Genomic DNA, 56,650 nt, shown 5'->3' with positions numbered 1-56,650 from the left:
GCGGTCATGGCCGCGATGGGATCTTTTGCAGTGGTCAAACTGGGCGAGGTCAACGCGATCTCGACCGAATTGCGCGAGCGCTGGTTGCCCGGCTCGCAGGCGCTGGGCGATGTTCACGCCTTCGTCTCGCAATATCGCATCAAGCAGAGCGTCCATGTCGGCGCCAGCGCCGAAGGCATGAAGACCCGCCAAGCCAAGCTGATGCGCGCCGCGCAGACCGCCATCGCCACCCGCATGGATGATGCCGCGAAACTGAGCCAGAGCCCGGAAGAAAAGGCCGCCTTCGCCAAGCTGAAGGGCGATTGGCAGACCTATCTGGGCCAGAACGAACAATTGCTGAACCTGTCGAACACCGATGCGGCGGCGGCCAAGGCGATGTTCGACGGCGATTCCCTGACCGCATTCTACACGGTCGAGGATGATCTGCTGGCGCTGATCGACCTGAACACCAAGGGGGCCAATGCCGCCTCGGCCCGTTCGGCCGCGATCTATGATCAGGGCCGCAAGGTCATTATCGGCGCGGTAGTGGCCGGTCTGGCCGTGGCGCTGGGTCTGATGGGGCTGATGATGGTCACGATAGCCCGCCCGGTCGCGCGGATCAGCGAGGCCGTGGGCCGATTGGTCGATGGCGACATGCATGTCGAAATCCCCGCCATGGGCCGTCACGACGAAGTGGGCAGCCTTGCCCGCGCGCTCGACAGTTTCAAGGCCCTCTTCGCCGCCGACCAGCAGCGCACGCAGGCCGAACTGGAACGCGCCCGCGAAACCCAGATCACCATTGACGCCATCGGCTCGGGCCTGTCCGAACTGGCGCGCGGCAATCTGACCCATCGCGTACCGGAAAACGGCGCGGGCGGGCTGGGCCAGCTCCATGTCAATTTCAACGAGGCGGTCAGCCAGTTGGCTGGCGTGATGCGCGAAATCGTCGATGGTTGCGACGCCATCCGCCGCGGCACTGACGAAATCGCCGCAGCCAGCGGGGACCTTGCCCGCCGCACCGAGCATCAGGCCAGCTCGATTGCCGAAACCAGCCGCACGCTCAACGAATTCAGCGGCACCGTGCGCGTCACCGCCGACAATGCCCGCCAGACCAGCAGCCGCCTTGCCGTGGCGCGCCACACCGCCGAGGCCGCCGACCAGCAGGCCGAACAGGCCGTCCACGGGCTTCAGGCCATCGAGGCGTCTAGCCGCGAAATGGCCGAGATCGTTGGCGTCATCGACGGGATCGCATTCCAGACCAACCTGCTGGCCCTGAACGCCGGGGTCGAGGCCGCCCGCGCCGGCGATGCGGGCAAGGGCTTTGCCGTGGTGGCCAATGAAGTTCGCGCTCTGGCCCAGCGCAGCGCCGATGCGGCCAAGGACATCCGCGCGCTGATCACCACGTCGAACGATCAGGTCTCAACCGGCGTGGCTCTGGCCAGCGCCAGCGGCGATGCGCTGCGCCAGATCGTGGGCGAAGTCTCGCAGATTTCCGAACTGGTCGAACAGATCGCCGAGGCTGCGCAGAAGCAGTCGTCCAATGTCGAGGAAATCTCGGCGATGATGAATTCGATGGACCAGTTCACCCAGCAGAACGCCTCGATGGTCGAGCAGAGCACCGCCAGCACCCACAGCCTTTCGGGCGAAACGCAGCGGTTGGTCGAACAGTTGCGCCGCTTTGAAATGAGCCGCTCGGGCAGCGCCTCACCCGCGCGCATGCAGAGCAGGGTGAACGCCCCCGTTGCCCAGGACGATGTGGCGCTGCCTTCCTTCTCGGCCCGCCGCGCACCGTCGGTGGGGGCCACAGCGCTCAAGATCGAAGATGACTGGTCCGAATTCTGAGCGATTTGGTAAATTCACTTAAGACCATGGCAGAAACAGAACAAGCATAAACATCAGCCCGTTCTTATCCAATTTTGGGCAATAGTGATTTATCGAAATAACAGTTTGAAAAGAGAAAGCCGACCATGATCAAGACTATTGCCAAGATCTCGTTCGCCATGACCGGCGCTGTTCTCCTCAGCACTTCGGCTTTTGCGCAGTCGTCGGACTGGAGCCGTTCGGTTACCAACATGTTTGCCTCGAAACAGACCTACCCCTCGACCGCACAGATGCGCGGCGAGGAAGGCACCGCCAAGGTCAAGGTCTATATCGGCGCCGATGGTGCGGTGCAAAAGGCGGAACTGGTGGCCGGTTCGGGCTCGGCAATCCTCGACAAGGAAGCCCTGTCTGTGCCCGCCAAGGTCGGCAAGGTGCCTGCCCCGCCCGCAGGGCCCACCACGCTGACGGTGCCGATGACCTGGCGCCTGACCTGATATTCCAGTCATGATGCAAACGGGGCCGGTCGCAAAACCGGCCTCTTTTTGCGTCAGACAGTCCCGTTTTTGCTGCAACGCGCAAAAAACTTGGCAATATGGCCATGTTGCTGTATGGGCGGTTCCAAGCAAGTCGGCGCGCCGCATGAGGCAGCGCGCAGGACCGGGCAGCGTGAGGGCAGCCATTTATGGCCGCCCGCCCCGGATCTCACGGATTTGCAGTCGGTTTTTCGCTTCCTCCTCACGCAGGGTCGCGCTTTTTGAGCCACCTGCTTGCCGCGCCGCTTACGCTGGTGTGCGCTGTGAAGCCTGTTTGAAAGTTTCCCATGTCTTATTTTTCCGAACTTGGCCTTGCCGAACCCCTGCTGCGCGCGCTGGAGGCCAAGGGTTATAACGATCCCACGCCGATCCAGCGTCAGGCGATCCCCGCGCTGATCGAAGGGCGCGACCTGCTGGGTCTGGCCCAGACCGGCACGGGCAAGACGGCTGCCTTCGCGCTGCCCTCGCTCCACCGCCTGATCAACGATCCCAAGCCGCGCAAGCCCGCATCGTGCCGTATGCTGGTGCTCAGCCCCACGCGCGAACTGGCCGCCCAGATCGCCGACAACATGCGCGGCTATGCCAAATATGTCAGCCTGAACATCCAATGCGTGTTCGGTGGCATTCCTGCGGGCAAGCAGGCCCGCGCTCTGGTGCCGGGCTGCGATGTGCTGGTGGCCACGCCCGGCCGCCTGCTCGACCTGATTGACCAGCGCGCGCTGACGCTGCGCGATGTTGAAATTTTCGTGCTGGACGAAGCAGACCAGATGATGGATCTGGGCTTCATCGTACCTTTGAAGCGCGTTGCCCGCCTGTTGCCGCCCCAGCGCCAGAGCCTGTTCTTCAGCGCCACCATGCCGCAGGCGATCGAGCAACTGGGCAAGCAGTTCATCCAGAACCCGGTCAAGGTCGAGGTTGCCCCGCAATCCACCACCGCCGAGCGCGTCGAGCAGAAGTCGATCTTCATCAATCAGGCCGAAAAGCAGGCGCTGCTGACGATCCTGCTGCGCGATGGTCTGGCCAAGGAAGAAGGCGATGCCGACCGCATCGACCGCACGATCGTGTTCACCCGCACCAAGCATGGCGCGGATCGCGTGGTGCGCTTCCTGACGCCCGCAGGCATTCCGGCCGCCGCCATCCATGGTGAAAAGAGCCAGGCCCAGCGCACCGCCGCCCTCAAGGGTTTCCGCGACGGCACGGTCAAGGTGCTGGTCGCCACCGACATTGCCGCGCGCGGGATCGACGTTTCGGGGGTGTCGCATGTGTTCAACTTTGAAATCCCCAATGTGGCCGAACAATATGTTCACCGCATCGGCCGCACCGCGCGCGCCGGCGCCGACGGCATTGCCATCAGCCTGATCGCCGAGGACGAACGCCCCTACATCCGCTCGATCGAGCGCCTGACGGGCGTAAAACTGACGCCCATGGCGTTGCCGCCCGAGTTCCAGAAGGAAGCCTCGCGCCTGCCCGCCCCCGCCAAGCGCGGTACGGGCGACAATGGCGCGATCAAGGCCTCGCGTCCGCAGGGCGAAGGCCGCCGCGATGGTGGCCGTGAAGGCGGCCGCCGCGAAGAAGGCCGTCGCAACAATGACCGCCGCCCCAACGCGGGCCGCGACACCCCCCGCGATGGCCAGCGTTCGCGCACCCAGCGCGACGGCGACCGCGCCCGCGCCGAACGCCGCGAACAGCATGGCCGCGCGCGTCCTGCCGCCGCTGCCGGTGCTTCGCAGTTTGATCCGCTGCGGGAAAATGTCGATGTGAAGGCGCGTCGTCGCTGAGGGTTGATCGGGGGCTTTATGCCTCCGGCGGGCAAAGGGACTTGGTCCCTTTGCAATCCCGTTAATAGAGTTGGGTTCGCAGGGTTTGCTTGTGGATCATACAATGAAAGCCTGCGGCGCTGGTAATAGGCGCCGCAGGCTTTTCATTTTTGAACGCCGCTTCCGACACTCAATGTCGAACCCATGACGCAACGCCGGCAGTAATGGGAGCGTGAGGGACGAGTCCCTCGCATACCTTCTGGCTTCTAAACCGCCGCCGTCGAAACGCCCAGATCCGGGATACCGATCGAGCGCCGCCCGCTGTAATCGGTCTTGACCACGATCAGGTTCGACTTCTCCAAATGTTCGAGCAGACGGCGGATACGTCCGGGCGAACTGGTACCATAGGCGCGGGCCAGCGCTTCATCGTCGGGGCATGGCGCCTCGTCCATCGCAGCGCGGGCGATGACAAGGAAAGGCGTCAGCAGGTCATCGGGCACGCTGCGCGACAATTGCAGCAGCGGCGCCCATTCCTCATCCGTCGGGCGATAGATGCCCGCCACGGCCAGCGCAAAGCGGCGGCGGAACTGGGTCACATCGCCCACATGCTGACCGATCTTCTTCATCCGGCAGCGGGTGGTAAAGTCCTGAAACAGCGATGAAATCGGCTGATAAGTGCAATCACGCTCGGCGGTGATGTCCTCCATGATCGCGGCCATGATCGACTGCACCTCTTCGGGCGGCAAGCTGGGCGGCGCGGGGACGCTGGCGGCGGAAAACAGATTGGGGCCGCTGTCATCGACCAGCGGCTCCTCGCCCGGCGCGGGGGCCATGACATAGGCGCCGATCTGCTCCATCAATTCGCCGGCATCGGGGCGCGGCAGACCGGCCAGCAGCGGGGTTTCCTGCGCTGCCAGTTCCTCGGCGGTGGGGGCCGCGTGGAGCAGCGCATGAAGATCATCGCCCGTCACGCTGGGCGGGGGCAGAAGCCCGGTGGACACAGCCTGACTGCGCGTTTGCACGCCCCCGATGCGGACCGACAGAGGCCGCCGCGTGATCGCGGGGCCAAGCGCCAGAAACTGCCCGCGCTGCAGATCGCGGATGGTTTCGGCCTGACGCCGATCCATGCCCAGCAGGTCGGCGGCGCGCTGCATATCGATGTCGAGGAAGGTGCGGCCCATCAGGAAGTTCGACGCCTCAGCCGCGACATTCTTGGCCAGCTTGGCCAGACGCTGAGTGGCGATGATGCCCGCAAGGCCGCGCTTACGCCCGCGACACATCAGATTGGTCATGGCCGAGAGCGATAGGCGGCGCACCTCATCCGTCACATCGCCAGCGGCGGCAGGAGCGAACATCTGCGCTTCGTCCACCACCACCAGCGCTGGATACCAGATCTCACGCGGGGCATCGAACAGCGCGTTCAGGAACGTCGCCGCACAGCGCATCTGCGCCTCGATCTCCAGCCCGTCGAGCGCCAGAACAACGCTCGCGCGATGTTGACGAACCCGATTGGCAAGCCGAACCAAGTCATTGGTATTATAGGCCGAACCATCCACGACGATATGGCCAAACGGCTCGGCCAGCGTGACGAAATCGCCCTCGGGATCAACCACGACCTGTTGCACCAGCGGGGCGGATTCCTCCAGCAAACGGCGCAGAAGATGCGATTTGCCCGAACCCGAATTGCCCTGCACCAACAGGCGCGTGGCCAGCAGTTCCTCAATATCGATCGGCACCGCTTTGCCGTTCGATTCTTCGCCTATGATGATGGATGCAGTCACGGTTGGCCTAGTAGCGCGTGGGGGGACGTGGGCAAAGGGCTGCGCCCCTAGTTTTCCAGAAGAAAGGAGGGAAATGCGAGGGACTCGTCCCTCGCGCTCCCATTACTGTCTGCGTCGCGCGAGGTGCTCAGCGTTGAGTCTCGGACGCAAGGTTTGCAGTTTAAAGCTTGCGGCGCCCATAGCTAGCGCCGCAGGCTTTAATCCTATGATCCACAAGCAAAGCCCGCGAATCCCCACCCCAGTATCGGGATTGCAAAGGGCCCCCGCCCTTTGCCCGCCGGAGGCAAACCTTACTTCAAAACCTCCACCGCCAAGGCCTCCGCCACCTTGATCCCATCCACCGCCGCCGAGAGAATCCCGCCAGCATAGCCCGCCCCCTCACCCGCCGGATACAGCCCGCGCGTGTTAAGTGACTGGAAATCCTTGCCCCGCGTGATGCGCAAGGGACTGGAAGTACGCGTTTCCACACCGGTCATAACCACATCGGGATGGTCATACATCGGGATCTGGCGGCCAAACACCGGCAGCGCCTCACGGATCGCGTCGAGCACATAATCGGGCAAACAGGCCGACAGGTCGGTCAGTTTCACGCCGGGTTGATAGGACGGCTTCACCGCCCCGAATTCGCCCGAAGAGGCGCGCCCGGCCAGAAAATCGCCCACCTTCTGCCCCGGCGCGCAATAGTCGCCGCCGCCCGCGGTAAAGGCCAGACTTTCCCATTTGCGTTGAAATTCAATGCCCGCCAGCGGATCGGCGGGATAATCCTTGCCCGGATCGACCGTGACCACCAGGCCCGAATTGGCGTTGAATTCCGCGCGCGAATATTGGCTCATGCCGTTGGTGACAACGCGGCCTTCCTCGCTGGTGGCCGCCACCACGCGCCCGCCCGGACACATGCAGAAGCTGTAAACCGCCCGCCCGTTCGATGCCTGATGCGAGATCGCATAGGCCGCAGCCCCCAGCACCGGATGGCCCGCGCAGGCGCCATAGCGCGCCTTGTCCACCCAGCTTTGCGGGTGTTCGATGCGCACGCCGATGGCAAAGGGCTTGGCCTCCATGAACACGCCGCGCTGGTGGAGCACCTCGAACGTGTCACGGCTGGAATGACCGGGGGCAAGGATGCAATGGCGCGCGGGCAGATAGCTTTCCGCCCCATCCCTGGTGCTGACCAGATGCAGGCCCTGCAGCGCGCCATCCTTGATGTCAAAATCCGCCACGCGGGTCTGGAAACGGTATTCCCCGCCGAGCGCCTCGATGGTTTCGCGCATCGAAATCACCATCGTCACCAGACGGAAGGTGCCGATATGGGGGTGCGCCTCATAGAGAATATCGTCGGGCGCGCCCGCTTTCACAAATTCGGTCAATACCTTGCGCGAAAGATGGCGCGGGTCCTTGATCCGGCTGTAGAGCTTGCCGTCGGAAAAGGTGCCCGCCCCTCCCTCACCGAACTGAACGTTTGATTCCGGGGTCAGTTGATGCTTGCGCCACAGCGCCCAGGTATCCTTGGTACGCTCACGCACCGCCGTGCCACGTTCGATGATGATCGGCTTCAGCCCCATTTCCGCCAGAATCAGCGCCGCCAGCAAGCCGCAAGGCCCCGCCCCGATCACCACCGGGCGCTCGCCTTCCTTGCCTCCGGCCCACCCATCGGGCGCCACCACCGGCGGGCGATAGGCCGTGTCGGGCGCAGGTCGCACATGGCTGTCTCCGTCCAGCCGGGCCAGCACTTCGGCCTCATCGTCCACTTCGACATCAAAGACATAGACCAGCTTAATCGCGCCCTGTTTGCGCGCATCATTGCCGCGCCGGACCATCGTGCTGCGCAAAATGCGCTGCGGCGCCACGCCCAGCCTCTGGGCAATGGCAGCGTCAAGCTGTTGTGGCGTGTGGTCGAGCGGCAGGGCGAGGTCGGAAAGGCGGATCATGCCCGCCCCATAATCCCAAGGCGATCATTTTGCCACCCCGCGCTTGCCCCCGCACTTGCGCACTTCGGACACAGCGCTATTCTCCATAGCAAAATTGGGAGAGCCTGCATGATCAAGCCCGAACTGGAATTCGTCTATGAAGCCACCGGCGAACTGGAGCCGCCCCGCCCCATCGGCGAGACCTATGACGGCACACGGCGCATCATCCCCATCGTGGGCGGCGGGCGCGTCGAAGGGCCGCTGATCAAGGGCCGCCTGATCGGCAATGCCGCCGACTGGCAGGTGACGCGGCCCGATGGCGTGACCGTGGCCGATGCGATCTATGCCATCGAAACCGACGATGGCGTAGTGATCCAGATCCGCAACAAGGGGCTGCGCCACGGCCCGCCCGAGGTGATGCAAAGGCTGGCCGCCGGAGAGACGGTGGACCCCGCCGAATATTATTTCCGCACCGTGCCTGAATTCATCGCGCCCAAAGGGCCGTATGAATGGATGAACCGCTCGATCTTCATCTGCTCGGGCGCGCGCTATCCGCTGGGCATCAAATTGTGGGTGTGGCGCGTGGTGTAATGCGTTTTGCGTTCAAGCTGCGCGAACGCAAAGCAACGCTCAATTGCCGCGCGGGCTTGTCGCCAGACCCGATCCTGACAAGTCGGGTCTGGCTCTAAACCGGCTCACCCGCCGCGCGGGCGCGGGTCAAAACCGCGCCCTCATCGCCCCGCACCCGCATGGCCAGAGCCACCAGCACCAGCACCAAAGGCACCGCCACCAGATTGATCGACAGGATCGCCCGGCCCAGATCGCCATGCGTGGCATCCGAAATCATCCCCACAATATACGGCCCCACGCCCAGCCCCGCGATGGTCATCACCACGATATAGGTCGAGGCGGTCAACCCGCGCATCCGGGGCAGAACCTGATCATACATCACCGCATAGAGCGGCGGCATCCACATGGTCAGCACGAAGCTGTAGAGCACAAAGCGCGCATAGAACCCGGCCGCATCAGGCGCATGATAAACCCAGAAGGCCAGACAGGGCGAGACCCCCATGGCAAACATCGCCAGCAGCACGCGCCCCACGCCGGGCAGCCTTTGCCCCGCCCAGTCCGTCACCGGCCCCGCCACCATCGGCCCCACCACGCCCAGCGCCGCCGAGAGCAGGCCGAATTGCAGCCCCGTCTGGGCAGGCGTGAGGTGATAGGTCTTCATCAGAAAGGCCGGGGTAAAGGCCATGCAGCCGTAATTGATCATGCTTTGCAGCGATCCGGCCGCAATGCACAGGATCAGCGAAGGGCTGCGCATCACCGCATAGGCGGGCCGGTCGGTGATACGCACCGCCTGCACCAGATTGAGCGTGGCGAACAGGCCCAGCCCCACCACTGCCCATTGCAGCGTATGGGGCGACAGGCTGACCACGCCAAGATTGAGCAGCGGGCGCGGGCTGAAAGCGGCGCCCGCGCGGGCCAGCGCCACCATCGCGCCGACAATGACCGCCGTGGCCATCAGATTGACCGCCCAGACCCGCGCCGAAGCCCCGCGCCGCGCCAGCATCAGCCAGTTGGTAAACGGCACGACCGCCAACAGCACATCAAACGAGGCGGCAAAGGGGCGCGGATCGGGGGGCGTGGTGATGCCCTCAATGGCCCCGCGCACGGGCTCGGCCAGACGCCAGAGCAGACCGGCCAAAGGTAGGCCCGGCACCGCCGCCAGCAGGAAAGCGAATTGCCACCCCCGCAGGCCAAAGGGCGCGCCGACCGCCGCAAAGCGCCCATCCCACCAATCGGCCGCCACTCCGCCCAGCACGCTGGACAGGCCAAGGCCAATGGCAATCGCCGCCGCCATCACCGCCATGGCAAGGCCCCGCCGCGCCTTGGGGAAATAGTCATAGATCAGGCTCGTACCCGCAGGCTGGCTGGCCGCCTCGCCGATACCCACGCCAAGGCGCGAGAGGGCGAGCAGCGCAAAGCCGCTGGCGATCCCGGCAAGGCCCGTGGCCAGCGACCAGAAGGCGATGCAGATGGCCAGTAGCCATGTCCTCCGCCAGCCATCGGCCAGACGCCCCAGAGGCAGCGAAAAGACCGCGTAAAACAGCGCAAAGACCGTGCCATAGAGCAGGCCCATCTCCGCATCGCCGATGTTCAGATCATGTTTGATACGCGGGGAAAGGATCGCCAGAATGTTGCGATCCAGCAGGCTGAGCAATTGCATCGCGCAGACCAGCAGTAGGGCATACCATCCGCCCTTGGCCACGCGGGTCGTTGAGGGCGCAATTCTCCCCGTCTGCATATGCATCGCAATCCTCTCTCTCCCGGCTGGGCGGTTTGTCCGCTCCATCTGTGTCCGGGATTTAGGGGGGAGGATAACGGGGAGGTCTGGCCTTGCCTAGCGGAAAAGAGACGTATTACTTACAATTTTTCAGGCCCGGAACACCAGCCGTTTTAGCACCGCATAGTTGAGCACCACCACCGCAAAGGTCGTGACCGCGCCCGCCAGATAGGGATCGGCGATGAAATGCGAGGCCAGTTTCAGCCCAGCCAGATTGATGAGATAATTGCCCGCATAGGACAGCGCGAAACGCAATTTCGCTGGGCCCGCCCCGGTAAACACCCCGCGCGAATAGGTGAAATAATTGAACCCAGTGCCCAGCACATAGCCGATGGCCTGCGCCAGATAGCGGTCCAGCCCCAGCCAGATCAGCCCGGCATAAAGCCCATAGCCAAAGGCCGTGTTGAGCGCGCCCGCAATCAGAAAGCGCAGGATTTCAGCGGCGCGATCCCGCGAGATCATCCGTAATCCTCGGGGAAGTTCACCCGCTCGCGCTCCAGCACCAGCGGCGTGCCGCGCGTGCGTTCGGAGATCTGACGGATATGGTCGCCCATCAGGCCCATAAAGCCGAAGATCAGCGCGAATTGCGCCTGAAGCACCATGCCGATCAGCCAACCCGCAATCGGACGCCCGGTGAAAAAGGCGATCCCCGCGCCCACCAGCATCAGCAAGGACACAACCGCCCCCAGCACGCTGAGATAAAGCGGCGCGCGCAGCAGGCGCTTGGATGAACCCGTCAGGCCCGCGATGGCGAAATCGAGCAGGGTGAAGAAATTGTTCTTCGATTTGCCTCTCGTCCGCGGCGGGCGAACATAGTTGATCGTCTCCAGCGGAAAGCCCGTTTCCACCAGCAACCCGCGATAAAACGGCTCCGGCTCGTTCAGCGCCTTGATCGCATCGACCACGCGGCGGCTGTAGATGCCAAAGCCGGTGGCGTTGGGAATGGTCTGAAAGTCGCCGAAATTCTTGGCCAGCCAATAGGACAGCGCGCGGATCGCGGTCAGCATCAGGCCCGACTTTTCCCGCTCGCGCACGCCCAGCACGATGTCGACGCCCTCCTGCCAGCGGCGCACGAAATGGGGCAGCAGTTCGGGGCTGTCCTGAAAATCGGCGCACATACCGATCACCGCCCGCCCCCGCGCGGCATAAATGCCATGGGTAGGCGAGCGCATCTGCCCGAAATTGCGCGTGTTGGCGATCAGGCGGATGCGCGGGTCGCGCATACACATCGCCTTGATGATGCCAACCGTGTTGTCGGTCGAATGGTTGTCGATAAAGATGATGTCAAAGCTGATGCCCAACGGCTCCAGTTGCGCGATCACCGCCTCGGCAATCGGCCCGGCATTCATCTCCTCGTTGTAACAGGGGATGACCACCGAGACATCAATGTCGGCACTCTTCGTCATGAATTACCTTCCCGCTCAAGAGGAGCGTTGTGCCCACGCGATCATCTCGGCCACCTGCGCGGCCAGAGGGACGGGCGCGATGCCATGGTCGGCCAGCAGGGTGCGATAGGCCGCATCGTCGCCATGATAGATATCGGCGGGGCCGGTGGTGATCTCGGCACGCTGGACGCTGGCGCCGGTCTGCGCGGCCACCACGCCTGCAATCTCGCCCAGTTCCATCGCCTCGCCCCCGCTGTCAAACCGCAGCACGCCCTTGGGCGGCAGCAGGGCGGCAAAGGCAAGGCTCATCAATTCGCGAATGGCGACATAGGCGCGTACGACCTGGCGGGGCGCACGCACCTCAACCGGGCGGCCAGCGATGGCGTCGTCGATGAAGCTGGCGATGGCATAGGCGCCCGGCTTGTTGATATAGGGCCCGGTCAGCGCATAGATTCGGGCGATAACGGCGCGATGGCCCGTTTCATCGGCCCATGCGGCAAAGCGTTCTTCATCCTCGCGTTTCAGGGCGCCATAGAGCCGCATCGCCGCGCTGGCCTGCGGATCATCGGCCTTGGCCGCCGCCCCGCTGCTGGCCACAAAAATCGCCTCGGCGCCGATCGGGTTCAGAGCTTTCAGAACACTTTCGCTGATCGCGCGATTGGCGGCGATATAGGCCGCCTCATCCATCGCCTCGGCGCGATCCTTGGTCAGGAAAGCGGTGTGCAGCACAATGGTCGGCTCTTTGGGCAACCATGCCATATCGGCCAGCGGCCGCTGCAACACCTGCGATCCATCGGCAAGGCGCAGCGCGCGCGTGTTCGAGCCGAAGGGACGCACCCGCTTCTCAAACTTGTCACCCAACGCGGCGGCCAGCAGGTCGAGCGTGGCAAGGCCGATCCAGCCCCCCGCCCCGGTGATGACGATACGCCGCCCGTCCTCGACCAGCGCGCGTACCACTTCGGGAGCCAAACCTTCAGCCATGCGCCCGCTCCATCACCGCGCGGGCCAGTTCGCCGAAACAATCATAGCTCATCGCCGGATCGGGCCGGTAATCGGGGTCGGCATAGCCATGGGTCAGGAACAGGAAGGGCATGCCCCGCGCATCGGCCACGGCATGGTCCAACTCGCTGTCGCCCACAAACAGGCAATGGTCGGGCGAGGCGTTCAGATCGGCCAGCACCAGATCGAGCAGATCGGGCGCAGGCTTGGGCGGAACCCCTGCGCGCGATCCCACCACGCTTTGAAACAGCGGGGCAAGGCCGGTATCTTCCAGCACCTTATCGACCAGATTCTGCGGCTTGTTCGAACAGATCGACAGCACGAAACCCTGTCCATGCAGGCTGCGCAGGCTGGTGGCTACATGGTTGAACAGCGTTTCCACGCGCGTCCGCGTCACCGCATAACGGCGGCGGAATTCGGCCAGTTCCTGCGCCGGATCACCGCAGTCATCGCCCAGCAGCGCCATCACCATCTTTTGCCCGCCATGGCTCATCCACGGGCGGGCAAATTCGGGGTCGATCTTGCGCGTATTACCGCGCTCCGCCAGCATCCCTTCGAGGATTTCGATGCAGATCGCACAAGAGTCGACCAGCGTACCGTCGAGATCGAAGATCAGATGGCGAAGCATGTGCTCACCGCAAGGTGGCGCAGGGCGCCATGGCTGCGGCCAGTTCCTCGTCCGACAGGAAGGGCGAAAGATCCTCGAGCGGGGGCGAGACCATCGTGCCATCGGGCAGGCGGCGGCTCGACAGCTTAGGCTCGAACTGCTGCGCCTTGTCGATCATCACCTCGCACAATTGCGCGCCCTCGCCATCCAGCGTGGCGCGGATCGCGGCGGACAGATCGCCATCCTTTTCCGCCTTGCGCGCAGGGAAGCCGAAACCGGCGGCCAGACGCGCAAAATCGGGGAAGGTCAACCCGCTGTCCGGCCCGCAGCCGACCGAGAAGCCCTTGAAATGGGCCACCTGCGACTGACGGATCGAGTGATAGCCGTCATTGTTGAGGACAAAGATCTTGATCGGCAGGCGCGCGCCCACGATGGTCTGCAACTCCTGCAGGTTCATCATGATCGAGCCATCACCGGCAAGGCAGATGATCCGCCGTCCGCCGCCCGCATAATAGGCCCCGATGGCGCCGGGCAGGTCATAGCCCATGCTGGCGCAGCCCGAATTGGTATAGAGCCGCTGACCCTTTTTCAAAACCGCGCATTGGAAGATCGTGACGCAGGCCGTGCCGTCGCCCGAGACGATGATGTCGCCTTCTTCCAACTCGTTGAACAGGGCCTCGCCAAAGACATAGGGGTTGATCGGGCCGGTCTCGCTGCGGAATTCATCGCGCACGGTGGGATATTGCGCGGCTCGTTCGCGGCTGCGCGCCAGATAGGCGGCGCGGTGTTCCGCCCCCGCTTCCGGCACGCCCACCGCATCGACCGCCGCGAAGAAATCGCGCAAATCGGCATGGATCGCCCGGTGCAGGTTGAGCGTCGGCTTGCCCAGTTCGGCCCGGTCGATATCGACCATCGCCACGCGCGCATTGCGAGCAAAGCTCTGCCAGTTATAGCTGATCTGGCGGATGTTGAGGCGGCTGCCCAGCACCAGCACATAATCGGCGCCCTGCACGGCGAAATTGCCGCCGCGGTCGCCCACGCTGCCCGGGCGGCCGACATAGAGAGGATGGGCATTGGGCAGCGCATCATGCGCGTTCCAGCCCGTGACGACCGGCGCGCCCAGACGCTCGATCAGCGCCAGAAACCGCTCATGCGTGTTCGACAGACGCACGCCCGCACCGACAAACACCACCGGCCGCTCCGCCGCGCAGAATTCGGCCAGCATCGCGCCAACCTCGGCCTGCAACGCATCGCCCGTCAGCGCGCCGGTTTCGGCGGCATTGTTGGGCGCGTTCCATTCGGCCGCAGTGTCCACATCGGCCGCAGGATCGAAGGCCTCCAGCGCATCCGGGTCCACGGGCGCAGCCTGAACGTCGATGGGAACATCGATCCACACCGGGCCGGGCCGCCCGCGCGTGGCAAGGTAGATCGCTTTTTCCACCACCTTGCGCGCCTGCGCCGGGTCCTGCAGCACCACCGCATATTTGGTGATCGGCCGCACCATGCCGACAATATCGACTTCCTGATCGCCCAACTGGCGCAGCGGGATATGCGGGAAATTGCCCGCAATCGTCTCGCGCTTCACCTGACCCGACACCACGATCATCGGGATCGAATCGACATAGGCGCCATAGACGCCGTTGAGCGTGTTCACGCCCCCCGGCCCCGTCGTCACATTCACCAGCGCAGGCTTGCCGCACAGCCGGGCATAGCTTTCCGCCGCAATGGCGCTGGCCTGCTCGTGGTGGTTGAAGATCTTGCGCAGGCCCGCTTCGCGCCCAAAGGCGTCGTTGAGGTGCATGGCCCCGCCGCCCGTCAGCATGAAGCAGTCCGAAACACCGCTTTGCACCAACAGGCGGGCGATCAGGTCCGCGACCCGGATAGTCTCAGCCATGATGATTTACGCAGGCTCGGCGGTCTTGGCGGTGGCCTGACGCGCCTCCATCATGGCGATGCGGGTGGCGTCTTCCTCGGCAATGCCGCGATAAAAATCGCGCTTGTTCTTGAGCCAAAGCAGCTCAAACTCGATCGCCAGTTCCATGCCCGCCTGCGCGCGGCCATCCTCGACCACGGCGGCGTCGAACACGACCTTGCGCGTTTCGAAACGGTCCAGACGATGCGCGCGGGCGCCCGCCAGCAAAGGCACCGAATCCGGGCTGACCCCGCCGCCCACGACCAGTTCGAGGCCGCGCTCCTGCGCCACCTTGGCCACGGCATTGACATAGTCGGCCATCACATCGCTGTTCACAAACGAGCGGTCATGGCCCAGCGAGCCGGCGAAATCGACGCGGCCAAACACAAAGCCGACATTGCCCGCCTGCGCCACTTCGCCCAGCTTTTCCAGGCTTTCAAAGGTGGTCGCGGTTTCCACGTTGAACAGGAAGGACATGTCCGCCTGCTCGTCCTTGGGAAACACCTTGTCCTTGGCGGCAATGAATTTCGAGAGCGCATAGGGCGTCTCGACCATCGGAGCGATGATGTAATCCACACCATATTGGCGCGCCTCGATCAGGTCGCGGATCGCCTCGCAACCGCCGATCTTGAGCGCGACCTTCAACCCGGCGCGGCGGGCCAGTTCGAGCAGGCGCAGGAATTCATCGCTGCGCGTGCCTTCGGCCTCAAACTCGGCCTTGACCGAGACAAAACCATATTTGGCCGCGCCTTCGGCCAGAATCGCCAACATGCGTTTTTCGTATGCGTTCACGTCTAAACCTCTTCGGCTGGCTTTCCGACCCTGCCCGTAACAAACCTTGGTCCCTTAGCCCTTAGCCGATCCGTAATGATCCGCAAGGAAGACACCAATCTGCTCGGCGGTATAACTAAGGTGGTCATCCGTCAAACCCGGATAGATGCCCAACCAGAAAGTATTGGTCGTCACCAGATCGGCATTGGCCAGATCGCCCACCACGCGCACGTTGCGGCCCTTCATATAGGGTTGGTGCAAGAGGTTGCCGCCAAACAACAAACGGGTGCCGATCTTCTGCTCGGTCAGGAATTCGACCAGAGCCTCGCGGTTGATGCCGGTCTCGGGACGGATGGTGATGGGATAGCCGAACCACGAGGGCTGCGAACGCTCGGTCGCCTGCGGCAGGATGAAGATATCCTCCAGCGGTTTGAGCAATTGCGTCAGCTTGTCGAAATTGCGCTGGCGCGCGGCGATGAAGCCGTCGAGCCGGTCAAGCTGGGCCAGCCCCACGGCCGCCTGCATGTCGGTGATCTTCAGGTTATAGCCGACGTGGCCATAGGTATACTTGTGGTCATAGCCATGCGGCAGCGTGCCCAGCTTGCGGTTGAAGCGCTTGCCGCAGGTGTTGTCCTGACCCGGCGCGCACCAGCAGTCACGCCCCCAGTCGCGGAACGATTCGACCACGCGCTTCAGACGCGGCTTGTCGGTGAAGACCGCCCCGCCCTCGCCCATGGTGATGTGATGCGCAGGGTAAAAGGACAGCGTGCCCAGATGGCCGAACGTGCCCACCGGCTTGCCGTCAAACGTCGCGCCCAGCGCGTCGCACGTATCCTCAACCACCCAGAGATTGTATTTCTCGGCAACGCGCATCACTTCGGCGATGTCAAAGGGATTGCCCAGCGTATGGGCGATCATGATGGCGCGGGTCTTGTCCGAAATCGCCGCCTCGATCATCTCGGGCTTGATATTATAGGTCGGGATATCGCAATCGACAAAGACCGGCACCAGCCCATATTGCAGCGAAGGATTGACCGTGGTGGGGAAACCCGTCGCCACGGTGATGACTTCATCGCCCGGCTTCAACGCATCGCCGCGATGATAATGCGAGGTCAGCGCCGCCAGCGCCAGCAAATTGGCCGACGAACCCGAGTTGGTGGTCAGCGCATGGGCCACACCCAGACGCGCGGCCAGCTTTTCCTCGAATTGCGCGTTATAGCGCCCCGTGGTCAGCCACATGTCCAGACTGGCATCCACCAGATTGCGCAGCTCGCCCTCGCCCACGACCTTGCCTGAGACGGGCACGACGCTCTCGCCAGGCAGAAACGCGCGGGGGGCGTGGTAACGGCGCGCATATTCCTCGGACAGACCAAGGATCAGTTCGCGCAATTGCCCTTCATCGCTGTCCTTCACCATGCCCGCCACGGCGGAGGAAAGGTCGAGCATGGGATTATCAATCGTGGCCATAGAAACTGTCTGCCTGTAAACTGTCTTCTGAAAATTTCAGACGCGTTGAAACATTATTAGCCTTGTTGAAACAAAGCGCGATAGGCGGCCAATTGTGTCAGTGAAATTGCCTGCGCATCGCCGCCCTCGGCCACGCCCCTGTGCCATTCCACGATCCGGCCCAGCGCCTCGCCCAGCCCCCAGGCCGGGCGCCAGCCCAGAGAATTGCGGGCCTTGGCGCAATCCAGCTTGAGGATTTTGGCCTCATGGGGGCCCGACACCTGCTCGGGCTGGTCCCAGCCGGTATTGCCCCAATGCCCGGTGATCCGGTCGGCGATCCAGCTTACCGGCTGCGTGTCATCATCGGCCGGACCGAAGTTCCAGCCCTCGGCGGCCCATGCCTGCCCATCCGCCAGCGCCTGCGCGATCAGCAGATAGCCGCCCAGCGCCTCGAGCACATGCTGCCACGGGCGGATCGAATGGGGCGAACGGATCAGCGGACGCTCCCCGGCGATCAGCGCGCGGATGATGTCGGGCACCAGCCGGTCGAGCGCCCAGTCGCCCCCGCCGATCACATTGCCCGCCCGCACCGATGCCAAAAGCGGCGCGCCCGGCGCGGAAAAGAAACTGCGCCGATAGGCCGCGATCACCAGCTCGGCCGCGCCCTTGCTGGCCGAATAGGGGTCATGCCCGCCCATCGGATCGCTCTCGCGATAGGGCCAGACCCATTCGCGGTTCTCATAGGCCTTGTCCGAGGTGATCGCCACAATGGCCTTCAGATTGGGCGCCCGGCGGCAGGCGTCCAGCACATGGACCGTGCCCTGCACATTGGTGGCGAAAGTTTCCACCGGCGTGTCATAGGACAGGCGCACCAAAGGTTGCGCGGCCAGATGGAACACCACCTCCGGAGCGGCCTGCGCCACGGCGGCCTCGACCACGGCCATATCGCGAATGTCGCCCTCTATATGCGTCAGCAGGCTTTCCACCCGCGCCTGACGAAACAGGCTGACCTCCTCGGCCGCCAGCGACAGGCCCGTTACCGCCGCGCCCATCTGATGCAGCCAGAGCGCCAGCCAACTCCCCTTGAAGCCGGTGTGTCCCGTCAGCAGGACCCGCCGCCCTGCCCAGAAGGATGGATCATGCACGACAGCCACGATCCCTTACCACTTTTTCCACGGCGCGGCGCCCTGCGCCCAGAGCCGTTCAAGATGCTGCTTGTCGCGCAGCGTATCCATCGGCTGCCAGAAGCCGTCATGGCGGTACGCCACCAGCTCACCGCTATGGGCCAGCGTTTCGAGCGGATAATCCTCCCACACCTGATCCGGACCCGAAATCAGGTCGATCACCGAAGGATCCAGCACAAAGAAGCCGCCGTTGATGAGGCCGCCATCGCCCGCCGGCTTTTCCTTGAAGCTCGTTACCTCATGCCCGCCCGAACCATCGCCGAATTCCAGCGCGCCAAACCGGCCCGGAGGCGCAACGGCCGCAATCGTCGCCTTCTTGCCATGGGCGCGGTGAAAGGCCAGTTCGGCCGAAATGTCGATGTCGGAAACGCCGTCGCCATAGGTGAAGCAGAAAGGCTCGCCATCGGTCAGGAACCGGCGAACACCCCACAGGCGCCCGCCCGTCTGCGCGGTAGGCCCGGTGTCCACCAAAGTCACCGTCCAGGGCTCGCTCTTGGCCTCGTGCACGGTCATCTTGTTATTGGCCAGATCAATGGTCACATCGGCGGCATGAAGGAAGTAATTGGCAAAAAATTCCTTGATGACATAGCCTTTGTAACCAAGACAGATGATGAAGTCATTGACGCCATGGGCCGCATAGATCTTCATGATATGCCAAAGGATCGGCATACCCCCCACTTCGACCATCGGCTTGGGGCGGCTCGAAGTCTCCTCGCCCAGCCGCGTTCCCAAACCACCCGCTAGAATTACTGCCTTGGTCAAGTGACCCCCGAATATGTTGATCAGGTAAAATCAGGACGAAAAAATTCGGCTCGGGCCATGGGCTACTTGCCCTGCAACGTCAAGCGTTCTGCCCATCAGCGTCCCAAAACGCGCCGGTCTGAGTGGCCCGCATCGACGCCGCTTTCAAGGGGCCTGGGTAAGGCTCGATCCGGCATCGGGGGCAAAGGCCAGATTGGGGATGATGGCGGTAAAACTGATCGCCGCGATGATCCAGAAGGCCAGCGCAAAATCCAGCAACTCGGGGTGCTGCACACCATGCGCGGCGGTGCTGATCTGAAGGATCGTGGCCGCCATGCACACGCCCAGCGACAGGGTGAGCTGCTGAAACGTGGTATAGAAACTGGTCGCGCGGCTCATTTCCTCGGATGCCAGCCCGTCATAGGCGATGGTGTTATAGGCGGTGAATTGAAACGACATCAGAAAACCGGCCAGCACCAGCACGCCCCAGATCGCCCATTCCGGCCATGCGGGCGAAAAGAAGCCGCAGGTCGCATAGACCACCGTTCCCGCCGCGCCCATCAGGGTCAGCCCCCGCCGAAAGCCCAGCCGCCGCAGGACCGGCCCGGCCAGCCCCTTCATCACGATGGACCCGACCGCAGTTGCCAGCGTGATCGTGCCCGCCCGCGCGGCGGAAAAGCCAAAGCCATATTGCACCATCAGCGCCAGCAGGAAGGGCTGCGCGCCCTGCAGCAGGCGGGTGATCGACCCGGCAATCCATGACAGGCGGAAATTGCGGTGGCGCAGCAGCGCAAAATCCATGATCGGCGCGGGGTGTCGCCGCGCATGGGCCCAATAGGCCAGCGCCATCGCCACCCCGATCCCCAGCGGCAACAGCGCCACCGCGCCCGCATGGATCGGCCCGGCCGCCTCGAACCCCACCATCAGCGCGGCCAGCGCCACGGCCGACAGCACAAATCCCACAGCGTCAAACACCGGCGGCTCCTGCGCGCGGACATCGGGAATGTAGCGCGACACCAGCACCAGCGCGAGCATGGCAATCGGCAGGTTGATCCAGAAGATCGCCCGCCAATGCATATAGGTGACGATAAAGCCACCCAGCGGCGGCCCCAGAATCGTGCCCAGCAGGCCGGGCACCAGCATCCAGCTTGTGGCATTGACCAGATCGCGCGGCGGCACCGTGCGCAGCATCACCAGACGCCCCACCGGCAACATCATCGCCCCGCCCACGCCTTGCAGGAAACGCGCCGCCGCCATGGCTTCCAGCCCATTTGTCAGCGCCGAGCCGAGCGAGCCGAGCGCGAAAACGCCGATCGCCGCGCAAAACACCCGCCGCGCGCCAAACCTGTCGGCCATATAGCCCGAGACCGGCACAAACACCGCCAGCGCCAGCAGATAGGACGTGACCGTCACCGAAAGCGCGGGAGGCCGCACCCCGAAATCACGCGCGATGGTGGGCAAGGCCGTGGTCAACACCGTGCCGTCGAACTGCTCCATGAACAGCGCGCAGGCAACGATCAGACCGATAAGTCGATAATCACTGGCGCCCATCTCTTCGACAGGGGCCGCATCGGCAATCGGGGGAGTCGCTTGCTGCATTTGCGAAAGGCTCTAGGCCGATGAATCCGGCGGGGCAAGAGCGGGATCCGCGCAAAATCCGCAGGGCGTGAAGGCGACAGGCGCCCGTCAAGGAAGGGGGCGGTTTGATCCGCCCCCTCGCCCTCAATCCTGCGCGATGGGCAGCAGGACGGCGCTGGCCGTGGCCCCGCCGCGCTGGATGCTCTGCGTGGCGGCTTTGTAATCGCCGGGTTTGGCGTTGAAGATATTGGCCACATAGGTCTGCGGATTACGGTCATAAAGCGGGAACAGGCTGGATTGCACCTGCACCATCAGGCGATGTCCGGGCAGCAGCACATGGTTGATATGCGGCAGTTCGAAGCGGACATTCTCCACCTTGCCCGGCTTCCACGCGCCGGGCGTGGCAAAGCCGTGAACATAGCGGCCCCGGAAAATCTCGATGCCCAGCGGCAGTTCGAAACCGGGATTGGCAGGCTTGGCGCCTTGTGATGCCGCCTCGGGCGTGGTGTCGGGGGCCACGTCGATCAGCTTGACCACCCAGTCCGAATCCGTACCCGTGGTGGCGGCATAGAGGTCCACCTTGGGCGCGCCCTTGATATGGATCGGCTTGTCCAGCGGAGCGCTTTTGTAGGTCAGCACATCGGGGCGATCCTCGACAAAGCGCTGATCGTGGACCAGCCATGTCGTCCATTGCTTGCGGTCGCTCATGGACAGCGGGCGCGGCAGGAAAGGCACCGGATGGGCCGGATCGGAGACGTAATCGTCATGCCCCGCCGCGCCAGGCGCAAAGGACAGGCCGCCCCCCGCGCCCAGATAGAGCGGGGTCATTTTCGCATCATCCCATTTCTGCGAGACCTCCCACTGGTTGATGCCGGTGGCATAAGTCAGTACCGGGGGCGTGTGCGGATCGGACGCATCCTTCAGCCAGTGGTCGAAGAAGGGCTTGAGCCATTTGACGCGAAATTCATGGGCCGTGTCGCCGGTAAAGGTCACATCGCCCAGCTCATAGCCATAATGGTTGACGCCGGAATGCCGCCACGGCCCGATCACCAGCGAGAGCTTGTCATTGCCGGTATCCTTGGGCTCCAGCGCGCGATAGACGGCCGGGGCGCCATAGGAATCCTCCTGATCCCATTGGCCCACGACCAGCATGGTTGGCACGGTCAAGGGCCGCGCGGCCAGCCATTTGTCCACCGCCTGAAGCGACCAGAACGGGGTATAGGCCGGATTGTCCATTAGCTTGCGCACGCCCGGAATGGTTTCAATGCCCCATTTGCGCGCGAAATCGCCCGCAGAGCCTGCCTCCAGATAGGCGCTGTAATCATCGCTGCTCCCACGCGGGATTTTGGCGTCGGCATCGCCTTTGCCCACGCTCATGTCGACCATATAGTCGAAGCTGTTCACCCGGAACGCGCCATTGTGAAACCAGTCATCGCCCATCCAGCCGTCGACCATCGGGCTTTGCGGCACGGCGGCTTTGAGCGCTGGATGCGGATTGATCAGCGCCATCAGCGAGGTGAAGCCGAGGTACGAGCTGCCGATGATGCCCACCTTGCCGTTGCTTTCGGGCACATTCTTCACCAGCCAGTCGATCGTGTCATAGGCGTCGGTCGCCTCGTCGATCCCGGTGTTGTTCAGGGGGCCGACGATGGGGCGGTTGAGCACCCAGTCGCCCTCGGATTTGTGCATGCCCCGAATGTCCTGATAGACGCGGATATAGCCGTCTTCGGCAAATTCGGCATCCATCGCGGGCAGGATTTCGGTGATCTTCTGGCTGGCCGTGCGCGTCACGTCGCCATGCGCGTTATAGGGGCTGCGCGAGATCAGGATGGGGGCGTTCTTCGCGCCCTTCTTGAACACAATGGCGGTGTAGAGTTTCGTGCCGTCGCGCATCGGGATCATCACCTCGCGCAGGGTAAAATCGGCATTGGCGCGCACCGCGTCATAGGATTTGACCACATCGGGCGTCATCGGCGTCACGGCATTTTGCGCGCCTGCGGGCGCTGCAAGAGCAAAGGCCAGCGCAAGGAACGCGCCGGAACGAAGCAGTTTCATGGGAAAGCCCCTTTTGTGCAGATGCAATAGCCCAGCATGTCGTCATTGCGCGGCGGCCGCAAGCGGCACCCCCACCTAAACACGGACAGGCAGAAACATTTTATCACAAACCGGCACTTAACCCGCAAAATGGGCGCTCTAGATCATGACCATCGAATGCACGGACGAATGCACGAGGAGCGAAATGATCCGGGTACCTTTCACATCGGCCTATGCCCTGAATGAAACGGCGCTGATCCCCGCTCCGCATTGATCGGTTTTACGCGTTCCGGCCGAAGATCCCCAAGAACCCTCCTGAGGCCGGTTCATGCCGCAGGCGCCACTCCATCCGCGCCTGCCCCCTTGCGATCGGGGCAAGAGGTCTTTACCTCGCGCCCCGATCGCCTTTACTGTGCGCCGACAACGGCCAGGTTCATAAAATCATGACAGCTAAATCCATCCTGCTTGTAGAAGACGATCCGGCGCTGCGCCTGCTGACGGCGCGGGCGCTGCGGGCCAATGGCTATGACGTGCGCACAGCCAGCACAGGCGCGGAAATGTGGGTGATGCTCGACAGCGCGCCGGCCGATCTGATCGTGCTGGACATCATGCTGCCGGGCACGACGGGCATCGAACTCTTTCGCCGGTTGCGCAAGGAATCGGACACGCCGGTCATCTTCGTTTCCGCGCGCGGCAGCGAGGAGGACCGCGTGCTGGGCCTCGAACTGGGCGCGGACGATTATCTGGCCAAGCCTTTCAGCACGCGCGAGCTGATCGCGCGCATCGGCGCAGTCCTGCGGCGCGGGGGCAGCGACGAGGAACGCGCGCCCGTCCAGAAGATGCTGACCTTCGATGGCTGGTCGCTCTCACTCTCGCGCCACGAATTGCGCTCTCCCGAAGGGGCGCTGGTGGATCTGACGGGGGCGGAATTTGATCTGCTCGCCACTTTTCTGGGGCAGCCCCAGCGCGTGATCGGACGCCAGCGCCTGATCGAACTGTCGCGCACGCGCCTGTCCGACAGCTCGGACCGCAGCATCGACGTGCTGGTCAGCCGGTTACGCCGCAAGCTGTCCAACCCCAATGGTCAGGCCCCGATCGCCACCGTGCGCGGCATCGGCTATATGTTCACCGCCGAGGTTGCGCGCCATTGAAGTGGCTTCACGCTCTGGGCCTGCCCGCGCGGATGCTGGCCATCCTTGCGATGGTCATGCTGGTGGATATCGGCGCCAATGCGATCCTGTTCGAACGCGCCAATGAATTCGCGCTGGAGGCCGAAGAGGCCGACAATCTGGCCGATGATCTGATCGTTACCGCGCGGCTGTTGAACGAGACGCCCCCTCCTCAGCGCGAACGTGTTGCGCGGGAATTGAGCCGCCCGGGCCTGAAACTGCTGTGGAAACCGCAGGGCGGCGAACGACCGCTGGCCGCGCTTGATCTTGGCACGATGCAGCAGCAGTTGATCGCCTATCAGCCGCAATTGAACCAGTATCGCCTGCAACTGCATCTGGCCCCGCTTCATGCCCGGCATGAGGTGGATGGCTCGATGATGCTGGCCGACAGCTCGCTCATCACCTTCCACAGCGAGGCGCGCGACATATTCGTGCTGCGCGCCAGCTATCTGCTGCGCATCCTCCTGCCCACCTTGCTGCTGGTGCCGCTGGCGTGGTTTCTGGTCTATGCCTCGCTGCGCCCCTTGCGGCGGCTGGTGCGAGCCAGTCGGCATGTCGGCACGCCCCATGCCCGCCCCATCGAAATGGACGGCCCGGCCGAAGTGCGCGAACTGATCAGCGCGTTCAACGCGATGCAGCGCCGGATCGACGACCTGCTCGACGCCAATACCCAGACCATGCTGGCCATCGGCCATGACATGCGCACGCCGCTGGCGCGGATGCAGTTGCGGCTGGACGGCGTGCCGATGGATGCCGAAGAGCGCGATGCGATGGATGGCGATCTGTCGGAAATGCGCGACCTGCTCTCCTCGCTTCAGGATTTCGTGGCGCTGGACGAACCCGGCCCCGCCAAGGAACCGGTGGACCTTGCCGCGATGGCGCAAACCTTGGTCGACGGGGCGCAGGATCGCGGCTATCCGGCCGAGTATGAGGGGCCGGACCGGCTGGTGGTGATGGCGCGGGCGGTATCGCTGCGCCGGGCCATGTCGAACCTGATCGAGAATGCGCTGCATTACGGCGGCAATGTCATGGTGCGCGTCGAGATCGAAAAGGCCAGTGTCACGCTGGCGGTCGAGGATGACGGCCCCGGCATTCCCGAGGAACATCTGGGCAAGGTGCTGCAACCCTTCATCCGGCTGGACAGCGCGCGGGCGCGCAATACGGCGGGCATGGGGCTGGGCCTGCCCATCGTGGTGCGGGTTTTGCGCAGCGAGGGGGCCGAGCTGTTCCTGTCGAACAAGCCCGACGGGGGGCTGCGCGCGCTTATCCGCCTGCCGCAACCGCCGATGTAAGTGGTTCATCCCGCGCTCAGTTTCCAGAAACACTTCCTTACATAGAAGCGCGGTCATAGCAAAATCGGACACATAAACTGATCTCATCAGCCAGCCCCCCTTGCGGCAGGCAACAGATCAAAAGGTGTGACCATGAACGAACTGATTGGCCGCGTATTCAGCTTTGAAAAGACCACTTTTCCGGCCAGTGGCGAGCTGTTCAACAAATTGACCACCCATGGGCAATTCCCCAAGGCGCTGATGATTTCCTGTGCTGACTCGCGCGTTGTGCCCGAACAGATCCTTCAGGCCCAGCCCGGCGACCTCTTCGTATGCCGCAACGCGGGCAATATGGTGCCCAGCTACGGCACCCAGCTTGGCGGCGTGTCGGCAACGGTGGAATATGCGGTGGCCGCGCTTGGCGTGCGCGACATCATCGTGTGCGGCCATTCGGACTGCGGCGCGATGAAGGCGCTGTCCAACCCGGTCGGCCTCGAGCGTATGCCCAATGTGAAGGCATGGCTGGACCATGGCGCTGCGGCTGAACATATCGTCTCGACCTGCAAGGGCCACCTGCAGGACAAGGAACGCGTGCGCGCGATCACGCTGGAAAACATCATCGCCCAGATCGCCCATCTGCGCACCCACCCCTCGGTGGCCTCGGCCATCGCGCGCGGCGAAATGGCGCTGCATGGCTGGTTCGTCGACATTCACGCCGGACAGGTACTGGGCCTTGACGGCGAATCCGGCCATTTCGTGCCCCTGCGCGAGGACAGCCCGCTGCCCGTCGCTATGCCCGCCTCGCGCCGGATCGCCGACGAAACGCTGATTGCGGAGGCGGCTGAATGAGCCAGACGGCGCAAAAGAGCGGGATCGGCGCGTTTCTCGCGCGCGACTTCACCGCCTCCATAGTCGTCTTTCTGGTGGCGATGCCTCTTTGCATGGGCATCGCCATCGCCTCTGGTGTGCCGCCCGAAAAAGGCCTGGTAACGGGCCTGATCGGCGGCATTGTCGTGGGCGCGCTGGCCGGCTCGCCCTTGCAGGTGTCGGGCCCGGCGGCGGGTCTGGCGGTGATCGTGTTCGAATTCGTGCGCGATCACGGGCTGTCGGCGCTGGGGCCGATGCTGGTGCTGGCGGGCGCGATTCAGTTGGTGGCGGGCATTGCCAAACTGGGCGGCCTGTTCCGCTCGATCAGCCCGGCGGTGGTCCATGGCATGTTGGCGGGCATCGGCGCGCTGATCGTGCTGGGCCAGTTCCACATTCTGTTTGACGCCAAGCCGATGTCGAACGGGCTGGCCAATCTGGCGGCCATTCCCGGGCGCGTGCTGGGCCTCTCGCCCGACATTCGCTCGACCGAAATGGCGCTGGGCCTTGGCCTGACCACGATCCTTGTCATGCTGGCATGGGAAAAGTGGCGTCCTAAAAAGCTCGCTTTGGTTCCCGGCGCGCTGCTGGGCGTGGGCGCGGCCACGATCATCGCGGCCAGCTTTGGCCTGAACGTCACGCGCATCGCGGTGCCCGAATCGCTGGCCGCCGCCTTTGGCACGCCGGGCGCGGGCTTCTTTGCCCCGCTGGGCAATACGGCGGTGATTACGGCGGCCATCGCCATTGCCTTTATCGCCAGCGCCGAAACGCTGCTGTCCGCAGCGGCAGTGGATCGCATGCATGATGGCGTGCGCACCAACTACAACAAGGAATTGTGGGCGCAGGGCATCGGCAACATGCTGTGCGGCGCGGTGGGCGCGCTGCCGATGACGGGCGTGATCGTGCGCTCCTCGGCCAATGTTCAGGCGGGCGCGATGACGCGGCTCTCGGCCATCCTGCATGGCGTGTGGATTCTGGCCTTTGTCGCGCTGCTGCCCTGGCTGCTGCGCGAAGTGCCGATGGCGGCGCTGGGCGGCGTGCTGGTCGTTACGGGCTGGCGCCTGGTCAGCCTCAAGCATGTCACGCATCTGTTCCACAACTATGGCGTGATTCCGGCGGCGATCTGGGTCGTCACTTTCGCGCTGGTGGTGGGCAAGGACCTGCTGACGGGCGTGATCGCGGGCCTGCTGCTCTCGCTGGTGGAGCTGATCCCGCTGGCCAAGGGGCTGCGGCTGGGCGTCGAGGAAAAGCATACCGACGACGGGCATCATGTCGCCCTTCAGGGTTCGGCTACCTTCCTCAGCCTGACCAAGCTGACCAACCGTCTGGAAAGCGTGCCTGCCGACCGACCGGTCCATCTGGACCTGAAGGATGTGCATGGCATCGACCACACGACGGCCGAAATGCTGGGCGAATGGATCGCGCGCCGGCGTCGGGGCGGGGCTGCGGTGCGGTTGAGCGGGCCGGACCCCATCCTCAACACTCTGGCCGCCTGATTTCCCCGGTCGGCTCGAGACGCCCCTCTTGGAGTGATCCAAGGGGGGCGTTTTCGTTTGATTTGGGGGAGAATGCTTTCCGCAGCTTTGCGGCGGGGCCGCGCAATGCTAGAGACGGCCCAAAGGGCGCTCGGGATGAAGCGCCTGTCTTCGCAGTGTAAAGGTGGGGCGGACTTGTCCAGACCAGTATTTTTCGATCCCTCGGGGCGCCGTCGGCGCTGGACGCGGCGGTTGACCTTCTTCGGCCTGATCGCCTTGGTGATCGCGGCCATCGCCTTTGCCACAACCGTGGTGCATATCCCTGCGCCCTCGCCGCTGCCTTTGGGGTTTGAACGGCGCACCGCGCTGCCCATGCGTACACAGGTGTCGCGCCTGTCGCATTCCTTCTCGCGCATGTTCAGCACCCCGCCCAAACAGCGCGCGAACAGCAAGGGCCAGACGATCACGGTCGCCTTCTATTCGAACTGGTCGGATGCCTCGGCGCCTTCACTGCTGCGCCATATCAACCAGATCGACTGGATCGCCCCCACCTCGCTCAACATCGACATGGCGGGCAACCTGCATGTCAGCGAGGACCGCCCGCTGCGGCGCATCCTGCTCTCGGCGCTGCATCGCCCGCTGGTGGTGCCGGTGCTGCAGAACGTGGATGACAAGGGTTTTTCACGCCCCGCCGCCATCGCGCTTTTCGCCAGCAAGGCCAAGCGCAAGGTGTTGATCGGGCAATTGATCGATTACCTGAAGAAATCGGGCGATGCGGGCATCATCTTCGACTTTGAAGACCTGCGCCCCAGCGACATTCCCGCCTATCGCGCCATGATCGCCGAGGTCGAGCGCGCGCTTGATCCTACCGGGCAGGTCGTTGCCGTCACGCTGCCGATGGAGGGCGATGGCTGGTCGCCTTCGCAATTTGCGGCCGTTGCCGACAAGATCATCCTGATGGCCTATGACGAGCACTGGGCCAGCGGCAACCCCGGCCCCATCGCCTCGAACGACTGGTTCGCCTCTAAGGTACGCAAGGCCATCGGCAACATGCCCGCCGACAAGGTGATCATCGCGCTGGGTTCCTATGCCTATGACTGGCACCCCGGCCCCGATGGCAAGAATGCCGCCGAGAGCCTGACCGTCGAAGAAGCGTGGCTGTCGGCCCATGATTCCGCCGCCACGCCCACCTATGACAAGGCCAGCGGCAACACCGGCTTCTCTTTCCTCGAAAATGGCCAGCGCCATGACGTGTGGATGATCGATGCCGCGGCCAGCTGGAACCAGATGCGCATCCTTTCGCAACTGGGCGTGGGCAATATCGCGCTCTGGCGCCTTGGCACCGAGGACCCCGGTTTCTGGCAAGCGCTGCAAAGCTGGCGCAGTGGGGGCAGGCAGAACCCTTTTCCGGATCTGAGCCACATCGCCCAGACCGCCAACGCCGACGTTGAGGGCGCGGGCGAAATCCTGCGCATCACCTCGACCCCGCGCGAGGGCGAGCGCAAGGTCAGCTTTGACCCAAAGACCGGTCTGGTTTCGGGCCAAACCTATGACAGCCTGCCTACGCCCTATAAGGTCCAGCGCACCGGCTATGCCGAAAAAAAGGTCGCGCTGACCTTTGACGATGGGCCGGATACGGTCTGGACGCCCAAGATTCTCTCGATCCTTGAGCAATACAAGGTTCCCGCCACCTTTTTCATCATCGGCGAAAACGGGGTATCGAACCGGGCGATCCTGCAACGGATGGTCGCCTCGGGGATGGAGATCGGCAACCACTCCTATACCCACCCCAACATGGCCAATTCCTCGGAAACCGGCATTCGGCTGGAGCTGAACGCGACGCAGCGGCTGGTCGAAGCCTATACGGGGCGTTCGATGCGTCTGTTTCGCGCGCCCTATTTCGGTGACGCCGAACCCACCACCGCCGACGAACTGGTACCCGCGCAGATCGCGCAGGAGCATGGCTATACGATCGTGGGCCTGCATGTGGACCCCGATGACTGGATGCGCCCCGGCGTGCAGCATATCGTCGATTCCACGCTAGCGCAGGTCAAGGAAGGGCACCCCGGCTATTCGGGCAACATCATCCTGCTGCACGATGGCGGCGGCGACCGTGAGCAGACCGTGACCGCGCTGCCCGGCATCATCGTCGCGCTGCGCCAGCAGGGGTACAAATTCGTCACCGTGGCCGAACTGGCAGGTCTGACCGCCGATCAGGTGATGCCGCCGGTCAAGGGCTATGACCTGCTGGCGGTGCGGGCCGACGTTTTCGCCTTTACCTCGATCGGCGTGATGATCGTGGTGCTCAACTGGTCGTTCTTCTTCGCCATCGCGCTGGGCGTGCTGCGCTCGGTCACGCTGGTGGCGCTGGCCATGCTGCCCGCCAAGCGCAAGGCGCCCACGCCCGATGCCACCTTCCGCCCCAAGGTCACGGTCATCATCCCGTGTTTCAACGAGGAGAAGGTGATCGAGACCAGCGTCAAACGCATTCTGGAATCGACCTATCCCTATCTCGACGTGATCGTGGTGGACGATGGATCGAAGGACCGGACCAGCGCGATCGTCACCGAGAAATTCGGCGACAATCCGCGCGTGCGGCTGATGACGCTGGTCAATGGCGGCAAGGCGAGCGCGCTGAACAAGGCGCTCAAAGAGGCCACCGGCGAGATCATCGTCGCGCTGGACGCCGACACGCAGTTTGAAAAAGAAACGATCCTGCGCCTTGTCCGCTGGTTCATCGATCCGAAAATCGGCGCGGTGGCGGGCAATGCCAAGGTGGGCAACCGGGTCAATCTGGTAACCCGCTGGCAGGCGGTGGAATATACCACGGCCCAGAATATCGAGCGCCGCGCGCTGACCCGCTTTGACGCGATCATGGTGGTGCCGGGCGCGGTGGGCGCATGGCGGCGCAGCGCGCTGGAAAGCGTGGGCGGCTATCCCGAGGATACGCTGGCCGAGGATCAGGATCTGACCATCGCCATCCAGCGCAAGAAGTGGAAGGTCGCCTATGACGAGGAGGCCGTGGCATGGACCGAGGCGCCCGAAAGCTTTGGCGCCCTGTCCAAGCAACGCTTCCGCTGGTCCTATGGCACGCTGCAATGCCTGTGGAAGCATCGCAAGATCATGCGCCGGGGCAAGCCGGGGGGCCTGGCCTTCATTGGCGTGCCGCAGGCATGGGTGTTCCAGATCCTCTTCGCCGTCATTTCGCCCACCATCGATCTGGCGCTGGTCGTCTCGATTCTGGGCACGATCACCCGCGTGATCCAGCATGGCTGGGCCCAGACTCAGACCGACGTGTTGCGCATGGGCGTTTATTGGGCGGCGTTTTCGTCCATTGACCTTGTGTGCGGCTGGATCGCCTATCGCATGGATGTGCGCGACCGCAAATTCCGCCCGTTCCTGCTGCTGGCCCAGCGCTTTGTCTATCGCCAGTTGATGTATTCGGTGGTGATCCGGGCTGTGGCCGCCGCCGTGCGCGGGGTCGGCACCGGCTGGGGCAAGCTGGAGCGGACGGGCCGCGTTTCGGCGCCGGAAGGCGGGGTTTAATCTAAACGGGCGGGTGGGCGCGTTCCACCCGCAACACCCGCATCCCCTTGGTCCGACTGGTCAGATGATACTGGCGACAGATCGCGCAGCGATAGGGGCGCAAGGTGACGGCGGCCTTCAAGGCTGCCGCCACCGCCTCCGCCTCATTGGCATAGCGGCGTTTACGCGCGCAGATACCGGGGCGGGTGCGCATGATCGCCCCGCCCTTTATGCTTCAGCCGCCGATCTTGGCTTCAAGCGCGGCCAGCTTTTCCTTGAGCACTTCGACTTCCTCGCGGGCCGTGGCGGCCATGGCCTTGACCGTGTCGAATTCCTCGCGGCTGACGAAATCGAGACCGCCGAATGCTTCGCGGAAACGTTCGCGGGCGGCATCGCGCGCCTCGCGCGTGGCCCCGGCAAAGGTCCCGGCGGCGCTGTTCATCAGCTTCACGAAATCGGCAAGGAAGGGGTTTTCGCTCTGCATGGCGCGGCTTTCGTCTTGTAATCCTGCGGCCCCCTGTCCGCATGACAAAGGGGTCCGATGGCCGCCTAGATGGCGCGCAAAGCCGCAAGGATCAAGGGCCGGACCAAAATTCTAGAGCTTGATATGTACCACAGCAGGCGCGTCCTGCCCATCGGCCTCAGGGTTAAGCACGAGGAACTGATAATTGAGCATGCTGGCAAACAGCACCCATGCCAGATAGGGCAGCATCAGCCCCGCCGCCACGGGCCGCACCCGCCAGAACAGCGCGATCACCCCCACCAGCGAAACCGCCATCGCAATGATGATCCACAGCGCCAGCGCGATCCGATGCAGCCCGAAAAACACCGGCGACCATACCAGATTGAGCACCAGATGCGCGGCAAACAGCGCAATCGCCGCCCCGCGCCCCGGCGCCGAACGCGCCGAAACCACAATCGCCAACGCCACGCCCATCAGGATATAAAGCGCGGTCCACACCAGCGGGAAGGCCAACGGCGGCGGATAGATCCCCGGTTTGACCAGCGCGGCAAACCACGGATTGCTCGGCCCCGACAGCGACACGCTGGCCGAAAGAAAGCCGAGCAGATTGATCCCCGGCACCAGCACCAGCATCCAGCGCGCCAGTCCCGCCCGCAATTGACCCGAGGAGGCAATTTCCGTCATCTTCGTTCAGAACCCCGTCTGATTGCCGCCGCGCCCTGCCGCGCCGCATTCCCTTCATAGCCCGGCCCGATGGCCTTCAGCCAGCCCTGCCTGCTCCTTTATGAGCCATTCGGGTGAAACGACTGGTTAACACGGCGCCACGATTCGTGCCGCATGAAAGTGTTCTGGCCGGGGCCAACCGCGCGCGCAATGGCGCATGGCGCACAGGTTCCGAAACGGAGCCAATCGCGTGAACAGGGTTAATCCGGCGCGCCTTGCGCCGATCCGCCCCCGCGCCATGCCGAAATCAGGAATTCGACATTGCCCTCCGGCCCGGTGATAGGGCTTTCGACAATGCCCTGCACCGCAAAGCCCAGCCCCTCGACCCAGCCGCGCACCTCTTCGCAAACGCGGGCGTGCAGCGCAGGATCACGCACCACACCGCCCTTGCCCACTTCGCCGCGCCCGACCTCGAACTGTGGCTTGATCAGCGCCACCAGGCGGCATTCGGGCGCCGCAAGCCGCAACGGCACCTCCAGCACCTTGGCCAGACCGATGAAGGAAGCGTCGCACACCACCCAGCCGCAGGGCGCATCGATCTCATTCTCGGTCAGGATCCGCGCCGAGGTCTGCTCCAGCACGGTGACGCGCGGGTCCTGCCGCAATTTCCACGAGAGTTGGTTGGTGCCGGAATCGACGGCAAACACCCGCACGGCCCCATGGGTCAGCAAAACGTCGGTAAAGCCGCCGGTCGAACTGCCGATATCCATCGCCGTGGCGCCCGCCGGGTCCAGCCCGAAATGCTCGATCGCATGGGCCAGCTTGATCCCCCCGCGCGATACCCACGGATGATCGCGGCCGCGCGTTTCAAGTGGCGCATCCTCGGCAATCTGCTGTCCCGGCTTCGCAATCTTCGTCTCGCCGCTGAACACCAATCCGGCCAGCACCAGCGCGCTGGCCCGGCTGCGGCTCTCGGCAAGGCCGCGGTCGACCAGAAGTTGATCAACGCGGGTTTTGGCGGGCTTTTTGGGCGCGGGAGCCTTGGCGCTATGGGCGGCAGCATCCGGTCGGTTTTTGGAACTGTTCATCGTCTCGGTTCTGTTTGGCGGCTTGTCTTGGACGCTCCCCCATTCCATAGGGAGGCGATGATGGCAATCGCGCGCGCCCCTTTCTTCGCCACAAGGCGCCCTATGGCTCTGATCGGGCTGTCTGCCTCGCTGGCCATGCTGCTGTCCAGTTGCGTGCCGACGCCGCCGGTCGCCGCGCCTGCGCCCGCGCCGCAGGCCAGACCGGCTCCGCGCCCCGCGCCCGCGCCGATGGCCACGCCCACCGACTGGCGCGACCTGCCGATCACGCCGGGCGCGTGGCGCTGGAGCCCGTCGGGCGGCGTCTCGCAGGCCGTTTATGGCGTGCAGGGCGCTGCGCCACAGATCATCATGGCCTGTCAGGGCGGTCAGGTGCGCCTGATTATTCCGGGCGCGGCCGGAGGCGTGATCCAGATCACCACCGCCACCCAGACCCGTCAGGCCAGCGCGCAGAGCGATGCCGCAGGGGCCGTGCTGCCCCTGCCCGCCGCAGACCGCCTGCTCGACGCCATCGCCTTTACGCGCGGCCGTTGGCAGGTCGAGGTTTCGGGTCATGCGCCGCTGTTGCTGCCCGCCGATGCCTCGGCCTCACGCGTGATCGAGGATTGCCGCGCGCCGCGTTGAAAAATCGGGTGATAAAATCCGCGCGACTCAGGCCCATGCCATCATCATTGGGGATAATTCCGCAAGACGCCGCCCGCCCCGCCCGGAGCGCGCTGCCCATGACGGCAATATGACGGATTTTCGCGGATTTCCCCAGACTCACCTGTCCGGGGAGCCAAGATTGTGACAGCAATTTTTTCCATTTCAAGACTTGTTGTGCAGCGCGAAATACACCACCTTTGATCCAAGGCGAGCGCGGTTGAACAGACCCTCGCCCCGTCGTCTGGACTGGGTATTGCGCCCCCCGGCGGCTCCCTATGGCTCAACAGCGCGAAAGGAGGTGATCCGATGTCTCATGGTTCAGCAGAGAGGTCGGCAATCCGTATCGCGAGGCATTATCGCTGAGTTTAACGATTAAGCGATAGAGGCTTCGTGAGCGGCACTTTTGCGGCCGCTGACCATGCGAAGGGCTGCGATGGCTTAGGCTGTCGTGGCCCTTCTCATTTTGGGCTGTTGCCCATTTCACGGTTGCGGTTTTGCGGGCGCTAACTGTCCTCCCGCCTCGCGCCACCCTTCCACGCCTTCGGCCAGCCAATAGACATCGCCCACGCCTTCACGCGCAAGGCGGCGGGCGGCATTCCACCCCATCCAGCAATCCACCCGGCAGAACAGCACCACCGGCCCGCCCGGATGACCCCGCCGCCATGCCGCAATCGCGCCGCGCAGACCCGCCCACAGCGCCGGATCGACACCGGGCCGCCCGACCTCCGGCCGCCAGACCGCGCCCGCAATCGTGTCATGCGGCTCGGTCTGCAGCCATTGCCCGGCGGCGCGGCCCAGCGGCAAGGCGTCGATAAACATGGCATCACGCCCCGGCCGCAATTCTTTGGCCGCCGCCAGCGCCAGTCGCGTTGCGGGGGCCGGATCGCGGTCCACCGGCGCGCGATAGGAAGAAGCGCGATAACCATCGGCGTCAAACAAAGCGGGTTGTATCGCCGCCAAAATCACGCCCGCCATCAGCCCCAACATGCCATCCTCCTTATCCCAAGGTAGCATATACCCGCCCGCGCAGGGGTGCATAGTCGCCCTTGGTATGATGCGCAAAGCAGCCCTCACGGTCTTGTCCTTACTCCTGCTGCCCGCCTGCGCGTGGGCGGCCTCCCCCCTGCCGAAAGACCCGCTGGGGTCGCCCATGTGGACCTATCATGCGGCTCGCCTGTTCAAGGGGGCGCCGGTGGTGTTCGACCCGCGCGTGCGGCTGCAAGTGCCGATGATCGCGGAAAATCAGCATCAGTTTCCTGTGACGGTGGACGCGCGCACCATTCCCGGCGCGTCGCGGATCATCATCTTTGCCGACCTCAACCCGCTGACGCAGGCGGTTGATTTCCGGCCCTTCCATGCAGCCCCCTTCCTCTCGCTGCGCATCAAGCTGGACCAGCGGACCCCGGTGCGCGCGGCGGTGATGGGGGCCGATGGGGCGTGGCATGTGTCGGGCGTGTGGGTCGATGCGGCGGGCGGAGGCTGCTCTGCGCCTCCGGTCAGCCGGGCCAAGGGCGACTGGGCGCTGCATCTGGGCGAAATGCGGGGGAGCGCGTGGAAGGAAGGCGATGATCTGCGTCTGCGCGTCTCGCTGCGCCATCCGATGGACACCGGGCTGGTGGAAAATATTCCTAGTTTTCATATCGAAACCATCCATCTGCGCGATGCCGCCGGGGTGGAACTGGCCAATATGACGGTCGAGGGATCGGTGAGCGAAGACCCGGCCTTCACTTTCCTGTTGCGTCCGACGCGCGAAGGCCCGGTCAAGGTGCAGGCCCGCGACAGCGAGGGGCGCGAGTATCAGGGCGTGATCGGCCTGCAGAGTCGCCCGCGTGGATAACGGCTTTACCCGCCGCGCGATGATCGGCGCCATGATGGCCGCGCCTTTGGCCGCGCGGGCGGCGGAGCGCTATATCCTGAAGCCCGAAAACTTGGCCCCCGGCGTCTGGGTGGTGCGCGGGGCGGATGAAGCGATTGCCTTTGCCAATGGCGGGGCGATTGCCAATTGCACAATATTGGCGGCAAAGGGCGGCGCGATCCTGTGCGATTGCGGGCCATCGCTGGCCTATGGACAGGCGCTGGCGGAATTGGCGCAAAAACTGACCGGGGGGCCGGTTTTGCGCGTGCTCATTACCCACCTTCACCCCGATCATGCGATGGGGGCCGCCGCCTTCGATCCCGCGATCATCGCCGCCCTGCCCGAGACGCGGCGCGAGCTGGAGCGCGATGCTCGGGGCTTTTCCGATGGCATGTATCGCCTGCTGGCCGATTGGATGACGGGCACGAATGTCGTGCTGCCGGGGATGGATGTGGCGCCGGGGCCTTTCGAGATCGGCGGGCGGGCGCTGGAGGCCATTGCGCTGTCGGGCCATTCGGGGGGCGATCTGGCGATCATGGACCGGGCTACGGCCACGCTGATCGCGGGCGATCTGGTGTTTCACAATCGCGCGCCCGCCACGCCCGATGCGGATCTTGTCGCATGGCGGCGCAGTCTGGACGTGCTGGACGGGCGGGAATTCGCGCGGCTGATCCCCGGCCACGGCCCGGTCGACGCCACCCATGGCGCGATTGCCCAGACGCGCGACTGGCTGACATGGCTGGAAGGCGCGCTGGCCGACGCAGTGGCGCGCGGGCTGGATATGGGCGAGGCGGGCGATATGCCCATCCCCGAGCGTTTCGCGGGCGTGGCGCTGGCGCGCTATGAGTTGCAGCGCTCGGTTTCGCATTTTTACGCAAGGCTTGAGGCCAGCGAATTGCCCCGCATCGACAATTGATGGGTTTCAGGCGGTTTTCCCGCGCCATCAACCGTGCTATCAGCCATGACACAAACGGGTCTTGTGATTTTTAATTTCAAGACCCTTGCCTTGCGCGTAATTTTCGTTCAAAGGCGGCCACATTCACCCCATGAGGAGTCGTGTATCATGGCGACCATCGCCGAGCCTGTCCTGTCCTTCACCCGCCTGCCCCACCCCGCCCCCGTGGCCGATGAGGTACGCGAAGGGATTCTGGCCGCGCCCGGTTTCGGCACGCAATTCACCGACCATATGGTGGTGATTGAATGGACCGAGGGCAAAGGCTGGCACGATGCCACCATCGGCCCGCGCGGCCCGATCCCGCTCGATCCGGCGGCCAGCGTGCTGCATTACGCACAGGAAATCTTTGAAGGCCTTAAGGCGTATAAGCACGCCGACGGCTCGATCGCGCTGTTCCGTCCCGAGGCCAATGCGCAGCGTTTCAACGCCAGCGCGACCCGCCTTGCCATGCCCGAATTGCCCGAGGACGTGTTTGTCGAGGCGGTGCGACAGTTGGTTCTGGCCGATCAGGCATGGATTCCGGGTCAGGAAGGCGCCTCTCTCTATCTGCGCCCCTTCATGATCGCCACCGAGCCTTTCCTCGGCGTGCGTTCGGCCAAGCAGTACAAGTTTATCGTGATCGCCAGTCCGGCCGGCAATTATTTCAAGAGCGGCGCGCCCGCCGTGTCGATCTGGGTTAGCGAATATACCCGCGCGGCCCCGGGCGGCACGGGCGCGGCCAAGTGCGGCGGAAATTATGCCGCCTCGCTGGTGCCCACCGCCGAAGCCTTTGCGCGCGGCCACGATCAGGTGCTGTTCCTTGACGCCGCCGAGCATAAGTGGGTTGAAGAACTGGGCGGCATGAACCTGTTCTTCGCCTTTGAGGACGGCAGCCTGCTGACCCCGCCGCTGTCGGGCACGATTCTGCCCGGCATCACGCGGGCGAGCCTGATCGAACTGGCGCGCGAGGAAGGGCTGACCATCCGCGAGGAACGCTATTCCATCGACCAGTGGCGCGAGGATGCTGCCAGCGGCAAGCTGCTGGAAACCTTCGCCTGCGGGACGGCGGCGGTGGTGACCCCGGTGGGCCGCGTGGCCTCGCCCGATGGCACCAGCTTTACCATCGGCAGCGGCGGCCCGGGCCAGACCACGGCCAAGCTGAAGGATCGACTTGTGGCCATTCAGCGCGGACAGATGCCCGACACGCATGGCTGGGTGATGAAAATCGCCTGAGGCCCCTGAGGTCAAAGTCAAATGAGAATGCGTCAAGCGGGGGCCTAACACGCCCCCGCTTTTCTTTTGCCCGGTCAAAACTTTCTTGTGACGCGCGCTTCTGGCGGATCGCGCGGGGCGTTCCTATCTTGCCCCAGCAATCAACACCCGCAATCAACCCCCGCAGGAGCCTGTCACGATGAGCGACACCTATATCCCGCCCAAGGTCTGGACCTGGGACAAGACCAACGGCGGCCAGTTCGCCAGCATCAACCGCCCCGTTTCCGGCGCCACGCATGAAAAAGTGCTGCCCGTGGGACAGCATGGGCTGCAGCTCTACTCGCTGGCCACACCCAATGGACAGAAGGTGACGATCCTGCTCGAGGAACTGCTGGCTGCGGGCCATACGGGCGCGGACTATGATGCGTGGTTCATCGATATTGGCGCGGGCGATCAGTTCGGCTCGGGCTTTGTCGAGATCAACCCCAATTCCAAAATCCCCGCCCTGCTCGACCGGACCGAGGCCAAGCCGGTTCGCGTGTTCGAATCGGGGGCGATCCTGATTTACCTTGCCGAGAAATTTGGCGCTTTCCTGCCCACCACCGGCGCGGCGCGCGCGGAGACCTTCAGCTGGCTCAACTGGCAGATGGGCAGTGCGCCCTTCATCGGCGGCGGCTTTGGCCATTTCTATTTCTATGCCCCCGAAAAGTTCGAATATCCCATCAACCGCTATGCGATGGAAACCAAGCGCCTGTTCGATGTGGCCGATAAACGTCTGGCGCAAAGCCGTTTTCTGGGCAGCGACGATTATTCGATCGCCGATATGGCAGCCTATCCCTGGCTGGGCAACCTGTGGCGCGGCGAAGCCTATGGCGATGCCAAGACCTTCCTCGGCCTTGAGGAATATGAAAACGTGGGTCGTTGGGTAACGGAAATCGACGCGCGCGAGGCGACCCAGCGCGGACGTCTGGTCAACAATCGCAAGGGCTTGCTGGAGCGCCATTCGGCCGAGGATTTCGCCACTCTTGTGAACGCCAGCGCCTGATCGCGGTATGAAAGCGGACAAAGAGGCAATTTGCGCAAAAAGTTCAAATTGCCTCTTTTCTTCGCCGCGCAATCCCGTTATGCGACGCCTCCCGGCCCAAGGCGGCCGGAGCGATGCTGGGGCGTAGCCAAGCGGTAAGGCAGCGGTTTTTGGTACCGCCATGCGGAGGTTCGAATCCTCCCGCCCCAGCCAGTCGAGTCCTCATGATTCGGCTTTTGCGCAATGCTTTACGGCAGAAACCTCAGAAAATTGGCTAGACAGGGCCAGACCTCGCCCGACTGGGCTGGACGCCCATTCTGCCATGATTTCTGCCATGATTTTATATGCGCCAAACGCCGATGGAATCGGACTTATGGCTCAAAAAATCACCTTCTCACCTGCCATGATTGACGCTCTTTGCGAGGGTAGCCTCGCAGATCCCCTCACGCCGGGGCTTGCAATCGAGGTTCTCAAGTCGGGCAAGAAGCGCTGGCGCTATCGACGACAGGTCGCGCGTCGGAAAGTCGTCGCCACGATCTTCGGCGGGCTCTTCCCCGCTCAGTCGATGGCGGAAGCCCGAGAATGGGCGCGGGAACTTAATCTCCAAGTTGAAGCCGGTATCGACCCTCGCGCCGTTCAGCGAGCTGAGAAGGCCCGAAACGAAATGACCGTGGCCAAGGCCCATGGGCTTTACATGGTCGCGGTTCACGAGGGGCGATCATCGCGCGCGAAACGGATCAACAAGCCTCGCACCATCAAGGATAAGATGGATGTGTACAATCACGACATCGCGCCCACCCTTGGCAACCGCAACATCTACGAGGTCACCGAAAGAGATCTCATCAATCTGGTGGAAGCCAAAGGCAAGACCGCCAAAGTCAGGGCCAACCGCCTGGCTGCCGAGCTGAAGGTCTTCTTCGGCTGGACAGCTTCCCTGCGCGGCCTTGAAGTCGGGCTGGAAGCGGATCCGTCGAAACGATTGGGCGATCTGCGCTTTCCTGAAAGAGCACGGACCCGCAAACTCAGCCATCTCGAACTCGAATGGTTCCTTCAGGCGCTGGTCGAGGAGGAGCGTGATTTCCAGCGAGGCCTGTTACTTTGCCTCCTGTCAGCCGCGCGCATTACCGAGGTGGCCAGAGCCAGAAGCGACGAGATCGTCAATGGCGTGTGGACCATTCCGGCAACGCGGGCCAAGAATTCGTTCGAGCACAGCATCGCCCTTGGCCCCTGGGGCCGTTCCCTGATGCAGACCAACCATGAATGGGTGTTTCAGGCCATCAAGATCGACGGGCCTCGCAACAATTCCGTCTGGTATAAGGCGCGGGACCGGGTGCTCGCTCGCATGGAAAAGCTGGCTGGACATCCCATCGAGCGTTTCACCCCGCATGATTTCCGCAGGACGGCTCGCTCCAATACGAAACGCCTCAAGGTCGATTTCGAGACCGCCGAGGCGATGCTCAACCATGTCAAGAAGGGCATGGAAAGGACCTATGACCTTTATGAAATGGAAGACGAAAAACGGCTCTGGTTCCTGAAATGGGAAGAGGAGGTAGCGGCTATCGCTGTGCGCGTGGGGGTCGCAGCAGCGCTTGGCGTACCGAGTGCTCAGGCTCCAGTCGGTTATTCCTTTTCTGTCCGCGTGGCAAACCCGTCAACTGCCCGGCAACCTTCTGGCTGCGGCACGGTTAAGATGCAGGAAGTTGGAAAACTTCCCCAAGCCAATGCAAAAATCACTTTCACGCGGGTAATCGGATAGCAAGCGAAGATGACTGGCACGCGGGATAGTGGCACTTACCCGCGTGCCCATTCTGGGATTTACAGTCAGCGCAGGCTCATCGCTTGCTTTGCCTTCCTCAACAGCGCCCGTCAGACGCAGCAGGCTTCTCGCGACCCTGCTTGTCGATCAGATCTGCCGATTGTTCCTGGGCCCTATTAGGTCCTGGGTTGGCTGACCATCTATCAACCTTGCCGTCACCCAAGCAAGCTACCAAAGTGATCGTGAATCCAGCCATCGTTCGACATCCACGCGGCGAAACCGTGGACAGGTGTGGAATTTGCTCAGGCCACTGCCAAGGTCATATTCCCTCGGGAAACCGGGTAAGCGGCGTTTGCGGAGACGGTCGATCTGACGGCGTGATAGCCTTGCCAAAAGGGCAAATTCATCCGCCGTGATGAATTCCGTCCCAGACACTACGTTAGGGACAAAATCTCCGATCGCGGTGCTGGGGCGAATTTTCACGACCCGCGACCTTGTTTGGTAAGCTCGCAATCACTCTTGATCAAAGCTGCGAGCATGGCTGTAGTGAGTTTGCTTGCCTGTTCCGTCTGGCCGTAAGGTTCGGCATAGGCGGCAACGCAATGCTGTAACCGCATGCCATGATCGGGCATGCCTCCCATCGCCAACTTCACCGAATTGTGATCGTGCGGTTTGCTTAGCTTTAGCCCCACTATGGTTGCCGAATGAAAGCTGACAGTATCAGAGTCGCTAAAAGCGCAGCGCGTCAAAGCACTGTGCGAAGCCGGATCAGAGCGGAAATAGGCTTTAAACACGCGTTGGGTCTCCGTTTTCGGAAACCTCCGCCATCGTCATGAAGCAACAAAATAATACGCCCGCAGCAACGGGATGGCAAGGACGAACAGGGCGCGATTACGCAGTCGCTTGTGCTCGTCGAGGTAGAACCGGATGGCCCAAATGTAGCTTCGCTGAACTACGTTTCGCGCGGTCTTAGTGGGCGTTTCGACCCCACATTCTGCCCAGCGTGACCCAAAGGCTTTCTGGGGCCGCCGTTCATGCACGGCGGGGTCAACAAGATCGGAATGTCCCGTTGCGGCTCTCCTGCGGCCGTGATGGCCGGTTGGCAGGATACGCCTCTTGAGAATTCCGCGCTCCATGTTATAACCGTCGTATGAACGCCAGCCTCAAGATCACCAAGATCGGCAACTCTGCCGGTGTCGTGTTGCCAAAGGAATTGCTCGCCAAGCTGCGCGCTGGGGTGGGTGACACGCTGTATGTGTCCGAAACGCCTGATGGCATCCGGATCACGGCGACAGACCCCTCCTTCGAGGCCAAGATGGCGCTGGCTGAACAGATCATGCGCGAGGACAGAGATATTCTGCGCGTGCTGGCCAAGTAACATGGCGCAGACTGCTGAACCGGTCTGGATCGAGGCTGAACTTGCGCTTGCTATCCACGACCGCCAACTGGCCGAGCATGGTGGGCCAATCGGCGTACGCGATGCATCTGCCATGGAATCAGCTTTGGGCCGTCCACGCAACCAATGGGCCTATGGTGAGGCCGATCTTTGCGCTCTGGCTGCGGCCTATGCCTATGGCGTGGCGCGCAATCACCCCTTCGTCGACGGCAACAAGCGCACCGCATGGGTGCTGGCGCGTTTGTTTCTGGCACTGAACAATGCACGGATCAGCTTCGCGCCGGAGGAGGCCGTCCACATGGTTCTGGCACTGGCCGGCGGCGCGCTGGCCGAAGCAGAGGTGGCGGAGTGGTTCAGAGCAAGGTTGGCCTGAGCCGTCCAGTCCTTATGCCCCGGCATTCATCACCTCCCACAGAGCCCTATCGGGGGATATCGGCCCCTTGCGGAGCGGCCCACAAGGCGTTTCCGCCAGCCTTTGGGACAAGACCACCAGATCCTCGCCGAACCGTGGCCGCCAACAATCGGCCAAAAAGCTGAATTCGTTGAGCATCCCCACCACGCTGCGATTCGCGGTCTTGGCATAAGCCACCTCGGCCATGCACCAGATTTCCTGCGCGATGGTATCGGCGCCTACTCCATGCGCCTTCAAAACCAGCGCCAGTTGCGTGGGGAAACGCCGCGCCAGCGTCGCTGCCGGAGCCAGCGGCATCAGTACCGGCAGCAGCGTGTTTTCGGACACCAGCAAGGCCGCCTGCGGCTTCCAGAAAAGGACCGTCGCATACCAATTGCCCAGCAGTGTGTCGCTGGGCTCAGGCGGCGCAAGATCAGCTTTGATCCGATCACGCAGCTTTTGCGTACAATGCAGAGTGAACATTGCTGAAAGAGCTAGAGGGATTCGCTTAGCATTTCCAGCCGCGCGATGCTGCCATCAATCGCCTTGGAGCATGGCTGCAAGCATGGCCTGCCAAACGCTCCGACAATCGGCCCTGTTCTCTCCTTTGTGCAGCATGGCTGCGCTCGGCTCCATGACCGCCAAAAATGCCGCACGGGCATTGTCGCGATACATGCGGCGCATCGGCTCAGCGTCGGAGTCGCTCCAATCCCAATCCGGCTTAACTGTGGCATACATCGCGCGGGCAGCACGTTCGAGGGGAAGCAAATCAGTCTCAGGCATGCAGGGTGTGTATAGCGAACGCGCCCCATGGTGAAGCCCGCCTTCAAGGGCGACGTTCAAGGCCCCAGACTGGGGCATCGAAACCGCCCGTTCGTTCATGCCAGAAATGCCCAGAGCCAATGATCTTGGGCTACCGCCAATATCGAGCAACGGGCGTGATTTTCCGCACTGCCTGCGCGAGCCCCTGTGCGCATTGGGGCCCGATGCAGGCGATGCGCCATTGTCGACCTTGAGGCCAATTCACGCCGTGCTGGCAATGAACCGAATGGCACACGCATGGATGGACACCCGGCTATGGCGCCGTTAGGCAAAGCGTTTTCATGGAGGAGGAGCACTTATGACCATCACCGAACTGTCCGAGAAGCTTGCCGCTGAGCATGGTTTGACCAAGGCCGATGCGCGCAAAATCATCGACAGCATTCTGGCTGCCGTGACCGAGGCAGCAGTCCAAGGCGATGAGATCGCGCTCAATGGGTTTGGCAAATTCAAGGTCAAGGCGACCCCGGCACGCGAGGGCCGCAATCCCTCGACCGGCGACACCATCCAGATCGCAGCGGCAAGGAAGCTGGGCTTCACGCCCGCCAAGGCCGTAAAGGACGCCTTGAACGTCTGAGAGGGCAAAGGTTTCGAGCGTGGCAAAGCCCCGCGCGGATGATCCGCGCGGGGCCCCCGAGATCATGGGGCGTCTTTAGTCGCCAGGATTCCAGATGATGGCATAGGCGTCATCGTCCTCCTGGCCCGCGGCCCGGCCAAGATTGGCATAGAGCGTACGGCGGCCCAGTTCGGGCGCCGACATGGCGAGGCGTACATATTCGCGCTGCGACACCTCGCCGGTGCGGATCCACCCGCCGCCCAACTCCACACCGCCAGCCAGAATACGGTAATCGGGCTGTTCGCCGGTCTTGCCGCGATTGGGGATGATGGTGATCTCGGAGCTGACCGAGAGGGTGCGGATCTGGCCCTTGAAGCTGCCATCCTCGAGGCGCTGTACATATCCGATTGCAGGCATTGCTTGTCTCCTTGGTTTGGTCGCCCGAACCGCTTCCGGGCGATGGGCGTGCCAAAGGGATGGCTGCAACGGGGCCGTGAACCGTCAGGCCGCAGCGACAGCGAAGGACCGGAGCGGCGCGCTGATGTGGAGGCAAAGCCGGGCGCGAGGAGCCTGCAGGGCATGCCCGAAGGCGGGGAGATCAGTGCGCCGCGATGGTTTTGCGGTCCCGTGGCCATCCCAGGTCACAGCCCCGCTCCGAAGCGGTGGGGACCAGGCCGGAGATATCCCAACCGAAGATGGGGCGCAGGGCCGCATATGGCAGCGAGGCCGAGCGCTGCCTCATCATGTGCGCCATGTCGATCTCACAGCTGCGACGGCGAATATGTAGCAGATCTGACGTCCTTCAAGCACAAAGGCATATTCTGGCTGATCCAACCCGCGCTTGCGCATGACCTTCCGCTATCGCTCCAAATAGAACTCGACCGGGATGGTGAGTTCGATTTCTTCGGGCAGATCTTTGGGAATGGGAGGTAGAGGCTGAGCGCGTTGGAGCGTGTCGAGAGCGGCCTGATCCAGTGTTGTAAAGCCAGAACCGCGCAGGATCGATGCGGTGAGGACAGTACCTGCCCGGTTCATCCGAAAACGAAGCTGTACCATACCCTGCTGGCGCGCGGCGCGAGCGCGAGGCGGGAAGCTACGGTAGCGTTCGAGATGGGCCAGCAACCGTGCTTCCCAATTCGCTTTGACCTCGCTGGAAAGCCTAGCCGCAACAGGTGCCGCAAGGGTCTTAGGGGCTGTCGTTTCGGGAACAGTTGGGGCAGGATCAGCTATCTCCTTCACCGTCTCGCCTATGGGCGCAGGCACGAATAGCTGCACTGATGGCGGCGGAAATACCATGGTCGGTTCTTGCATGGGCTGGTCTTCTGATCGTTCAACCTGCTTGGGCCCCGTGGCCACCTCACGTTGCGGCTCCTGGGGCGCGGCAAGCGGCTCCATTTCCACAACCAGCGGGGCAGAGGGCGAGACCGCCATCGGACGCACAGCCCGCCATGTAAAAAGCGCGCTTCCCAAGACCAGCGCAAAGACCATCATGGTCCCAACAATGCCAAAAAGCCGGGTCCGCCAGTCCATCTGCTGATCGCAATAGCGGCTGCGGTAGGGAATGGTTCGGTCGGCCAGAGGCGAAGCACTCCTCTCGCTTTGAGCGACGGGTTGGTCCAATCGATGGGAAACGACGACGATTTCGCCAGCGATATACTCCGACACCTTGTACAGATTATGCTTCATTCCTCGCCTCCGGTGCAGGTCGGCGAATGATCCACAAGGCAGCCGCCAGCAGCCCCGCCGCCGTGGCCAAGGCCAAGCCCAAGTTTGGCCGCACGTGCAGCCAGAACAGGACATAGCCGACCGTCATGCCGACACAGGCCAGAACCTTGGCTTGGCGCGGAACGGCGCCCGTCGCCCGCCAGGCCCGAAGGCCGGGGCCAAAGCGGGGATGATCGAGAAGCCATGCCTCTAGCCGGGGCGAAGATCGCGCAAAGCAAGGCAATGCCAGCAACATAAAGTCCGTGGTAGGGAGAAGCGGCACAAAAATGCCGACAAACCCCACCGCCACCAGCAAAAGACCTAGCGCCAGCCAGCCGGATCGGGCGACACGCCCTCGCCGCAGCAAGGCATCGGCGGCGGGCCCTGCCCCGCTTTCGGCTCCAGAGTCAGCCGATGCGGGCATCGACAAGCACCTGTACCCGCATGAAGGCTGCCTTCGCCCCCGCCGCCGCGCGCGTTTCTTCCTCGGCGGTCAATTCCACCGCATCGAGAGCAGCGGTGAACGCTCGCCAATGCGCCGCAGGCCCAGCCGCAGCAGGAGCGAGATGCCGCGCGCCATGCTCGTCGGAAAGCCCGATCCGCGCCGCTTCCTTGCGGAGCAATGCAGCGCCCATATTCGAGCCTTCCGCCACATAGAGCCAGCCCAGCGCGGCAGGAATATCGACAATCCCGCCCAGCGGGAATGCAAGCGGCGCCTCGTCCTCGGGAAGAGGGAAGCCGAGGTCGGTGAGATCAGCCGCGATCAATGGCAAACGCCGACGTTCCGTCAGCCCCGGCAGAAGAGCCTGTAATCTCTCGTCGTCGTAAAGGACATCGATATCGCGGTGGAAAAGATACTGCACCATCACAAACCGGCCATAGGCTTCGACACTGGCGAAGGAGGCGGCGGACATGATCGACCTGTCCAGCCGGTCATGGGTTTCATGGGTTGATGCTTTCAAACGTTTCGCGCGTGAAGGCTCAAGAATAGCCGTTGTCATAACTTCTCCTGTTTTAGTGAAGGGAGTGGGCATGGCCGATGCGATTAAAAGGCATAGTCCATCCTCACGGCGACGCTGGTTTTGCGATAAGAATAGAGCCAATCGATATTGCTGCTGATGCGGCTGTGCTGGACAAGAAGGCTAGGCGTAAGGCTGGCGAAGCGCAGGGCTGGGAACCTTAGATTGGCGACAAAATTCTGTTCGTGATCGCGGCGTTTGGCCTCAAGCAACTCGCTGAAAGCGCGATAATCGCGCCGCCGAAATGAAGCGAAGGCGAGCAGACTGACCGCTTGCCCGAACTGCTTGCTCAACCCCAGCCGCAAACCATATTGGCGATAGGCATTGATCGGATTTTCGGTTTCCTTGGCGGCGAAATCGGGGCCTGCAAACAATGTCCAGCCATGCGGCATCCCCTTCCAGCCGGTCAGCAGAACTTCACTGAGCGCGCCGTCAAAATTACGATAGGATGGCAGGCGATAGTTGAACCAACGGCGGCTGGTTTCGATCCGGATAGCGGAAGTCGCAGATGGGTTGACCATCGCCTCCGCACGCAGGCCAAAGGCGTCATAGAGAATATCCGGCCCCAGCGAACCCATATCGAAGCTTGGCGAGAGCGTGAGACTTGCCCGTGCGGTGCGGTGATCATAGCCGAGTTGCGTTGTTAGCGCCGTCTGGCTGTAGCGCCCATGATCGGGATAAATATCGCCATAGAACAGCGCGCGCCCAGTGATGCCGCCATGCCCGCGCAGGGGAATACGGCGGCTGACGCTGCTCTCAAAATTGATGCCCTTTGCTTGCAGCGGATCAGGTACTTTGCGGTCGATGAGACAAATGCCATCCTCCGCTGCCAAAAGGCAGGTATAGCTGCCTGACGACTGGTTGATGTTGCTGCTGTAGCCCGGGCCGATGGCGACCGAACCCTGCCAGCCCATTCGCCGACCAAGCGCTTGCTTGAAACTGTCGATGGTCCGGCGCACGCCCGCGGCCTTGGCCCCTTCCCCGGCGAGCGCGGCATGCGCGGCTTCGAACATGCGCCGCGCTTCGCGATCCTTGTGGTTCTCAAACAATACCCGCGCCAGTTCGAGTTGGCCCGGCACAAAATCAGGCTGAACACCAAGCAGCATCCGGTACTGATGCTCGGCCTCGCCCAGCTTGCCAGCGGCCCGCGCCAGCGCCCCTCGCGCATAAGCGACCAGCATCGGGTCACGCTGATCAAATGCCAGATAGGCCCTGAGGAAGCGCCGCACATCAGCCCATTGCCTGCGCGCAACGGCGATATAAAGCGCCTCACCGATCTCGCCGGGAGTGTTAGCGACCGCATAGGCCTTACCGTCGATCTCTATGCTCGACGGGGCGCCGCCCATATCTTCGGCGTCTTTCAGCAATTGCCGCTCGCTCTCCGCGCCCTGCCGATCCCGCTCCTGGTCCAGGCGAAGCCTTGTATCCGCGCTGCCCGATGTCTGCGCATGAGCGGTGCTTGCCAAGGTGCAAGCGATGGCAAGTCTCAGGGCGAGGCGAGGCTGAAGGCGGGCGCAGGCGATGGTCACAAAATAGCAAACCCTGAAAGAAGGCCGGGAAACAGAGGCCCCTGATGGAGCCCCTGTCCCGTTGCGAAAGGCGTCAGTTTTTCGTACCACCGAACGCCGTGTCATATTGCTTGCTCGAGAAGGTCACGATCCCCGCCAGCGCTGCGGCATTGCTGCCATAGAAGCGCCCGCTGACATTGCCGCCCGAGGCCACCGTCGAGCCGGACAGTGTGGCGCTGGCACCATCGCCGATGATGTTGACACCATCGATGTCGGCCGTGCCGATATTGACGGTGTAGCCCGAACCGGAATTGGCCATGCTGCCGGTCAGCGTGGCAGCGCCGAAGTTGGCCGTGAACGTTCCGGTCAGCAGGCCCTTGTTGGCATAGTCGCTGATGCCTTTGACCGAATAGGTCGCCGTCCCGCTCGTGGGCACGGTCGTCGTGCCGCCATCATCGCCCACATAATAGACGGTGTGATCACCCGCCGACACGCTCGATGTCTGCGACCATTCGCCGAAATAGAGATTGGCGGTTCCAACCTTGGCGAAATGGAAGACACCGAGGTTGCTGTGGTCGGTGGGAGCGCTGGTGCCCGAATTGATCGTGCTGACACTGTTGCTGTCAGTGCCGACCGAGGATTGCAGCCCCTGGAAGTCAACGAGATTGGTGAGCCCCGTTGCCGGCACCGCAATGCCGGGGCGGCCCGATACATGGGGGCCGCCGTTGATCGTGCTGGTCCCGACCACAACCTTGGCCGTATCGCTGGATTCGCCCGCGATGCTGGCATGGGCAGCTCCGGCGAATGCCGTTGAAGCCGCAAGTGCGATGGCAATCCTATTGAAGTTAGAGAGTTTCATGGTAATTCTCCTATGTTCGAGTTGCCTGCGAGCAGGCGCTTGCACTCAGGGTTCGCCACCAAAGCCACGTCTTCATCAGGGATCAGGCGGTGGTGGCGGCCCTGAATTTCCATGATCAGAACCGACCAGTGAGACTGAGACGCACGGATCGCCCCGGAGCGGGATTGAGGGCGCGGGTCAGCGGGTCGGCGTAATATTTGTCGGTGAGATTGGTGCCGACTAGTTCGGCGGAAAACCGCTCGTTCAGCCGGAACTTCGCATAGGCATCGAACGTCAACGTCTCGCCCCAGGCATAGGGAACGTTCAGCGCATAACCGCTGATGGGATCCGTTCCCCCCAGCAGTTCGGCGAGCAGCTCATTGTCATAGGCACTATACCATGTCAGCCGCCCACCCACTTCGAGCCGCCGTTCAAGAAAGCGACCACCGATGGTCAGATTGACCGTGTCTTCAGGCGTGGCCTGAGTGAGGAGATAGCCGCCGAAGAAGCCATATTTGACGCAATCGGGCACTCGGCCGCTGCCGTTGTCCATGGTCACGGCTGTGCTTTCATCGCACACTTTGTTGGTCAACATATGGCCCGCGCCGATCTCGGCGTAAAAGCGACCGCTGTCGAAACGGGCCTGCATCTCCAGCCCCGAAATCACCTGCTTGTCGATATTGCTGAATTGCAAGTTCGTGGTTCGCTCGATGACATTGCGGGTCGTGTTGCGATACCAGGTGAGCTTCATATCCGCGCTCTGTCCCGTGCCTCGAAGACCAAGCAGATTGCGCAGATCCTGAATATAGGCCGCCTCCCACGAATAGACGTGCTCGGGCTTTAACTCTTCCAATGGGTTGAAGGAGGCCGAGAAGCCGACTGTGCTCTCGAACATGCTGGGGAAGCGATAAGCCTGCGTATAGCGCAGATAGATGCGGCTGCTGCCGCTCAGATAGGCGGTTGCCGACAGCATCGGCGCCCAGCCATGCCCGGATTTGCGATCCGCGCTGGTCGGCGTAAACGCCTGCTGGTTGGCAACGAGGTTGCAACTGCCAAGATAGTTGGACAGGCTCGAGAGCGAACCGTTGATGCAGACATTGTCCGCGCGGCGGAAGTTGCCATCAGCGTCCGGCTCCCACACGGCGCTATTGTTCATCGTGAAGGAAAAGGGGGCCGCGACATAGGCGGCCAGCCTTCGCTGGATGATGCTTTCGCTGGTGTAGCGTGACCGCAGATAGGCTTCATAGGCGGTCGCGCCAAATTCTTCCGTTTGGTAGGACGCAGTATAGCTGGTGATCGCATAAGCGGTGAACTGGCTGGCATTGCCCGCCGCGATCTGATCCCGCATGAAATCGTCGATGGCCCAATAGCCGGAATAGGTGAGACCGGCATTGAACTTGAGGAAACTGGTGGGTCGCCACTCGCTCTTGAGGTTGATCCGATATTCCTCGCGCCGCCCTGCGCGCGGATATTGGCGCCAGCCGTCATAGACGCCGTTCCACTGATCCATCGAGCGCAGCTTTTCATGCTGCCAGTTTGCTTCGAGAAGCAGGTCGAGCCGCGAGGTCAGTTTCATTTGATTGCTGGCGGAAAAACCGATCCGGTTGTTCTGCGAATTGGCAATCGCGGTGTTGCGCAGAATGGGATCGTCATAAGAAGCGTAGTTCGGAAAACCGCCCGCGCTGTAGGTGTGGCTGGCCGTGCGGGTCATCCAGAGATTGGCCTTCAGATCAATCCAACGGCTTTTGGGCTGCCACTTGTACTCGGCGTTGTAGGCCTGTGCATGGACGCGGCTTAGCGGCCACTGGATCGCTCCGAAATTCTCGGCGGAAAGGATGCGCGAAGGCATGATCTCGCCATATTCCGATACGCTGTCACGGAAACCGAACTGGAGATACTGATCATCGGCAATGCGCCATGTGCCCTTGAACAGCCAGGACTCGGTTTGCGAGGAGGTATTGGGCACTTCGTTGCCGGGCTCATAGCTGAGCGCCATGCGCTGGATGTAGGTCGTCGCCGATTGCTCCAGATTGCCCTGTGAATAATAGCCCGCCCCATTCTTGCCCGAGAAATAGTTGCCGCGCTGGCGGTAAGCGTAGGCCCCAAACAGGTCGATATCGCCAATACGGCCAGCGACAGCGAGGCGCGCGGCCCTGTCTCCCATCGAGAGAAAGTTATTGTTGGCGGATGTGTGCAGGGTCACGCGCAGCGACGGGTCGGCATAGGGCGAGGTCGGATAGCCCGGTGTCCCTGGAGAACCCGGAAAACCTTCAACCGTGCGGTAATCCTGTCCGGTCAGCAAAGTTGGCAAGCGCGGCGAGGTGGAATTGTTGCCACCCTCCAGCTTCAACTCGATCCCGAAATTGCGGCCCCGCTGCAAAATGTCGTCCGCATCAAGCGTGTTGATAACCACCGCGCCGCCGCTTGAACCGCTGATGCCCCGTGTCGAAACCGGCCCCTTGAGCACTTGGACGCCAGCGATCAGGCTTGGGTCGATATAGCTGCGGTTGCTTGCGCCATTATAGCCGCGCCAGACGGTCAGCGCCTGCTCTGTGCCATCAATGATGACGGGAACGCGGCCCGGCCCTTGGGTGCCGCGAATGCTGGGATCGATGGCGCCGCTGTTGCGGGCATCGCCGCTAAAGACATTGACCATGCCTTTGAGCACATCCGATGGGGTCACCCCCTTGTATCGCTCGACCTCGTCCTTGCCCATATAAGTGGACGAGAGATCCTGATCATAGATGGCATCCTTCTGCCGCTGGTCGCGCTCGGCGCCGGTTTCACGGTTTGCGATGGCGCTGCCTTCTACACGCAGGGAATCCAGCATGATCGTATCTGCGCCGGATTGGCTGGCGGAGGCGGCCGACACAGGGCGGAGCGACACGATATTGCCTTCGATCCGCGCCGCCAGACCCGTGGAAGCCAGCAACCGGGTCAGCGCCTGCGAAGCTGTCATCGCGCCGTTTACGCCCTGAGAAGAAAGGCCCCTGACCTGATCGGCATCCATGCTGACTTGCAGGCCCGATTGCCGACTGAAATCGGCCAGCGCGTCCGCCACCGATTGCGGCGCGATATGAAACGAGCCCATTTCTTCAGCGGCGACCGCTTGCGCCTGCGCGGCCATCGGCGCGATCAACCCAGCGGCGGCGGCCGAACCAAGCAGTATTCCAGCCCAAAAACGACGCTTACCAAACCCCCTGACAACAGCCCCCGAATGCACCTGACCTATTCCTTTCATCGAAGCCGAACGCTTGCCTTAGTTCGCTAATGCGAATCAGTTGCATAACTTCAACGTTCAAACGCCGATGAATTCCGGAAAAAAATACGAGAGAAGGAAATTCTGATCGCGCGCCTATTGGACCGTCACGATCCGCAGCCATGGCGAGACACGAGAAACCGTGATCTGATGCGCGCGCGCCAGAGCCTCCAGCGCCAAATCGGGATCGCGCAGATCGTACACCCCGCTCACATGGCGACTTGTCAGGCCCGGCCCTCTGGCGCTGATATAGCCCCTGTACCACGGACGAATGCGGTCAATCACATCGCCAACCGGCCTGGCATCGATGATCGCCACTCCTTCACGCCAACTGGCCACGCGGTCGGGACGGATCGTGCCGCGCGTGACAGCATCGCCATCGACCAACGCCGACTCTCCAGCCAAGAGATCAGCGCGGGCAGAATGCGCGCCCTTCGCTGCCACCACGACATGGCCGCGCTGAACGGCAACCTCTGCCCCGCTATCGGTCTTTCTCACCGAAAAGGCAGTGCCAAGAACGGTAACAGTGTCCTCGCCCGCGATAACCTTGAACGGGCGCGCCTTATCATGGGCGACATCGAACCAGGCCTCGCCTTGCAGCAGGCTCAGGCGCCGCCCTCCCGCATCATTGTTGAAGGCAATGGCCGTGCCGGGTGCCAATTGAGCGATGCTCCCATCTTGAAGCTTTACCTGCCGTAGCTCTCCGATCCCGGTGATGGCATCGGCACGAAGCATGACTGCACCATAAGGCACTGCGATCCAAGCGATGCAGACCGCCGCCGCAAGCGAGGCGAATGCTCGGGCGGGCGCGAACCAGCCGCGTCTGGCTGATGAGGTGGGCAGGAAGGGCTTGCCCCAAGGCAGAGGGCCAGCCGCCGCGATCAGGTCGGATACCCTCGCAGTTTCCTCCCAAGCGGCTTGATGCGCATGGCTAGTGGCAACCCAATCGAGAAATTGCGCGCGAAGCACATCATTTTCCGGGGCATCCTCAAGCCGCACCAGCCATGCGCTGGCCTGACGGCTGAGATCGCCCGAGATCCCGCTCTCGTCCGCCCCGGTCTTCATCTCCACTTCCACATGCCTTGATGCATTGCCTCGCTGATGAATGCTTTTCATACATTGGACGAATGGAGAGCCCGGCATTCCGGAAAATTCCACAGTATGTCAATCACGGCGCCGAAGGGTCTTTTTGCAGAGTTCAACTCCGTCCATCACCAGTTCCTGCGCCAAGCTTTTCGAGATGCCGAGTTCAGCGGCAATTTCCACCAGCTTTCTGCCCTCGAAGCGGTGCATTTCGAAGGCCCGCCGGGTGCGAACTGGCAGTTGCGCCAAGGCCTTGTGGATCATCGCCAGTTCGCCTCTGGCTTCGAGGTAAGCCTGTTGCGAGGGCGCATCGCTTGGCACGGCTGCCGTCGCGGCGGATGCTTCCGATTCGAATAGTTGATTTTCGCGTGCTCGGCGCCGGTGCATATCCAAAGCAAGGTTGCGGACGATGCGGAAAAGATAGCCCGTGGGTTCGTCAAGCTGGCGCGCGCTGGTTGCCGCACAAAATCTGAGCCAGGCTTCCTGCACCACATCTTCGGCCTCTGCGGCATCGCCTGTAAACCTTGCGGCATAGCGCAGCAGTTCGACCCGGGCGGCGACAAAAACCTGAAGGGCATCCATCCTCGACACCCGCTCCGACTCCCCTTGGTGATGCATGACAACCGGCGGGATGAGTAGCACCTCAGCTATTGCGAACCAATCGCAAAATGCCCAGATGGGCATATAACGCAGCGGCGCGCGGGGTAGTCGTTCTCGCCGATCAGCGCCGCATTTGCTGCGCCCGATGATCCGATGACGGACAGACCCGGCTTTCCTCCCATCGAGATAGTCGGTGTAGAGCGGCAAAGACATGGCATTGGCCGGGCATCGTTCAGGCGTGCGGTCAGCATGTTGCTCAACGTCTGAGCAATAACGAGGGGATTGACGGTGGCCGTCATCCCCCATGGCGCGTCTTCCCGGGAGGTCCGCGCGTTTTAAGGCATCAGATGTCCAAAGTCACCTCGACCTCATCGCCCTCGCTCACCCCGGCACTTTTGCGCACGGCGGACTTGAGCGGCAGAACCCATCCGCCGGACTCGCGATGCGGAAAGATCGAGGTGCGCCATGTGGTGATGCCGATCTTGGCGCGAACCGGAAGCGAACCGAAACCCGCCGTCAGCCCAAGCGAAGCCAGTTTGATCTCGATGGCGACCTCGCCTTTGATGGTCACAAAAAACCAGCGCACCGGTTTCTCGGCGTTTCTGGCCTGCCAGACCCAGACCTTGCCGGTGAAGGTGAATGCTTCTCGCTCGCTCATGCCGGGACCATGCCCTGCCTGACGCGTCGCGCCAAGAGAGCGAGGGGTTCGAGAATGTTTGTTCTTTCAAAAAGGCGCGGCCCGTTCTCGAAGGGAACGGGCCGCGCCGGGGGCTCGACAATCAGAAGAAGCCCGCCTTTGCCCCTACCTGCAGGCGCTAAAAAACGCTCCGCGCGGAACCGAAGGGCGTGCGCGGAGCGCCGATTGCAGAACAGCCAAGAGCCGAAAGGATGGTGCCGGGCAGGCACCATCCCTGATGGATCAGGCTGCCAGCGGCGCGCCCTTGCCATCGGCATCGCCATCATGATCGACGCCATGATCGACGGGGTCGTCCATGCCGGTTTCCGCGCGATCCTCATCGTCCGACAGTTCGCCGTTTGACAGGGCTTGCGCCATCAGCTCGGCTTTGATGACCGTGCCCACGCCGCCCCGTGTAGTATAGGCCGAGGGCGGAAATGTCATCCAGCGCGGCACCCAGCCCTCGCGCTTCTCGCGGCCCTCCGCGCCATTGAGGTGGTTGCGGATGATGGTCTTGAGCACCTTGGTTTTCTCACCGCATTGGCGTTGGCGACGGGCTCGCCCGCCACCTCGCTCAGCATGGCGGTGAGCACCTCGCGGTCGCGCAGCACCTCGAAAAAGGCGTCATCCGCCTGCCAATAAGGCGCCATGTCCATACCGATCTGCTACCCTCCCCTCGCCGGCGCCCATTTCATCGCGCTGGCTGGCATCTGGCTTGTCGGCCTCCTTGCCGCTTTGATAGTCGGCATAGCGCGCCAGCAACCAGTCGGCGGCCTTGCTCGCCTGACTGGCGGCGCGAAAGATCGCGCGATTGTCCTCGCGCAAGACCTCGAGCCATGAGCCGAGATAATCGGCATGGCGCACGGTTGGCACAATGCCCAAAGCGGCGCAGAGGAAAGCCGAACCCATTTCCGCGATCAGTTCCTCGCGGGCGTAATCCTTGCTGCCAAAAGCATTTCTAAGATCACGTCCCAGCCGGGAGGCATGGCCGGTCGCGTGGGTCAATTCGTGCAGCGCTGTCCGGTAGAAATTGATCTGCTCGAAAAAGGCGGGTTGCGGCGGCACCTGCACATAATCGGCGCTGGGCACGTAATAGGCCCTGTCGCCTCCGATGCGAAACTCCACCCCGGATGCGGCAATGACCGCCTCGGCCATGGGCACAATCTGCCGCTCGGGCAAGGGTGCCGGATCGCTGGCCAACCCTTCGCGCAGGCCCTCGCATTGTGCGATATTGAACACGGTAAAACGCTTGAGAAACGGGACCGTCTTGGCATCCTCGTCGCTCTCGCGCGCCCGCGTCTTTTCCGCCTCAGGGGTGAAGCGGTCGGCATAGACCACGCTCACGCCCTGCTCACCTTTGCGGACATTACCGCCCGCCTCCAAGGCCTGCCGAAAGGTCAGCCAGCTTTGCGAAGGATAGGATTTCTCGATCACCGCGCCCCACAGGATCAACACATTAACGCCCGAATAGCTTCGCCCTGTCAACGCATTGCGCGGCAAGCCGGGGGCAACGTCCGCGCCGCCAGCCCCGCCCACACCAGCACCCGCCCTGCCCCATGGCTGGACCCATGGAAAACGCCCCGCTTCCAGTTCCGAAACAATACGGGCCGTGACCTCGTCATAGAGATTGGTGCGCGGCTCGGGCCGCAACGCGCCCTCCTTCCCCGCATGATGGCGAGTGCCTCGCGTACCACTGGCGATGGCAGCAGAGCCTTGATCCTTGGCCTTCACCTCACCACGGGTTCCAGCGCGACACTTAATGTCCTCTGTGGTTGCCGCCCGTGAGGCAAGAAGTTTCTGATCCGGTGGGTTTGTGATCGAGTGCGGTCTTCTGTCAGGCCTTTGAATGCGGCATTTCAGAGGCCGCTGGCCGGTATGGTGATCTGCGGATCAGGTCCAAATCTGACTCACGAGCTGCCATGCTCACGACACTAAACTGGTTTTCCCGATCCAGATCTGTTCGATCATTTTACCCATTCGGGTCGCCGCCTTCTCACTCCCCCATTTATCCGACGTCAGGTTGGGTTGGTTGCATGTTGGTCATGCCACCACTGCCGCCTGCGCCGGAACTCGATAATCCT

The 56,650-nt window shown here is 62.9% G+C and carries 52 protein-coding genes and 1 tRNA gene (1 of these 53 cut by a window edge); 19 read left to right on the top strand and 34 right to left on the bottom strand.

What is annotated here, in order from left to right:
- The 3 genes from FHW92_RS17005 to FHW92_RS16995 form a co-directional block, all read left to right on the top strand.
- Positions 1–1,821: the 3' portion of a methyl-accepting chemotaxis protein gene (locus FHW92_RS17005; protein ID WP_246870257.1), read on the top strand. It extends 45 nt beyond the left edge of the window; only the last 1,821 of its 1,866 coding nucleotides appear in the window; its start codon lies beyond the left edge, outside the window; it ends in the stop codon at positions 1,819–1,821.
- A gap of 125 nt (positions 1,822–1,946) precedes the next feature.
- Complete coding sequence (locus tag FHW92_RS17000) at positions 1,947–2,294, top strand: TonB family protein (protein WP_168604480.1); 348 nt, start codon at positions 1,947–1,949, stop codon at positions 2,292–2,294.
- A gap of 326 nt (positions 2,295–2,620) precedes the next feature.
- Positions 2,621–4,111 (top strand): DEAD/DEAH box helicase, encoded by a 1,491-nt coding sequence (locus FHW92_RS16995; RefSeq protein ID WP_168604479.1) that lies wholly within the window; start codon positions 2,621–2,623, stop codon positions 4,109–4,111.
- 245 nt (positions 4,112–4,356) lie between these two features.
- Here the strand turns inward: FHW92_RS16995 and FHW92_RS16990 are convergent, their stop codons facing one another.
- Positions 4,357–5,871 carry an ATP-binding protein gene (locus FHW92_RS16990; protein WP_168604478.1) on the bottom strand — a complete coding sequence of 505 codons (1,515 nt, stop codon included), beginning with the start codon at positions 5,869–5,871 and terminating at the stop codon, positions 4,357–4,359.
- A gap of 290 nt (positions 5,872–6,161) precedes the next feature.
- Positions 6,162–7,796 (bottom strand): NAD(P)/FAD-dependent oxidoreductase, encoded by a 1,635-nt coding sequence (locus FHW92_RS16985; RefSeq protein WP_168604477.1) that lies wholly within the window; start codon positions 7,794–7,796, stop codon positions 6,162–6,164.
- Between the two features lie 108 nt (positions 7,797–7,904).
- On the opposite strand from FHW92_RS16985, the gene FHW92_RS16980 reads away from it, so the two are divergent.
- Positions 7,905–8,366 carry a DUF3237 domain-containing protein gene (locus tag FHW92_RS16980; protein ID WP_168604476.1) on the top strand — a complete coding sequence of 154 codons (462 nt, stop codon included), beginning with the start codon at positions 7,905–7,907 and terminating at the stop codon, positions 8,364–8,366.
- A 94-nt stretch (positions 8,367–8,460) separates the two neighbouring features.
- Here the strand turns inward: FHW92_RS16980 and FHW92_RS16975 are convergent, their stop codons facing one another.
- From FHW92_RS16975 to FHW92_RS16920, 12 genes are all read right to left on the bottom strand, one after another.
- A complete protein-coding gene (locus FHW92_RS16975) occupies positions 8,461–10,083 on the bottom strand; it encodes an MFS transporter (RefSeq protein WP_168604475.1) in 1,623 nt (540 codons plus the stop codon).
- A 129-nt stretch (positions 10,084–10,212) separates the two neighbouring features.
- The gene (locus tag FHW92_RS16970) at positions 10,213–10,584 is read right to left on the bottom strand and encodes a GtrA family protein (RefSeq protein WP_168604474.1); all 372 of its coding nucleotides are present in this window, start codon (positions 10,582–10,584) and stop codon (positions 10,213–10,215) included.
- Positions 10,581–11,528, bottom strand: coding sequence for a glycosyltransferase family 2 protein (locus FHW92_RS16965; protein ID WP_168604473.1), 948 nt, complete (start codon positions 11,526–11,528; stop codon positions 10,581–10,583). Before FHW92_RS16965 ends, FHW92_RS16970 begins: the two co-directional genes overlap by 4 nt.
- Before the next feature lie 15 nt (positions 11,529–11,543).
- Complete coding sequence (locus FHW92_RS16960) at positions 11,544–12,488, bottom strand: NAD-dependent epimerase/dehydratase family protein (protein ID WP_168604472.1); 945 nt, start codon at positions 12,486–12,488, stop codon at positions 11,544–11,546.
- Positions 12,481–13,134 carry an HAD hydrolase-like protein gene (locus FHW92_RS16955; RefSeq protein ID WP_168604471.1) on the bottom strand — a complete coding sequence of 218 codons (654 nt, stop codon included), beginning with the start codon at positions 13,132–13,134 and terminating at the stop codon, positions 12,481–12,483. Before FHW92_RS16955 ends, FHW92_RS16960 begins: the two co-directional genes overlap by 8 nt.
- Before the next feature lie 4 nt (positions 13,135–13,138).
- Positions 13,139–15,007, bottom strand: coding sequence for a thiamine pyrophosphate-binding protein (locus tag FHW92_RS16950; RefSeq protein ID WP_168604470.1), 1,869 nt, complete (start codon positions 15,005–15,007; stop codon positions 13,139–13,141).
- A gap of 6 nt (positions 15,008–15,013) precedes the next feature.
- Positions 15,014–15,817: an aldolase/citrate lyase family protein gene (locus FHW92_RS16945; protein ID WP_172249335.1), complete on the bottom strand. Its 804-nt coding sequence runs from the start codon at positions 15,815–15,817 to the stop codon at positions 15,014–15,016.
- A gap of 54 nt (positions 15,818–15,871) precedes the next feature.
- Positions 15,872–17,242 carry a lipopolysaccharide biosynthesis protein RfbH gene (rfbH, locus tag FHW92_RS16940; RefSeq protein WP_246870235.1) on the bottom strand — a complete coding sequence of 457 codons (1,371 nt, stop codon included), beginning with the start codon at positions 17,240–17,242 and terminating at the stop codon, positions 15,872–15,874.
- A gap of 77 nt (positions 17,243–17,319) precedes the next feature.
- Positions 17,320–18,396 carry a CDP-glucose 4,6-dehydratase gene (gene rfbG / locus FHW92_RS16935; protein ID WP_172249337.1) on the bottom strand — a complete coding sequence of 359 codons (1,077 nt, stop codon included), beginning with the start codon at positions 18,394–18,396 and terminating at the stop codon, positions 17,320–17,322.
- A gap of 6 nt (positions 18,397–18,402) precedes the next feature.
- The gene (gene rfbF / locus FHW92_RS16930) at positions 18,403–19,188 is read right to left on the bottom strand and encodes a glucose-1-phosphate cytidylyltransferase (RefSeq protein ID WP_168604469.1); all 786 of its coding nucleotides are present in this window, start codon (positions 19,186–19,188) and stop codon (positions 18,403–18,405) included.
- Between the two features lie 144 nt (positions 19,189–19,332).
- Entirely contained in the window at positions 19,333–20,766 is a 1,434-nt protein-coding gene (locus FHW92_RS16925; protein ID WP_210428564.1) for an MFS transporter, read from the bottom strand.
- A 123-nt stretch (positions 20,767–20,889) separates the two neighbouring features.
- Positions 20,890–22,716 carry a CocE/NonD family hydrolase gene (locus FHW92_RS16920; RefSeq protein WP_246870255.1) on the bottom strand — a complete coding sequence of 609 codons (1,827 nt, stop codon included), beginning with the start codon at positions 22,714–22,716 and terminating at the stop codon, positions 20,890–20,892.
- Positions 22,717–23,222: 506 nt separating this feature from the next.
- Between FHW92_RS16920 and FHW92_RS16915 the strand changes: the two genes are divergently transcribed.
- The 5 genes from FHW92_RS16915 (at position 23,223) to FHW92_RS16895 (ending at position 31,104) form a co-directional block, all read left to right on the top strand.
- Positions 23,223–23,930 carry a response regulator transcription factor gene (locus FHW92_RS16915; RefSeq protein WP_168604467.1) on the top strand — a complete coding sequence of 236 codons (708 nt, stop codon included), beginning with the start codon at positions 23,223–23,225 and terminating at the stop codon, positions 23,928–23,930.
- A complete protein-coding gene (locus FHW92_RS16910; protein WP_246870234.1) occupies positions 23,927–25,240 on the top strand; it encodes an ATP-binding protein in 1,314 nt (437 codons plus the stop codon). Before FHW92_RS16915 ends, FHW92_RS16910 begins: the two co-directional genes overlap by 4 nt.
- A gap of 132 nt (positions 25,241–25,372) precedes the next feature.
- The gene (locus FHW92_RS16905) at positions 25,373–26,068 is read left to right on the top strand and encodes a carbonic anhydrase (protein ID WP_168604466.1); all 696 of its coding nucleotides are present in this window, start codon (positions 25,373–25,375) and stop codon (positions 26,066–26,068) included.
- Complete coding sequence (locus FHW92_RS16900) at positions 26,065–27,579, top strand: SulP family inorganic anion transporter (protein ID WP_168604465.1); 1,515 nt, start codon at positions 26,065–26,067, stop codon at positions 27,577–27,579. Before FHW92_RS16905 ends, FHW92_RS16900 begins: the two co-directional genes overlap by 4 nt.
- A 174-nt stretch (positions 27,580–27,753) precedes the next feature.
- Positions 27,754–31,104 (top strand): glycosyltransferase, encoded by a 3,351-nt coding sequence (locus FHW92_RS16895; protein ID WP_168604464.1) that lies wholly within the window; start codon positions 27,754–27,756, stop codon positions 31,102–31,104.
- A gap of 1 nt (position 31,105) precedes the next feature.
- On the opposite strand, the gene FHW92_RS16890 is transcribed toward FHW92_RS16895, so the two are convergent.
- The 4 genes from FHW92_RS16890 to FHW92_RS16875 all read right to left on the bottom strand — a co-directional run bounded on the left by FHW92_RS16890 (position 31,106) and on the right by FHW92_RS16875 (position 33,297).
- Positions 31,106–31,297, bottom strand: a complete 192-nt coding sequence (locus FHW92_RS16890; RefSeq protein WP_168604463.1) for a hypothetical protein — start codon at positions 31,295–31,297, stop codon at positions 31,106–31,108.
- A 21-nt stretch (positions 31,298–31,318) separates the two neighbouring features.
- A complete protein-coding gene (locus FHW92_RS16885) occupies positions 31,319–31,567 on the bottom strand; it encodes an accessory factor UbiK family protein (RefSeq protein ID WP_168604462.1) in 249 nt (82 codons plus the stop codon).
- 111 nt (positions 31,568–31,678) lie between these two features.
- Positions 31,679–32,230, bottom strand: a complete 552-nt coding sequence (locus FHW92_RS16880; RefSeq protein ID WP_168604461.1) for a TspO/MBR family protein — start codon at positions 32,228–32,230, stop codon at positions 31,679–31,681.
- A gap of 239 nt (positions 32,231–32,469) precedes the next feature.
- Positions 32,470–33,297 carry a TlyA family RNA methyltransferase gene (locus FHW92_RS16875; protein ID WP_168604460.1) on the bottom strand — a complete coding sequence of 276 codons (828 nt, stop codon included), beginning with the start codon at positions 33,295–33,297 and terminating at the stop codon, positions 32,470–32,472.
- Positions 33,298–33,399: 102 nt separating this feature from the next.
- Here FHW92_RS16875 and FHW92_RS16870 point away from each other — a divergent pair, with 102 nt between their 5' ends.
- Positions 33,400–33,918 (top strand): hypothetical protein, encoded by a 519-nt coding sequence (locus FHW92_RS16870; RefSeq protein WP_168604459.1) that lies wholly within the window; start codon positions 33,400–33,402, stop codon positions 33,916–33,918.
- Positions 33,919–34,419: 501 nt separating this feature from the next.
- Here the strand turns inward: FHW92_RS16870 and FHW92_RS16865 are convergent.
- On the bottom strand, positions 34,420–34,926 hold the full coding sequence (locus FHW92_RS16865; protein ID WP_246870233.1) for a rhodanese: 507 nt from the start codon (positions 34,924–34,926) through the stop codon (positions 34,420–34,422).
- A gap of 67 nt (positions 34,927–34,993) precedes the next feature.
- Here FHW92_RS16865 and FHW92_RS16860 point away from each other — a divergent pair, with 67 nt between their 5' ends.
- From FHW92_RS16860 to FHW92_RS16835, 6 genes are all read left to right on the top strand, one after another.
- A complete protein-coding gene (locus tag FHW92_RS16860) occupies positions 34,994–35,776 on the top strand; it encodes a quinoprotein dehydrogenase-associated SoxYZ-like carrier (protein ID WP_168604457.1) in 783 nt (260 codons plus the stop codon).
- 31 nt (positions 35,777–35,807) lie between these two features.
- The gene (locus tag FHW92_RS16855) at positions 35,808–36,710 is read left to right on the top strand and encodes a quinoprotein relay system zinc metallohydrolase 1 (RefSeq protein ID WP_246870254.1); all 903 of its coding nucleotides are present in this window, start codon (positions 35,808–35,810) and stop codon (positions 36,708–36,710) included.
- A gap of 147 nt (positions 36,711–36,857) precedes the next feature.
- Positions 36,858–37,961: a branched-chain amino acid aminotransferase gene (locus tag FHW92_RS16850; RefSeq protein WP_168604456.1), complete on the top strand. Its 1,104-nt coding sequence runs from the start codon at positions 36,858–36,860 to the stop codon at positions 37,959–37,961.
- Positions 37,962–38,139: 178 nt separating this feature from the next.
- Entirely contained in the window at positions 38,140–38,985 is an 846-nt protein-coding gene (gene yghU, locus FHW92_RS16845) for a glutathione-dependent disulfide-bond oxidoreductase (protein ID WP_168604455.1), read from the top strand.
- Positions 38,986–39,102: 117 nt separating this feature from the next.
- Positions 39,103–39,177: transfer RNA gene (locus tag FHW92_RS16840), tRNA-Gln, on the top strand.
- A gap of 160 nt (positions 39,178–39,337) precedes the next feature.
- Complete coding sequence (locus tag FHW92_RS16835; protein ID WP_168604454.1) at positions 39,338–40,720, top strand: integrase arm-type DNA-binding domain-containing protein; 1,383 nt, start codon at positions 39,338–39,340, stop codon at positions 40,718–40,720.
- 479 nt (positions 40,721–41,199) lie between these two features.
- On the opposite strand, the gene FHW92_RS26100 is transcribed toward FHW92_RS16835, so the two are convergent.
- On the bottom strand, positions 41,200–41,514 hold the full coding sequence (locus FHW92_RS26100; protein WP_168604453.1) for a DUF2274 domain-containing protein: 315 nt from the start codon (positions 41,512–41,514) through the stop codon (positions 41,200–41,202).
- Between the two features lie 356 nt (positions 41,515–41,870).
- On the opposite strand from FHW92_RS26100, the gene FHW92_RS16825 reads away from it, so the two are divergent.
- On the top strand, positions 41,871–42,098 hold the full coding sequence (locus FHW92_RS16825; protein ID WP_168555500.1) for an AbrB/MazE/SpoVT family DNA-binding domain-containing protein: 228 nt from the start codon (positions 41,871–41,873) through the stop codon (positions 42,096–42,098).
- Between the two features lies 1 nt (position 42,099).
- On the top strand, positions 42,100–42,489 hold the full coding sequence (locus tag FHW92_RS16820; RefSeq protein ID WP_168604452.1) for a type II toxin-antitoxin system death-on-curing family toxin: 390 nt from the start codon (positions 42,100–42,102) through the stop codon (positions 42,487–42,489).
- 12 nt (positions 42,490–42,501) lie between these two features.
- Here FHW92_RS16820 and FHW92_RS16815 read toward each other — a convergent pair whose 3' ends face one another.
- Both FHW92_RS16815 and FHW92_RS16810 read right to left on the bottom strand, forming a co-directional pair.
- Positions 42,502–42,990, bottom strand: a complete 489-nt coding sequence (locus tag FHW92_RS16815) for a hypothetical protein (protein WP_168604451.1) — start codon at positions 42,988–42,990, stop codon at positions 42,502–42,504.
- A 54-nt stretch (positions 42,991–43,044) separates the two neighbouring features.
- Complete coding sequence (locus FHW92_RS16810; RefSeq protein ID WP_168604450.1) at positions 43,045–43,290, bottom strand: hypothetical protein; 246 nt, start codon at positions 43,288–43,290, stop codon at positions 43,045–43,047.
- Positions 43,291–43,627: 337 nt separating this feature from the next.
- Here FHW92_RS16810 and FHW92_RS16805 point away from each other — a divergent pair, with 337 nt between their 5' ends.
- Positions 43,628–43,903, top strand: a complete 276-nt coding sequence (locus FHW92_RS16805; RefSeq protein ID WP_168604449.1) for an HU family DNA-binding protein — start codon at positions 43,628–43,630, stop codon at positions 43,901–43,903.
- Between the two features lie 75 nt (positions 43,904–43,978).
- Here FHW92_RS16805 and FHW92_RS16800 read toward each other — a convergent pair whose 3' ends face one another.
- From FHW92_RS16800 to FHW92_RS16745, 12 genes are all read right to left on the bottom strand, one after another.
- The gene (locus tag FHW92_RS16800; protein WP_168604448.1) at positions 43,979–44,299 is read right to left on the bottom strand and encodes a DUF736 family protein; all 321 of its coding nucleotides are present in this window, start codon (positions 44,297–44,299) and stop codon (positions 43,979–43,981) included.
- 441 nt (positions 44,300–44,740) lie between these two features.
- Entirely contained in the window at positions 44,741–45,568 is an 828-nt protein-coding gene (locus FHW92_RS16795; RefSeq protein WP_246870232.1) for an energy transducer TonB, read from the bottom strand.
- Positions 45,558–46,010 (bottom strand): YbaN family protein, encoded by a 453-nt coding sequence (locus FHW92_RS16790; protein WP_168604447.1) that lies wholly within the window; start codon positions 46,008–46,010, stop codon positions 45,558–45,560. The genes FHW92_RS16795 and FHW92_RS16790 overlap by 11 nt, the downstream gene beginning before the upstream one ends.
- The gene (locus tag FHW92_RS16785) at positions 45,994–46,587 is read right to left on the bottom strand and encodes a biliverdin-producing heme oxygenase (protein ID WP_168604446.1); all 594 of its coding nucleotides are present in this window, start codon (positions 46,585–46,587) and stop codon (positions 45,994–45,996) included. Before FHW92_RS16785 ends, FHW92_RS16790 begins: the two co-directional genes overlap by 17 nt.
- A gap of 44 nt (positions 46,588–46,631) precedes the next feature.
- Positions 46,632–48,239 (bottom strand): surface lipoprotein assembly modifier, encoded by a 1,608-nt coding sequence (locus FHW92_RS16780; RefSeq protein ID WP_168604445.1) that lies wholly within the window; start codon positions 48,237–48,239, stop codon positions 46,632–46,634.
- Positions 48,208–48,972 carry a Slam-dependent surface lipoprotein gene (locus FHW92_RS16775; protein WP_168604444.1) on the bottom strand — a complete coding sequence of 255 codons (765 nt, stop codon included), beginning with the start codon at positions 48,970–48,972 and terminating at the stop codon, positions 48,208–48,210. The genes FHW92_RS16780 and FHW92_RS16775 overlap by 32 nt, the downstream gene beginning before the upstream one ends.
- Before the next feature lie 115 nt (positions 48,973–49,087).
- On the bottom strand, positions 49,088–52,090 hold the full coding sequence (locus tag FHW92_RS16770) for a TonB-dependent receptor (protein WP_246870231.1): 3,003 nt from the start codon (positions 52,088–52,090) through the stop codon (positions 49,088–49,090).
- Positions 52,091–52,306: 216 nt separating this feature from the next.
- Positions 52,307–53,326 (bottom strand): FecR domain-containing protein, encoded by a 1,020-nt coding sequence (locus FHW92_RS16765; protein WP_246870230.1) that lies wholly within the window; start codon positions 53,324–53,326, stop codon positions 52,307–52,309.
- Between the two features lie 48 nt (positions 53,327–53,374).
- Positions 53,375–54,106, bottom strand: coding sequence for a sigma-70 family RNA polymerase sigma factor (locus FHW92_RS16760; RefSeq protein WP_282599791.1), 732 nt, complete (start codon positions 54,104–54,106; stop codon positions 53,375–53,377).
- Between the two features lie 130 nt (positions 54,107–54,236).
- The gene (locus FHW92_RS16755; RefSeq protein ID WP_168604443.1) at positions 54,237–54,551 is read right to left on the bottom strand and encodes a DUF1905 domain-containing protein; all 315 of its coding nucleotides are present in this window, start codon (positions 54,549–54,551) and stop codon (positions 54,237–54,239) included.
- A gap of 261 nt (positions 54,552–54,812) precedes the next feature.
- Positions 54,813–55,091 (bottom strand): hypothetical protein, encoded by a 279-nt coding sequence (locus FHW92_RS25560; protein ID WP_210428563.1) that lies wholly within the window; start codon positions 55,089–55,091, stop codon positions 54,813–54,815.
- A 102-nt stretch (positions 55,092–55,193) separates the two neighbouring features.
- Positions 55,194–56,219, bottom strand: coding sequence for a zincin-like metallopeptidase domain-containing protein (locus FHW92_RS16745; RefSeq protein WP_210428562.1), 1,026 nt, complete (start codon positions 56,217–56,219; stop codon positions 55,194–55,196).
- Between the last annotated feature and the right edge of the window lie 431 nt (positions 56,220–56,650).

The organism is Novosphingobium sp. SG707 (genome assembly GCF_012275515.1).
Taxonomy (GTDB): Bacteria; Pseudomonadota; Alphaproteobacteria; order Sphingomonadales; family Sphingomonadaceae; genus Novosphingobium.
This window is presented reverse-complemented; position numbering and strand designations above follow the sequence as displayed.

What these genes read in the sequence shown, in the direction of transcription:
- FHW92_RS16985 (WP_168604477.1), bottom strand. Translation starts at nt 7,796, where the DNA reads ATGATCCGCCTTTCCGACCTCGCCCTGCCGCTCGACCACACGCCACAA.
- FHW92_RS16870 (WP_168604459.1), top strand. Translation starts at nt 33,400, where the DNA reads ATGGCTCTGATCGGGCTGTCTGCCTCGCTGGCCATGCTGCTGTCCAGT.
- rfbH (WP_246870235.1), bottom strand. Translation starts at nt 17,242, where the DNA reads ATGCTCGACCTTTCCTCCGCCGTGGCGGGCATGGTGAAGGACAGCGAT.
- FHW92_RS16805 (WP_168604449.1), top strand. Translation starts at nt 43,628, where the DNA reads ATGACCATCACCGAACTGTCCGAGAAGCTTGCCGCTGAGCATGGTTTG.
- FHW92_RS16775 (WP_168604444.1), bottom strand. Translation starts at nt 48,972, where the DNA reads ATGAAACTCTCTAACTTCAATAGGATTGCCATCGCACTTGCGGCTTCA.
- FHW92_RS16835 (WP_168604454.1), top strand. Translation starts at nt 39,338, where the DNA reads ATGGCTCAAAAAATCACCTTCTCACCTGCCATGATTGACGCTCTTTGC.
- FHW92_RS16900 (WP_168604465.1), top strand. Translation starts at nt 26,065, where the DNA reads ATGAGCCAGACGGCGCAAAAGAGCGGGATCGGCGCGTTTCTCGCGCGC.
- FHW92_RS16825 (WP_168555500.1), top strand. Translation starts at nt 41,871, where the DNA reads ATGAACGCCAGCCTCAAGATCACCAAGATCGGCAACTCTGCCGGTGTC.
- FHW92_RS16795 (WP_246870232.1), bottom strand. Translation starts at nt 45,568, where the DNA reads ATGAAGCATAATCTGTACAAGGTGTCGGAGTATATCGCTGGCGAAATC.
- FHW92_RS16780 (WP_168604445.1), bottom strand. Translation starts at nt 48,239, where the DNA reads ATGACACGGCGTTCGGTGGTACGAAAAACTGACGCCTTTCGCAACGGG.
- FHW92_RS16905 (WP_168604466.1), top strand. Translation starts at nt 25,373, where the DNA reads ATGAACGAACTGATTGGCCGCGTATTCAGCTTTGAAAAGACCACTTTT.
- FHW92_RS16785 (WP_168604446.1), bottom strand. Translation starts at nt 46,587, where the DNA reads ATGACAACGGCTATTCTTGAGCCTTCACGCGCGAAACGTTTGAAAGCA.
- FHW92_RS16800 (WP_168604448.1), bottom strand. Translation starts at nt 44,299, where the DNA reads ATGCCTGCAATCGGATATGTACAGCGCCTCGAGGATGGCAGCTTCAAG.
- FHW92_RS16885 (WP_168604462.1), bottom strand. Translation starts at nt 31,567, where the DNA reads ATGCAGAGCGAAAACCCCTTCCTTGCCGATTTCGTGAAGCTGATGAAC.
- yghU (WP_168604455.1), top strand. Translation starts at nt 38,140, where the DNA reads ATGAGCGACACCTATATCCCGCCCAAGGTCTGGACCTGGGACAAGACC.
- FHW92_RS16880 (WP_168604461.1), bottom strand. Translation starts at nt 32,230, where the DNA reads ATGACGGAAATTGCCTCCTCGGGTCAATTGCGGGCGGGACTGGCGCGC.
- FHW92_RS16865 (WP_246870233.1), bottom strand. Translation starts at nt 34,926, where the DNA reads ATGTTGGGGCTGATGGCGGGCGTGATTTTGGCGGCGATACAACCCGCT.
- FHW92_RS16755 (WP_168604443.1), bottom strand. Translation starts at nt 54,551, where the DNA reads ATGAGCGAGCGAGAAGCATTCACCTTCACCGGCAAGGTCTGGGTCTGG.
- FHW92_RS16955 (WP_168604471.1), bottom strand. Translation starts at nt 13,134, where the DNA reads ATGCTTCGCCATCTGATCTTCGATCTCGACGGTACGCTGGTCGACTCT.
- FHW92_RS16915 (WP_168604467.1), top strand. Translation starts at nt 23,223, where the DNA reads ATGACAGCTAAATCCATCCTGCTTGTAGAAGACGATCCGGCGCTGCGC.
- FHW92_RS16960 (WP_168604472.1), bottom strand. Translation starts at nt 12,488, where the DNA reads ATGGCTGAAGGTTTGGCTCCCGAAGTGGTACGCGCGCTGGTCGAGGAC.
- FHW92_RS16890 (WP_168604463.1), bottom strand. Translation starts at nt 31,297, where the DNA reads ATGCGCACCCGCCCCGGTATCTGCGCGCGTAAACGCCGCTATGCCAAT.
- FHW92_RS16860 (WP_168604457.1), top strand. Translation starts at nt 34,994, where the DNA reads ATGCGCAAAGCAGCCCTCACGGTCTTGTCCTTACTCCTGCTGCCCGCC.
- FHW92_RS16810 (WP_168604450.1), bottom strand. Translation starts at nt 43,290, where the DNA reads ATGCCTGAGACTGATTTGCTTCCCCTCGAACGTGCTGCCCGCGCGATG.
- FHW92_RS16925 (WP_210428564.1), bottom strand. Translation starts at nt 20,766, where the DNA reads ATGCAGCAAGCGACTCCCCCGATTGCCGATGCGGCCCCTGTCGAAGAG.
- FHW92_RS16855 (WP_246870254.1), top strand. Translation starts at nt 35,808, where the DNA reads ATGATGGCCGCGCCTTTGGCCGCGCGGGCGGCGGAGCGCTATATCCTG.
- FHW92_RS16790 (WP_168604447.1), bottom strand. Translation starts at nt 46,010, where the DNA reads ATGCCCGCATCGGCTGACTCTGGAGCCGAAAGCGGGGCAGGGCCCGCC.
- FHW92_RS16815 (WP_168604451.1), bottom strand. Translation starts at nt 42,990, where the DNA reads ATGTTCACTCTGCATTGTACGCAAAAGCTGCGTGATCGGATCAAAGCT.
- FHW92_RS16820 (WP_168604452.1), top strand. Translation starts at nt 42,100, where the DNA reads ATGGCGCAGACTGCTGAACCGGTCTGGATCGAGGCTGAACTTGCGCTT.
- FHW92_RS16980 (WP_168604476.1), top strand. Translation starts at nt 7,905, where the DNA reads ATGATCAAGCCCGAACTGGAATTCGTCTATGAAGCCACCGGCGAACTG.
- FHW92_RS16965 (WP_168604473.1), bottom strand. Translation starts at nt 11,528, where the DNA reads ATGACGAAGAGTGCCGACATTGATGTCTCGGTGGTCATCCCCTGTTAC.
- FHW92_RS17000 (WP_168604480.1), top strand. Translation starts at nt 1,947, where the DNA reads ATGATCAAGACTATTGCCAAGATCTCGTTCGCCATGACCGGCGCTGTT.
- FHW92_RS16950 (WP_168604470.1), bottom strand. Translation starts at nt 15,007, where the DNA reads ATGGCTGAGACTATCCGGGTCGCGGACCTGATCGCCCGCCTGTTGGTG.
- FHW92_RS16995 (WP_168604479.1), top strand. Translation starts at nt 2,621, where the DNA reads ATGTCTTATTTTTCCGAACTTGGCCTTGCCGAACCCCTGCTGCGCGCG.
- FHW92_RS16765 (WP_246870230.1), bottom strand. Translation starts at nt 53,326, where the DNA reads ATGAAAAGCATTCATCAGCGAGGCAATGCATCAAGGCATGTGGAAGTG.
- FHW92_RS16850 (WP_168604456.1), top strand. Translation starts at nt 36,858, where the DNA reads ATGGCGACCATCGCCGAGCCTGTCCTGTCCTTCACCCGCCTGCCCCAC.
- FHW92_RS16760 (WP_282599791.1), bottom strand. Translation starts at nt 54,106, where the DNA reads ATGTCTTTGCCGCTCTACACCGACTATCTCGATGGGAGGAAAGCCGGG.
- FHW92_RS16920 (WP_246870255.1), bottom strand. Translation starts at nt 22,716, where the DNA reads ATGACGCCCGATGTGGTCAAATCCTATGACGCGGTGCGCGCCAATGCC.
- FHW92_RS16875 (WP_168604460.1), bottom strand. Translation starts at nt 33,297, where the DNA reads ATGAACAGTTCCAAAAACCGACCGGATGCTGCCGCCCATAGCGCCAAG.
- FHW92_RS16975 (WP_168604475.1), bottom strand. Translation starts at nt 10,083, where the DNA reads ATGCAGACGGGGAGAATTGCGCCCTCAACGACCCGCGTGGCCAAGGGC.
- FHW92_RS16970 (WP_168604474.1), bottom strand. Translation starts at nt 10,584, where the DNA reads ATGATCTCGCGGGATCGCGCCGCTGAAATCCTGCGCTTTCTGATTGCG.